The organism is Rhodococcus sp. BP-241 (assembly GCF_019836145.1).
Lineage (GTDB): Bacteria > Actinomycetota > Actinomycetes > Mycobacteriales > Mycobacteriaceae > Rhodococcoides.
On record NZ_JABUEI010000001.1, the window covers coordinates 573,791 to 631,461 of the forward strand.

Here is a 57,671-nt window from a genome sequence, read left to right on the forward strand (position 1 = left end):
GGCCTTGCCGCGGACCGAGTCGGCGCGCTCCTCGGCGGTGCGTAGGGACAATCTGGCCTCGACCTCCACGGAGCGCACCTCGGTGACCGCTGCGGCAGCGTCCTCGCGGGCCCGCGCCCACTCCTCCGCCTCACCGTCCCCGTCGGCGTCGCCGCCCTGGTCGTCCTCGGCCCGGCGCACGCGCTCCTCCAGTTCGGCGAGCGCGGTCACCGCCTCGTCCCGCTGATGCTCGGCCCGTTCGCGCTGGGACTGCAGCCGGGTCGACTCGGCATGCGCGACACGGGCGACCTGGCCCAGTCGGCCGAGTTGCTCGTACACCGCGGACATCGCGGCGTCGGACTCCGTGAGCGCGGCCAACGCCTGATCGGCGGCCTCCCGGCGGTCCGCCTGTTCGGCGAGCGCCCCGGACAGCGCCGCGGCGAGTTCCTCGGTCCGACGCTCCATCGTCGCCAGTTCGGTCACCGACTCGTCGATGGCCGCCTGCACCTCGAGCGTGCTGGGTCGGCGGTCCGACCCACCGGTGATCCACCCGCGCCCCACCAGGTCGCCGCCGCGTGTCACGACGCGCACGTCGGCGCTGTCCTCGACCAGGGCGGTGGCCTCCTCCAGCGTGTCGACGACGCTGGTGCCCGCCAACAACGAGGCGAGCGCGCCGCGCGCCGACTCGGACGCCTCGATCACCGACAGGATCGAGGTGCCGGAGCCGATCGTCCGCTCCTCGGACGCCGCGCCCGTGGGGTAGACGATCGCCGCGCGGCCGGCGTCCTCGCTCTTGAGCGCCGACACCGCCTCGCGGGCGTTCTCGACCGACGAGACCACCACGGCGTCGGCCGCGGCTCCCAGCGCCACGGCCACAGCCACCTCGTACCCCGGCCGCACGGTGAGGTGATCGCCCAACCTGCCGACGACGCCGTGCTGTTGCTTCTCCCCCAGCCACGCACCGCCGTCGCCGCGTTCCAGGTTCATCGTGAGAGCGTCGATCCGGGCGCGCAGCGATGCCACTCGCTGGCTCGACTCCCGTTCTCCCGTCTGCAGTTCCGCGACGCGGGCGTCGGCGATGGCCAGTGCCTCGACAGCATTCTCGTGCTGCGAGTCCAGTCCCGCCTCACCGGCGTCGAGTTCGCCGACCTTCTCCTGGACGATGTCGAACTCGGCCTGTGCGGCGTCGCCGCGGTGCCTCGCGTCCTCGATCGCGGTCGCGAGACGGGCCACCTCCGTGTCGTACGACTCGGCCCGAGCGCGCAGCCCGTCCACCTGACCGGAGAGTCGCGCGAGGCCCTCCCTGCGGTCGGCGACGGCGCGCACGGCAGCGGCGTGGGCGCGCTCCGCGTCCGCCGCGGCCGCTTCCCGTTCCGCGAGCTGCTCCCTCGCGGCATCGAGGGTGGCGCGCGCGAACTCCACCGCCTCGGTCAGCTGCAGCTCCTCCTCGGCGACCCGGTCCGCACGCTGCTCGAGCTCGTCCGGGTCGGGACCGCGGCGGTCCTCCGGCTCGTCACCGAGGTGACGTGCCCGCTCGGTCGCGATGCGCACGGTGGCGCCGACACGCTCGGCGAGAGCGGACAGCTGGAACCACGTCTGCGCCGCCGCCTCCGCGCTCGGGGTGAGTCGCGCGAGGTCCTGCTCGCCCTCGGCCAGCACCGCCTCGCCCTCGGCCAACGCGTCCTGGACAGCGGCGTACTCCTCGCGAGCCTTCGTCTCGTCGTGCGACTGTTCCGCCAGTTCGGTCCGGCGTGTCATCAGATCGTCGGCGGCGATGCGCAGGCGCGCGTCGCGGAGGTCCGCCTGCACGGTCTGCGCGCGCCGGGCCACCTCGGCCTGTCGGCCCAGGGGCTTGAGCTGCCGACGCAGTTCGGTGGTGAGGTCCGTCAGACGCGCGAGGTTGGCCTGCATGGAGTCGAGCTTGCGGACGGCCTTCTCTTTGCGCTTGCGGTGCTTGAGGACGCCGGCGGCCTCCTCGATGAAGGCGCGACGGTCCTCCGGCCGCGACTCGAGAATGGCGGCGAGTCGACCCTGACCGACGATGACGTGCATCTCACGGCCGATACCCGAGTCGCTGAGCAGTTCCTGGACGTCCATCAGTCGGCACGAGCTGCCGTTGATCTCGTACTCGCCGGCACCGTCGCGGAACATGCGGCGGGTGATCGAGACCTCGGAATAGTCGATCGGCAGCGCGCCGTCGCTGTTGTCGATGGTCAGCGTCACCTCGGCCCGGCCCAGCGGGGCGCGGCCGGACGTGCCGGCGAAGATGACGTCCTCCATCTTGCCGCCGCGCAGCGCCTTCGCGCCCTGCTCCCCCATGACCCAGGTCAGAGCGTCGACGACATTCGACTTGCCCGATCCGTTGGGCCCCACCACGCAGGTGATGCCGGGCTCGAAACGCAGAGTCGTCGCCGAGGCGAAGGACTTGAAGCCCTTCAGCGTCAGACTCTTGAGGTGCATGGCGGTTCAGACTACCCAGCCCTGCTCTCTCAGCGTTCGACGAACCCGTCGAGTCCGCCGCGCGCGGATTCCCAGTTGTCCACCACGGTGGTCACCGAGCCCGGGGTGTCACCCGATCGCAGTGCGGCGAGCAGCGCCTCGAGATCCGCTCGATCTCCCTCGGCGACCACGTGCACCCGGCCGTCGGACGTGTTGGTCGCTGATCCGACGAGCCCGAGTTCCAACGCGCGCGACCGCGTCCACCAGCGGAAACCGACGCCCTGGACACTGCCGTGGACCCACGCGCTCAGCCGTTCGAGGTCGACTGCCGTCACTCCTCGACCTCGATACGGAGGTCCACCTCGGTGCCCGCCTTCAACGTGCGCCCCACCGTGCACACCTTGTCGACGGCCTTGGTGACGACGGTGAGCAACCGTTCCCTGGCCTCCGGATCGAGGGCGCTGAGGTCGACCGTCAGCACCTCCTCGAGCCGCGGGTAGCGCTCCTCGTCACGATCGGCGACGCCCGACACCCGGACGGTCGCGTCGTAGTCGTCACCGAGCCGGCGGGCGAGGGGACGGTCGGAGCTCATGCCCGTGCACGCCGCGAGAGCGATCTTGAGCAGCTCACCGGGAGTGAAGACACCCTCGACGTCCTCGGACCCGATGAGCACTTCGGCACCGCGCGAACTCTTGCCGGTGTAACGACGTGTCCCGGTGCGATCGACCCACAGTTCAGCCATGGATCGAGTCTAGTCAGCGGCGACCGAGACCGTCCGCGGCCAGGTCCTTCGCCAGTCGCTCGGCGGCCGAGACGAGCAGTGGCACATAGTCGTTCGCGGTGTCGGGGGTGACGCGGGCGGACGGGCCCGCGATCGAGATCGCGGTGAGTGTCGGGGCGCCGATCACCGGAACCGCGAAGCACCGCACCCCCACCTCCTGCTCCCCCTCGTCCACGGAGTAGCCGCGCTCGCGGATCACGGCGAGATCTGCGAGGAGCGCCGCGGGTGTGGTGTGGGTGTTCACCGTCTTCGGCGCCATCCCCGTCCGGGCGAGCAGTGCGAGCACCTCCTCGTCGGGCAGCTGCGCGAGCAACGCCTTTCCCACCCCGGTGCTGTGCGGGAACACGCGCTGACCCACCTCGTTGAACATGCGCATCGCATGCTCGGACGGCACCTGCGCGACGTACACGGCCATGTCGTCCTCGAGGAACGCCATGTTAGACGTCTCGTGCGTGATCGACACGAGCTCCGCCAGATAGGGACGAGCCCACGAGCCGATGAGCTTGGCGGATCGCTCACCGAGGGCGATGAGCCGTGTCCCCAGGGCGTACCGGCGCGACGGGAGTCGGCGTGCGTATCCCAGCGCCACCAGGGTCTTGAGCAGACGATGGATGGTCGGCATCGGCAGCTCGGCCGCCTCGGCCAGCTCGCTGACACCGACCGACCCGCCCGCACCGGCCATGATCTCGAGAAGGTCGAACGCGCGCTCGACCGACTGCACGCCGCCACTGGACTCCATGCCGCCGAGCCTATTCCACCAGGCGGAAGAAACGGCTCATTCCCTTCGCTCGACCACGATGGGTGGTGCCGCTGCGACCACCGACGGCGACGACCGTCGACCGGCAGTGATCTCGTTGAAGAAGATGTTGAGGATCACCGCGACGATGCTCGCCGCGCTGATTCCCGAGTCGAACACCACGTGCACCCACTCCGGGAACGCCGACCAGAATCCGGGCACGGCGATGGGAAGCACGCCGAATCCGATGGCCACGGCCACGATCACGAGATTCAGGTTGCCGTCGAAGTCGACCTTCGACAGGGTGCGAATGCCGCTCGCCGCCACCGAACCGAACAACACGATGCCGGCGCCGCCCAGCACGGGCAGTGGTACCGCGGCGACGAGACGTCCGAGGACGGGAAACAACCCCAGCACCAGCAGGACCGATCCACCGGCGGCGACCACGAACCTGCTCTTGATGCCAGTCACCGCCACGAGGCCGACGTTCTGTGCGAAGGCACTCGCGGGGAACGTTCCGAAGATCGGGGCAACGGTGGTGGCGAGCATGTCGGCCCGGAGACCGTCCCCGACGCGGCGGGAATCGACGTCGGTGCCGACGATCTCGCCCACCGCGAGGATGTCGGCCGTCGTCTCGGTCATGATCACCAGGATGACCACGACCATCGAGATGATCGCCCCGATCTGGAAGACGGGCGTCCCGAAGGCGAACGGCTCCGGGAGACTGAAGATCGCGCCCGTGCCCACGTCACCGAAGTCGGCCTCGCCGACGAGCGACGCGACAATTGTGCCGACGACGATGCCGATCAGGATGGACAGGCGCGACACTGTGCCCTGCGCGAACCGGCTGACGACGAGGACGACGAGGAGACTGACACCGGCCAACCCGATGTTCGAGGTCGACCCCCAGTCCGGCGCGGACTCCGTCCCACCCATGGCCCACCGACAGGCCACGGGCAGCAACGAGATTCCGATGACCGTGATGATGGTGCCGGTGACCACCGGTGGGAAGAAGCGGACGATCCTGCTGAAGAACGGTGTGACGAGGATGCCGATGGCACCGGCGGCGATGATGGCGCCGAACACCGCGTTCAGCCCACCGGGCCCACTCGCGACGGCCACCATCGTGGACACGGAGGCGAACGAGATGCCCTGCACCAGAGGTAGCTTGGCGCCCACGAACGGCAACCCGAGTGTCTGGAGCAGAGTCGCCGCGCCGCTGACGAACAGGGCCGCCGACACCAGGATCGCGATGTCGGTACCGGACAGACCGGCGGCGCCGCCGACGATGAGCGGAGGCGCGATGACCCCGCCGTACATCGTCAGGATGTGTTGCAGGCCGTAGACGTAGGTCTTGCCGAGACTCAGCCGCTCGTCCTCCGGGCGGGCGGGATCGTGCGCTGCGCGTGTCATCGCCGTCTCCTAGCAGAATCCGGGAACGGTGTCCCACGCCCGGCCGGCGTCGGGGGCGTCGTCACGTTCGACGGTGGCCTCGATGAGCCCGTAGGGCCGGTCCGCGGCGTAGAACACCTCGCCGGGGTTGTCGAGCCCGAACGGTTCCAGGTCGACGAGGAAGTGGTGTTTGTTGGGCATCGAGAACCTGATCTCGCCGATCTCGGGATGCGCCTCCAGAACTTTCGTCCCCATCTGGAACAGGCTCTGCTGCAACCCCAGTGAATGCACCGTCGCGAAGGTCTCGAGCATGATGGACCGGACGTCGGTGAACGTGTTGTCGAAATCGAGCTCGGTGGTGAGGTACCGCCACCGTGCACTCACCGAGGTGGCGAGGATGCGATCCGTCGTCTCCTGCAGAGTGGTGTATCTGTCGGTGGGGAAGCCCCAGAACTCCGAGCCCGTCGACTTGAGCACCACGAGATCGCTGAGGCCCGAGACGATCCAGGTGTCGTCGCCGTCCACGGTCACGATGGTGGTGCGCTTCTCGTCGCCGGCACGGACGAAGGAGTGATCGTGCCCTTCCGGTCCCGTCGGGATGCGGTCCCACGAGTACTGCTCTATCTCCCAGCGGCCGCCGGTGATCCAGTCGAAATCGGTGGTGAAGTGCCGCCCGAGACGCAGCGCGAACTCCTCGATGGCACCGATCCCGTGGCGTGCGAACGCGTACACGGTGTTCTTCTGTGTGTCGGTCGCGACGACATGACCGTTGTCGCCGTCGGTGTGCGCCGCGGACAGACCTCCTCGCAACTGCGACGTGACCGAGATGTCGGTGATGCGGTGGCGCGGGGTCTCCCTGTCGATGCGCACGAGGCGGCATTCGGCCTTGCCGTACTGGTTGGCTCCGAGAACGATCGTGCTCATGTCTAGCTCCCTCGATAGGTCGTGTACGCGAACGGGCTGAGAAGGATCGGTACGTGGTAGTGCTCGTCAGCGGAACGGATGTCGACGGCGATGTCGATCCGTGGATAGAAGGTCGGACGGCCCCCGCGCGCGAAGTAGGACGCGGTGTCGAAGGTCAGCCGGTAGACGCCCGGTTCGAGGCGGGCGGGACCGAGATCGGTGATGCGGCCCTGCGCGTCCGTCACGCGCGAGGCCAGGGTCACGCCGTCGCGTTCACGCACCAGTGCGACCGACATGCCCTGTGCGGGAACACCATCGGCTGCATCGAGTACGTGCGTCGTGACGTGAGCGGGCTCGGTCACAGGACACCCGGTCCCAGGAGCCGCACAGCGGCGATCTGACGCAGAGCGTCCTCGATCTCGCGGAGTTCGGTCGACTCGTCGTGACCCAGCCGCCGATCGAGCTCGGCGATCACGTCGGCGGCACTCCGGCCGGCCGCTCTGACGAGGAACACCCGACCGAATCGCGATTCGTACTCCTCGTTGCCGGCGGCGAGCCGAGCGACGACCCGCGCATCGGAGCTGTCCACGCCGGACTGCTCCGAGCGTGCGAACGCGGCGCCGGCGTCGTCACCGACGGGCCGGTCCCCGATGCGCGGATGGTGCCGGAGCGCACCGTCGATCTCGGCGGGCGTGAACGGGGCGGCCACCGACATCACCGCGCTGTGCAGCGATCTCTCGTCCGCGAAGGGCGTCAGCGCGAGCAGCGCCCGGCCCCACCGGGGGATGTCGAGGCAGTGACGGAGGTGCTCTTCTCCGCCGTCATTCGCGGGGGTCTTGGATTCCGTATCGCGAAACAGCAATTCCATAGAACGAAGAGTGACAGCGGTCACACGCGCTGTCAACCCTCGATCCGCAGCGCCTCGCACGGCGCGGTCCAGGGGTTGACATCCCCACTGTGACCCGTGACACTCGACGCATCCGCGGAATATTTATTCCACAATACGGATTCTGGAGGTCCATTCGATGGCTCGACTCTTCTGCAACGGCGACGCTATGCGTGGTGGCGTTCTGCACCACAACGTCGCCGCCCACACCTTCCTCGGCACCGTGCGCACCACACCCGACTACCGCTTCTACTCGGTACGGGACGAGTTCCCGGCCCTGGTGCTCGCCCCGGACGGCGGCGCCGCCATCGAGGGTGAGCTGTACGACGTCCCGATGAACGACATCCGCGCTCGGTTCCTGCCCGACGAGCCACCCGAGCTCGAACTGACGGTCGTGCAGCTCGAGAACGGTGATTCCGTTCTCGCCGTGGGTCTTCGGCCCGGCATACTGCTCGACGACCACACGGGCCTGACGGACATCACCGCCGCCGGCAGCTGGCGGCGGTACCGCGGGCTCACCGCCCCGTCGTCCGGCGACGTCTCGTGAGCGGCGGCGAGACGTGGACGTACGCGGTCAACTGCTCGATCCTGTTGACCGAGGTGCCCCTCCTCGAGCGCCCTCGGCTCGCTCGGGATCTCGGATTCGACGCCGTCGAGTTCTGGTGGCCCTTCGCCTCTCCCGTGCCCGCCGACCGCGAGGTGGACGCCTTCGTCACCGCGGTCGAGGATGCCGGGGTCCGACTGACCGGGCTGAACTTCGCCGCGGGCGACATGCCGGCCGGTGATCGGGGAATCCTGTCAGACCCGGCACAGATCGCGGCGTTCCGCGACAACATCGACGTCACGGTCGGAATCGGTGAGCGACTCGGTACCCGAGCGTTCAACGCGCTCTACGGCAATCGGCTCGAGGGGGTCGATCCCGTCGAACAGGACCGCGTCGCCACCGACAACCTGGTGGCCGCCGGCACCGCCGTCGCCCGACTCGGTGGAGTCGTCCTGATCGAGCCGGTGAGCGGAGCTCCCGCCTACCCGCTGACGACGGCCGCGGACGCGGTCGCCGTGATCGACCGGGTCGCCGCCCGCGGCGTCGACTCGCTCCGACTGCTCGCCGACCTGTACCACCTCGACGTCAACGGTGACGACGTCGCCGCGGTCATCGACACCCGGGCCGCCCTGATCGGACACGTCCAAATTGCTGACTCGCCCGGTCGCGGTGCACCCGGCAGCGGCGCCCTCGATCTGGACGCGCACCTCGCGCGCCTCGCCGAGAACGGCTACCGCGGTGTCATCGGACTCGAATACAAGGCCGCTCGGGACACCGCCTTCGACTGGCTCACCCACTCGCACTCCACGTAAGGATCCGCCATGAGCACCATCGCATTCATCGGACTCGGCATCATGGGCAGCCCCATGGCCGTCCACCTCGCACATGCCGGCCATCAGGTGGTCGGGTACAACCTCACACCCGACCGCACCGCACCACTGGTCGAGGCCGGCGGCACCGCGGCCGAGTCGATCGCCAAGGCGGTGACCGGCGCGGACGTCATCGCGGTCATGGTGCCCGACTCCCCCGACGTCCAGGACGTCCTCACCGGCGAGGGCGGGGTGTTCGACAACGCACCTGCAGACGCCCTGATCATCGACTTCTCCAGCATCCGACCGGACGTCACCAGCGCGCTGGCGCAGGAGGCCCGGTCACGAGGGTTCCGCATCATCGACGCGCCGGTGTCGGGCGGTCAGGCCGGCGCCGAGAACCGGGCCCTGTCGATCATGGTGGGCGGCAGCGCCGAGGACGTCGAGTCGGCCAGGCCCATTCTCGACGTGGTGGGCTCGACCGTCGTCCACGTCGGACCCAACGGCTCCGGGCAGACCGTCAAGGCCGCCAACCAATTGATCGTGGCCGGCAACATCCAGGTGCTCGCGGAGGCGATCGTCTTCCTCGAGGCCTACGGCGTCGACATGCGCGCCGCCGTCGAGGTTCTGGGGGGCGGCCTCGCCGGATCGGCAGTCCTGAAGCAGAAGGCACAGAAGATGCTCGACCGATCGTTCGAGCCCGGGTTCCGGATCGACCTGCACCACAAGGACCTCGGCATCGTCGGCTCCGCGGCACGCGAGGCGGGTGTCGTCACGCCGATGGGCGCCCTGCTCGCTCAAATGATGGCGTCGGCACGCGCCAACGGCGATGGCGGACTCGACCACTCGGCCCTGTTCCGCGGCGTCGAGCAGCTGTCCGGGAAGGCGAGCCGATGACCCGCATGCGCGCGGCCGACGCCGCGGTCAAGATTCTCGAACTCGAAGGCGCCACCACGGCGTTCGGTCTGCCCGGCGCCGCGATCAACCCCTTCTACTCGGCCATGCGGGCGCACGGCGGCATCCGGCACGTCCTGGCCCGCCACGTCGAGGGCGCGTCCCACATGGCGGAGGGATTCACCCGAGCGAAGGCCGGCAACATCGGCATCTGTATCGGCACCTCCGGGCCCGCCGGCACCGACATGATCACCGGTCTCTACTCCGCGATGGCGGATTCCGTTCCCGTACTGGCCATCACGGGCCAGGCACCGGTGGCCCGACTGCACAAGGAAGACTTTCAGGCCGTCGACATCGCGTCGATCGCCGCACCGGTGACGAAGATGGCCATGACGGTCCTCGAGCCCGCGCAGGTGCCCGGCGCTTTCGCGCAGGCGTTCCACCTGATGCGGTCCGGGCGCCCCGGTCCCGTCCTGATCGACCTGCCCATCGACGTGCAGATGGCCGAGATCGAGTTCGACCCCGACACGTATCAGTCACTGCCGGTGCACAAGCCGCATGCCTCGCGGGCGCAGGCCGAGAGGGCGATCGACATGCTGCTCGCCGCCGATCGACCGTTGATCGTCGCCGGCGGCGGCATAGTCAATGCCGACGCGTCGGACCTGCTGGTCGAGTTGGCCGAGATCCTGAACGTCCCCGTGATCCCCACGCTGATGGGCTGGGGCACCATTCCCGACGATCACCGGCTCGCCGCGGGGATGGTCGGGCTGCAGACCTCGCACCGTTACGGCAACGCGACGCTGCTCGCCTCGGACTTCGTCATCGGCATCGGGAACCGGTGGGCCAACCGACACACCGGTGGCCTGGACACCTACCGCGGGACGCGGACGTTCGTCCACGTCGACATCGAGCCGACTCAGATCGGACGGGTGTTCGCCCCCGACTACGGCATCATCTCGGACGCTGCGGCAGCACTGGAACAGTTCGTCGCCGTCGCACGGGACCGCCGCGCGGCCGGTGCGCTCCGCGACCTCACGGGCTGGGTGGAGGAGTGCGCGACGCGGAAGCGGACCATGCAGCGTCGCACGCACTTCGACGACGTCCCGATCAAGCCGCAGCGCGTGTACGAGGAGATGAACCGTGTCTTCGGCCGGGACACCCGCTACGTCACGACGATCGGGCTGTCGCAGATCGCGGGCGGACAGTTCCTGCACGTCTATGAGCCGCGCAACTGGATCAACTGTGGCCAGGCCGGTCCACTGGGGTGGACGATCCCCGCCGCGCTCGGTGTGGTCGCGGCGGACCCGAGCACACCGGTCGTGGGTCTCTCCGGCGACTACGACTTCCAGTTCATGATCGAGGAGTTGGCCGTCGGCGCACAGTTCAACCTCCCCTACGTGCATGTGCTGGTGAACAATTCGTACCTCGGTCTGATCCGGCAGGCCCAGCGCGCCTTCGACATGGACTTCTGTGTGCAGCTCGGGTTCGACAACATCAACCACCGAGATCCTGTCGACGGTGAACCGGGCATCCCCAAGGGCTACGGCGTCGATCACGTTGCCGTCGCGGAGGGGCTGGGCTGTAAGGCGTTGCGCGTCACCGAGCCGGATGCGATCGCGGACGCACTCGCCTCGGCCCGCACCCTGGCGGCCGAGCACAAGGTTCCCGTCGTCGTCGAGATCGTGCTGGAGCGCGTCACGAACATCGCGATGGGCACCGAGCTGGACAATGTCGGCGAGTTCGAGGATCTTGCGCGATCGTCCGCCGATGCACCCACGGCACTGCTGATGTTGGACTGAGGATGCCGCGCGTTCTCCTCTCGCCCGACAAATTCAAGGGGTCGGCGACGGCGATCGAGGTCGCCGATGCCCTGGCCCAGGGCATCGCGACCGTCGCACCGTCGTGGGACGTCGTGCGGCTGCCGGTGGCGGACGGCGGCGACGGCACGGTCGACGCCGCCGTCGCCGCCGGGTGGGACCGCGTGCCCGTGTCCACGACCGGTCCGACGGGCATGCCTGTCGACTCCTCGTACGCGCGGCGGGGAGCCACCGCGGTCGTCGAACTCGCCTCCACGGTGGGATTGTCCCTACTACCGGGCGGAACCCCGAATGCTCTGGCGGCGAGCACGTTCGGACTCGGAACCGTCATCTCCCACGCGCTTGCCGCCGGAGTGCGGACCGTGATCATCGGGCTGGGCGGCAGCGCCTCCACCGACGGCGGCGCCGGCATGCTCCGCGGACTGGGTGTGCGTATCCTCGACGCCCGTGGCCGTGAGATCACCGGCGGCGGTGCGGCGTTGCGCGAGGCGGCGACGTTGGATCTCGACGCGATGACGTCCGCGGTGGCCGGTGTCTCCTTCCAACTCGCGTGCGACGTCGACAATCCACTGCTCGGCCCTGCGGGCGCCACCGCCGTGTACGCACCACAGAAGGGCGCCGGCCCGGACGCAGTGCGTGTCCTCGAGCAGGCGATGACGCGATGGGCGGAGGTCGCGGGCGCTGCCCACGCCGATCGGCCCGGTGCGGGCGCAGCCGGCGGAACTGCCTTCGGCGCGATGGCAGTGCTGGGGGCGACGGTGCGGTCCGGGATCGATACCGTGCTCGACCTGGTCGACTTCCGTCGCCGGCTGGCGTCGGCAGACCTCGTGGTCACCGGTGAGGGATCGCTGGACGAGCAGAGCCTGCACGGCAAAGTCCCGGTCGGCGTCGCCCACGTCGCCCGCGACGAGGGCATCCCGGTGATCGCCGTCGCCGGCCGAATCACGCTCGCACCCGATCGCCTACTCGACCACGGCATCGTTCGCTCCTACTCGCTCGCCGATCTCGAACCCGATCTCGCCGCGTCGATGCGCCACGCTCCGACGCTGCTCCGGCGGATCGGCGCGACCATCGCCACCTCGTACCTCACTGAAGGAGTTTCATGACCACCGCTGCGTTCACCGCCCACGTCGACCTCGCCTCCCGAGCCTTGGGAGGAAGCGTCAGCGCGGCGAACGACGAACTGTTCGCCCAGCGGGAGAACCTGATCCGGCCGGAACCCCCATTCTTCGACCCCCACGACTTCGGGCACAAGGGCAAGGTCTACGACGGGTGGGAGACACGCCGCCGCCGCGACGACGGACACGACTGGGCGATCGTCCGACTCGGTGCCGCCGGCATCGTGCACGGCGTCATCGTCGACACGGCACACTTCCTCGGCAACTACCCGCCGTTCGTGTCCGTCGACGGGGCCTGCGTCGAGGGCCACCCGTCGAGCGAGGAGCTGGAGAAGGCCGACTGGCACACCCTCGTCGAGAGATCGCCGGCACTCGGCGGCACCGCGAACGCCTACGTCGTCGACGATAGCCACCGGTGGACACATGTGCGCCTCAACATCTTTCCCGACGGGGGCGTGGCCCGACTCCGGGTGCACGGCGAGGTGGTCCCGGACCCGAGGTTCCTGACGGGGACGGTCGACCTGCTCGCCGCGGAGAACGGCGCCGTCCTGACGGAGTGCTCCGACGCGTTCTACTCTTCGCCGGCCAACATCATCATGCCGGGCCGCGCGCGCAACATGGGTGAGGGCTGGGAGAACGCGCGACGACGACACGGAGGCAACGACTTCGCGGTGTTCGCACTGGCGGCCGCGGGTGTTCCCCGCCACCTCGAAGTGGACACGAGCTACTACGTCGGCAACGCCCCCGGGTGGGTCCGTGTCACCACCGTGGATGCGCGCACCGCCGACGTCCGCGGCGAGGGCGCGTGGCACGAACTCCTGCCGCGAACGGCCGTCGCCCCGGACACACGGCACCGGTTCGCCCTGGATGCCTCGCCTGCCGCGACGCACCTGCGTCTGGACGTCTACCCGGACGGCGGACTGTCGCGGCTGCGGCTGTTCGGTGAGCTCGACGACGCCTCGGCCACCGCGGCCCGGAAACGCTGGTCGTCCTCACGTCCCACCGAGTAGCGCTGGCTTGTGTGCAGTGATCCGCGGATACCGCGGATCACTGCACACGATCGACGAGCGCGCGGATCTCCGCGATCACGTCGCCGGGACGCTCGGTCAGGTCGCGCCAGGTGTAGCGCAGCACCGTCCACGACGCGCTCAGCACGTTCTGCCGGATACGGTCACGCTGGAAGGCCGCGCTGTCGGAGTGGAATGCCCACCCGTCGATCTCGATCGCCAAGCGCTGCAACGGGAACGCGATGTCGAGCACGTACCCGCCGAACGGATGGTTCACCACCCACCCGCGGAGCCCGGATACGGTGAGCAGGCGAACAACGAGTCGCTCCGCCTCCGATCGAGCGCCGGACTCGGCCGCCCGCAACAACCGCTCTGCTTCCGTGCTGCCGTGTCGTCCGCGATTGCGGTCCTGCGCCCGCCGTAGGCCCAGAAGAGTCGCGTGCCGCTGCAGCTGCCGGTCCATGACCTCCTGGCCGAGAACGACGGATGCCTCGAGCACCGTCAGCGCCAGACCGGAGACGCGGACACGGCGGACCTCGACGATGTCTGCCGCATCGAGAGTGCGGCGGCGCAACCGAACCCCCGGCGCGGGGCGTCCCGACGCGGTGAGCGGAACGGTGACCTCGACCAGCGGCGGGAGATGCGTCGTCAGGCCCAACCAGAACGCGGCGCTCGTCCCGGTGAGCACTCCGCTGGTGGTCGACCACACTGCGCACCGCACCCGCGCTGTGTCGGTGAACGGTCGGTCGAGGGCGACGTACACGCCGGGACTCACCCGTCGCCACCGTCCCGAGCGGACTCGTCGTTCGAGAGCGTCCGAGCTCAGGCCGGCAGCTCGAGCGTGTGCGGACGTGACCACGCCGTCCTGAGCCGCGAGCAGTCTGTCGATCACGAGTGGTTCGACGCGCAGGGCGGCACGGTCGTTCCCGGTCCGCCTGTGTGCAGTGATCCGCGCCCACCGCGGATCACTGCACACAACTCGGCTACGCCTGACGACGGTCGGGCACGGTCGCGTGGTGGATCGGGCCGTCCCCGAGTGTCAGGGACATGCCGCTGCCGCCGCGCCGCGCTGCCACGAACTCCGCCGCGATGGCCACCGCGGTCTCCTCGGGTGTACTCGCACCCAGGTCGAGGCCGACGGGTGACCGCAGTCGAGACAGCTCGGTCTCGGTCATCCCCACCTCGCGCAGCCGTGCCAGCCGGTCCCGATGGGTTCGTCTGGACCCCATCGCCCCGACGAACGCCACCGGCAACCTGAGCGCGACCTCGAGCAGCGGCACGTCGAACTTCGCGTCGTGGGTCAGGACGCACACCACCGTGCGCGCGTCGACGTCCGTTCGCGCGAGATAGGAGTGCGGCCATTCGGCGATCACCTCGTCGGCGTCCGGGAACCGCGCCCGTGTGGCGAACACCGGGCGCGCGTCGCACACCGTCACGCGGTAGCCGAGGAAGGTACCGAGCCGGGCCAGAGCGCCGGCATGATCGATGGCACCGAAGACGAGCAGTCGCGGCGGCTCGGCATACGACGCGACGAACATCTCCACACCGGGCCGGCAACGAACGGAACGGATTCCGGTGGACCCGGTGTCCAGCATGGCGCGGGCCTCGTCGATCGCGATGCGGTCGATGTCGGCGAAGCCGGTCGATCCGAGGTGCCTGTCCGGCCGCACGGCCAGGACCGTGCCGACGGAGTCGAGGAGCTGAACGGTGGCGACGGCGCCGTCGAACGACCGCAGGACCGCGGGGTCGGGCGCCGGCGAGACGAACACCTCGATCTCGCCCCCGCAGGTGAGCCCCACGGCGAACGCGTCGTCGTCGCTGTAGCCGAAACTCTGCCGGACCGCGACGCCGGTGTCCAGGACCTCCTGGCAGAGCGCGTAGACGGCACCCTCGACGCAGCCGCCCGACACGCTCCCCACCACCCGCCCGTCGGAGGCGACGGCCATCGCGGCACCGGGTGACCGGGGCGCGCTGCCCGAGACGGCGACGACGGTCGCGACGGCGTACGCCAGTCCGACGTCGTGCCAGGCGATCAGCCGGTCCGCGATGTCCTTCATCAGGAGATGCCCAGCGCTTCCTCGATGGGGTGCAGTGCGAAGTACACGACGAACACCGCGCTCATGACGTACAGCAGCCAATGGGTCTGCCGCAGCTTGCCCTTGGCGAGGCGGATGATCGTGTAGGACAGGACACCTGCCGCGACACCGACGGTGATCGAGTACGTGAAGGGCATGAGCACGATGGTCAGGAAGGCAGGGATCGCGATCTCGGTGTCCTCCCAGTCGATCTTGCGGACGTGAGTCATCATCAACGCGCCGACGAGGACCAGGGCAGGTGCTGCCGCGCCGACCGGGACGACGCCGGCGAGTGGTGTGAAGAAGATGAGGCTGGTGAGCAGTCCACCGGTGACCACGCTGGCCAGTCCCGTGCGAGCACCCTCCGCGACTCCGGCGGCCGATTCGACCACCGCGGTGTTCGCGGATCCGTTGATCGCACCGCCGAGGATGGCACCGATACCGTCGACGGTGAGGATGCGGCTCAGTCCGGGCAGCCGGCCCTGCTTGTCGACGAGCCCGGCCTCCTCCCCCACTCCGAGGATGGTTCCCATGGCGTCGAAGAAGCCCGAGAGCACCAGCGTGAACAGCACGACCGAGGCGGTGACGACGCCGGCGCGGGCGAAGCCGCCGAACACGTCCACCTCGAACAGCAGGTCGAATCGCGGTGTGGCGACGATGGAATCGGGTACCGAGGGCACCACGGGACCCCATGCGCGTGGGTCGATGTCGACCACGGAGTTCAGCACGATGGCGAGGTTGGTGGCGACGAAGATGCCGATGAGCATCGCACCGGGGACGCGCCGGACGAACAGCACCATCATGACTACGAGGCCGACGCAGAACACGAGGACCGGCCAGCCTGCGAGCTTGCCAAAGATTCCGAGTGTGACTGCGGTGGAGGCGTTGTCGCCGTAGCCGACGAACCCGGCGTCGACGAGACCGATGAGAGCGATGAACGCTCCGATGCCCACTCCGATGGCCTGCTTCAGCACGCGCGGGATCGCGTCCATGATGAGTTGGCGGACACCGGTCAGCGCGAGGACGACGATGATGACACCTTCGAGGACGACGAGACCCATCGCCTGGGGCCAGGTCATGAACGGCGCGGCCTGGAACACCACGATCGGCGTCACTCCCAGCCCTGCCGCCATGGCGAGCGGCGCATTGCCCACCACGCCCATCAGCACGGTCGTCAGCCCCGCCGACAGCGCGACCATGGTGCTCAACTGTGCCGGGTCGAGGGTCGCACCGGTGACGTCCTGCGCGTCGCCGATGATGAGCGGGATCAGCACGATCAGGTAGGCCATCGCGACGAACGTCGTGATGCCACCGCGGATCTCACGGGTGATCGTGGAGCCGCGCATCGTGATGGAGAAGAAGGTGTCGAGTCGGGAGCGGCGTCCGCCGCTGCCCACCGTCGTCGCGGGATCGAGTTTCGTCATGAGATCAGGGCCTTCCCGGGTCCGTGATGTGTTCGGGTCGTATCGGTACTCGTGTGAGGGCGAGACCGGTGGCGTCGCGAACGGCAGCGACGACTGCGGGGGTGGAGGACAGGGTCGGAGGCTCGCCGGCGCCGCGAAGGCCGTACGGCGCCAGCGGGTCCGGGTTCTCCAGGATGTCAAGCTTCATCGGCGGCATGTCGAGGATGGTGGGGATGAGGTAGTCGGTGAACGACGGGTTCTTCACCAGCCCGTCCACGACGACGATCTCCTCCATCAGGGCCAGGCCCAGTCCCTGAGCCGATCCGCCGTGGATCTGCCCCTCGAGGGAGAGCCGGTTGAGGATCTTGCCGACGTCCTGGACGGCGGCCATCTCGACGACCTTCACCAGACCGAGCTCGACGTCGACGTCGACCACCGCGCGGTGCACGCACAGCGCGAGCTGGGTGTGGCTCGCGCCCTGCCCGGTCACGGGATCCATGCCGGTGGTGGGACGGTGGTGGAACTCGCGGGTCTGCTCGACCACTCGGTCGCCGAGAACGTCCTCGATCGTGGCCAGGACGCCGTCGGTGCGGGAGACGACCTTGCCGCCGTCGAGAGTCAGGTCCGTCGCGGCGCGACCGAGATGCAGTCCGGCGAGGACGAACACGGCCTCCCGGACCGCCTCGCACGCGGCCTTCACCGCACCGCCGGTCATGTAGGACTGGCGGGACGCGGACGACGACCCGGAGTTCCCGACGGTGGTGTCGGCAGGATGGATCGTCACGCGCGACACCCCCAGCTCGGTGCGGGCGATCTGCGCCTCGAGTGTCACCAGGCCCTGTCCCACCTCGGCGGCGGCCGTGTGCACCAGAGCGGTGACCTCGCCGCCGATGACCTCGAGTCGGACCCGCGCCGTCGAGTAGTCGTCGTAGTTCTCCGAGAAGCAGATGTTCTTGAGTCCCACGCCGTAGCCGACTCCCCGCACGACGCCCTCACCGTGCGTGGTCTGCGACGCGCCTCCGGGAAGGTTGCGGATGTCGGAGGTGTCCAGTGGCGCGGGCATGGGCATCGCCTCGGCCCGGAGGAGCATCTCGGCGAGGGGCGCGGGAGCCTCGATCACCTGACCGGTGGCGAGGAGCGAACCCTGAGCGACGGCGTTGACGCGGCGGACCTCGACCGGGCTCAGACCGCACGCCTCGGCGAGCTGGTCCATCATCGACTCGTACGCGAAACATGCCTGTACGGCGCCGAATCCGCGCATCGCGCCGCACGGCGGGTTGTTCGTGTAGACGCCGTACGCGTCGATCTCGATGTTTGGGATGACATACGGTCCCACGCCCAGCGACGCAGCGTTGCCGACGACGTTCAGCGTGGCCGACGTGTAGGCGCCGCCGTCGAGGATGATCTCGACGTCCGCGAACAACAGCCGGCCGTCGCTCGTGGCGCCGTACTCGTAGTGCATCTGCGCCGGGTGCCGGTGCACATGCCCGAAGAACGACTCGTAGCGGTTGTAGACCATCCGGACCGGCTTGCCCGTGTACATCGCGAGCATGGCCGCGTGGATCTGCATGGACAGGTCCTCGCGCCCGCCGAACGCTCCCCCGACTCCGGAGAGCGTCATCCTGATCTTCTCCTTCGGCAGTCCGAGGCACGGCCCGATCTGTTCGAGGTCGTTGTGCATCCACTGCGTCGCGACGTACAGGTCGACGCCGCCGTCGTCACCGGGAACGGCGAGACCCGATTCGGGTCCGAGGAATGCCTGGTCCTGGATGCCGACCGAGAAGTCGCTGCTGACGATCACGTCGGCCCGCGCACGCGCAGCGGCCACGTCGCCGACGCGCACCGGTTGGTGTCGTGCGATTCCGCCGCGGTCCTGCACCTTCGGGTAGGTCGGGTCCAGTGCGGCACGGCGGGCGTCGCACAGTGGCTCGAGCACCTCGTAGACCACCTCGATCCGTTCCATCGCCCGGCGCGCGGTCTCGGGGTGATCCGCCGCGACGAGCACGATCGGCTCGCCTTCGTGACGCACCTCGCCGAAGGCGAGGACAGGCTGGTCCCAGGTGCCGTCGAGGCCGAAACACGGGCGTCCCGGCACGTCCTCGTGGGTGAGCACGGCCTCCACGCCGGGGAGGGCGAGCGCCGCCGAGATGTCCACGGACACGATGCGCGCGCGGGGATGCGGACTCCGCAGGGTGGCGCCGTGCAGCATGCCGTCGATGAACAGATCGGACGAGTACGCGAACTCTCCCTTGACCTTCAGGGTCCCGTCGGGGCGGAGCGGACTGTCTCCCACGCGTCCGAGGCCCGGTGCGTCCACGGGTGCGGGGAAGGCGCCGGGGCGCGTCCGTCCGGGGGCGCTCACAGGACGTCCTTCGCGAGAGCCATGAGACGACGGTGTGCGTTCGCTCCGGCCGCCGCCGCCTCGTCCTGCGACACGCTGATCAGCGAGTCGTCCTCCACGATCGTCCGACCGCCGACCATCAGGTGGCCCAGGGGCGGCGTCTGCCCGTACGCGAGCGCGACGACGGGATCGTCTATCGCGGCGAAGAAGCCGTCGGTACGCCAGATCGCGAGGTCGGCGAGCTTGCCCACCTCGAGTGACCCGATCTCGTCCTGCCGGCCGAGGACCGTGGCGCCACCGAGTGTCGCTGCTTCGAGAGCCTGGCGGGCACTCAGCGCGGTCGGTCCGTAGCGTGCCCGCTGCATGTACACGGCCTGACGGATCTCGCCGGCGAGCGAGACCATCTCGGCGGACGCCGATCCGTCCACGCCGAGACCGACCGGCGCGCCGGCGTCCAGCAGATCGGCGACACGGGCGATTCCCGCGCCGAGTCGCGCGTTCGAACTGGGGCAGTGCGCGACGCCGGTACCCGTTGCCGCGAGTGAGGTGATGTCGGAGTCGTGCAGGTGGACGGCGTGGGCGAACCACACATCGTCGCCCAGCCACCCCACCTGTTCCATGTACTGCACGGGCGTGCAGCCCATCTGGGCGAGGCAGTGCTCCTCCTCGTCCACCGTCTCCGACAGATGTGTGTGCAGCCGAACACTTTTCGATCGGGCGAGGCTCGCCGATTCCACGAGCAGGTCCTTGCTGATCGAGAACGGGGAGCACGGCGCGACGGCGATCCGCAGCATCGACCCGAACGACGCGTCGTGGTACGTGTCGATCGCGTCCGCGGTGGCGGTCAGGATGTCGTCGAGCTTCTCCACCACCTCGTCGGGAGGGAGCCCGCCGTCCGACACGCCCCGGTCCATCGACCCGCGGCAGGGGTGGAATCGCAGTCCGATCCGCGCCGCCGCGTCGATCTCGGCGGCGAACAGATCGCCCCGTCCCTTCGGGAAGATGTAGTGGTGATCGGTGCTGGTGGTGCACCCGGACTTCGCGAGCCAGCCGAGCCCCGCCAGCGCGGCCCCGCCGACCACCTCGGCGTCCATCTTCGCCCAGGGCCGGTAGAGGGTCACGAGCCACTCGAAGAGGGTGCTGTCCTTCGCCAGTCCCTGCGACGCCCACTGGTACAGGTGGTGATGGGCATTGACCAGACCGGGCGTGACCAGTCCGCCACGCGCGTCGATGATCTCGGCGCCGGGAACGATCGGCGCGGGACCCGCGCCGATCGCGGTCACGAGCGGCCCGTCGACGACGATGTACCCGTGCGGGATCTCGGCACCGACCACGGGTGCGATGTAGGCGTTGGTGACGATGCGAACACTCATCGGGAATCGGCCCTTCGTGAGGCGGCGAGTCGGACGGCGTCGAGAATCTTCTCGTAACCGGTGCAGCGGCAGAGGTTTCCGGCGAGGGCTTCGCGGATCTCCGCATCGGACGGATCGGGCACCCGCTCGACGAGGTCGTGCGCCTGGACCACCAGCCCGGGTGTGCAGAAGCCGCACTGGACGGCGCCGCACTCCACGAAGGCCTTCTGGATCGGGCCCAGCGCCTCCCCGTCGGAGAGTCCCTCCACGGTGCGCACGCGTCGACCTTCGACCTGGCCGGCCGCCACCAGGCACGAGCACACCGGCACGTCGTCGAGATAGACGGTGCAGGAACCGCACTCCCCCTGCTCGCACGCGTTCTTCGATCCGGGCAGGCCCATGCGCTCGCGCAACACGTAGAGAAGACTCTCGCCCTCCCACACGTCGTCCGCGCTCTGGTCGGTGCCGTTCACCGTGCAGTTCACTCTCATGCTCACGCCGCCTCTCCGTTGTTCCTGTGGTCGCGCCACGACCAGGCGAGAGTGCGTCTCGCCATGACCGCCAGCGCATGTCGCCGATAGTCGGCGGTACCGCGTACGTCGTCGATCGGGCTCGCCGCCTCACGGACCAGGTCGCCGAACCGGCGGGCGACTGCGTCGTCGAGCGGGCCGTCCCAGTCGAGTTCGGCAGCGAGGAACTCCTCGGCGGCGGTGGCGCGGCGCGGCGTCGGGGCGGCCGAACCGATACCCGTCCCGACACGTCGCTCGGCCGGGAACAGCGCGAGCGAGAACGAACACACCGCGATGACCATGGCGTTGCGCGTGCCGACCTTCGAGAAGTACTGCGGCCCGGTGGCCGGCGGCACGTGGAACGCGCGGATCAACTCGTCCGGTTCCAGGCAATGACGCTTGACACCGACGTAGAACTGATCGGCCGGAATCATGCGTGTGCCCCGAGCGGCCGACTCGGCCTCGACGATCGCGCCGCAGGCGAGCAGCGGCGCGTGCAGATCGCCGGCGGGCGATGCGCCCCCGAGATTGCCGCCGACCGTCCCCCTGTTGCGGATCTGGGCCGAACCGACCGTGCGCGCAGCTTGCGCGATTCCCGGCAGCCGATCGCCCAGTTCGGCGATGATCCGCACGTACGGCATGCCGGCACCGACGCGGAGCGACCCGTCTGGATTTTCCTCCCAGGTGGTGAGCTCCGTGATCGGGTTCAGGTCGAGCAGCGCCGTCGGTCTGTGCAGATCGAAGTTCATCTCGACCATGACGTCGGTACCCCCCTGCACGGGGACGACATCGGGTCGATCGGCTGCGGCAGCGAGTGCGTCCGCCCAGGTCTGTGGCCGAAGAAAGTCCATGGGAGAAGTACACCCGCCCGCCGTCCGGCGGACGAGACGCAGGAACGACAGACTATGACCCGCATCACACGCGAATCACTGTAGGTTCCTCCGAATGAAGGTGCACGACCTACTCGACATGCCCCATCTCGGACTCGACCCCCTCGTGTCCGACGACGGACGAGACACGGTCATCCGATGGGTCGTGACGACCGACATGCTCGATCCCGGTCGCTATCTCGAGGGCGGAGAACTGGTCCTCACCGGACTGATGTGGCACACGAGACCCGAGGATTCGGACGTCTTCGTCCGTGCGATCACCGGTGCCGGCGTCGCCGCACTGGCGGCCTCGTACGACGGCGTGGTGCCCGCCGATCTCGTCGAGTCGTGCCGCCGACACGGGCTGCCCCTGTTCCGGGTGTCCGCCGCCGTGGCCTTCGCGACGATCACGGAGAGCGTGGTGCGCTCGCTCTCGCGCGAGCGCGCGACCGATCTCCGGTCGGTCCTCGACCGGCACCGCCGCCTGGTGTCGGGCGCCGGCGCCGGGGACGGCATCGGGCCACTTCTCGACCTGGTGTCCGAGGATCTCGGACTGGAGTGCTGGGTGCTCACCCCCGGCGGGCGCGTCGTGGCCTCGTCCCATCCGCTTCCCGACGACATCCGTCCCGACGATCTGGCGCACGACTTCCTCACGGCGCGAGCACTTCCCGTGGTGTCCCACGGCCTGTCCCTCCTCGCCGTCGACGGTGACCGGACGTCGCGCGTCGCCGACGCGATGGTGGCCTTCCGCAGCGACTGGCGCAGTTGGACTCCCGAGCGGCTCGCACTCGCCGAGGACGTGGCGTCGATCGTCGCGCTCGAACGTGAGCGCACCGACGACCGCCTCGGGTCGTCCGGACGCTCGGCGCACCAGCTGATCCGCGTGATCACCGCGGGCGGATCGGTCGCGGACACCCTCGCCCAGATGACGGTGGTCGGCCTCGACACCGACGCTCGGTACGCGGTGGTCGCCGCGGCCGTCGCGAGTGGCCCCCTCCGCCCCGGCGAACTCCGGGTGGTCCTGCGCGAGTTGCTCCCGAGCGGCGGCGCGATCGGTGTGACAGACGGTGAGGTGGTCGCGATCGTTCCCACCGACGGCGACCTGACGCCGCGAGTGCGGTCGGGGATGGATCGCCTCGGTCCCGGACTTGCCGGCAGCGACGTCTCGCTCGGCGTCAGCGGCGCGGTGACGGCGGGCGAACTCCGCGGCGCCGTCGACGAAGCCAGGTACGCCCGGAGGCTCGCGGCCGGCCGCAGCGACGGGGTCCGCATCGTGGGGCACGACGAACTGGCGGACCTGGTGCTGCTCCTGGCGAGCGTGCCGGACGAGATGAGACGGCTGTTCCGCTCGCGTCTGCTGGATCAGGTCGTGGAGTACGACGACCGCCATCAGAGCGATCTCGTCCCGACTCTGCGAGCCTTCCTCGACTGCAACGGATCGTGGACGGCGTGCTCGACCCGGCTGCACCTGCACGTCAACTCGGTGCGCTACCGCATCCAGCGTATCGAGGAACTCACCGGTCGGGATCTCTCCGGACTCGAGGACCGCGTGAACTTCTATCTGGCACTGCGGATGTCGTGACGGCCGGGATCAGATCATGTCCTTGCGCGCCAACCACCGCATGATCGGCCAGCCGAGGAACACCGGGATCCAGCACGTGAGCACGCGATAGAGCAGAACGGACGGCACCGCGATGGTGGCGGGCAACCCGAATGCCGCCAGACCGCCGATGAGAGCGGCTTCCACGGCGCCGATGCCACCCGGCGTCGGGGCTGCGGAGGCGAGCGTCCCACCGATCATCGTGACGATGGTGACCGTGATGAAGGTGGTGCCCCCGCCGAACGCCTCGATGCTCACCCACAGCGCGAAGGCAGCACCGAGAGTGGTTGCAGCGCAGCCCAGCACGATGACGGTGAAGCGTGCCGGATGCCGCACGAGCTCCGAGAGGTCCGAGTAGACCTCCGCGAGCTGAGGCCGCACCGCGGTGCGCAGGAAGCGCCGCAGGGTGGGCACGAACAGGAAGGCGCCGAGGGCGCCGAACGCGACACCGGCGATGAGGTACAGGATCGTGGCGCTCGGGACGAAGCGGGACAGGTCGGCGGACTGGCCCGCCGCGACGCTGAACACCACGAGCAGCGTCACGTGCGAGATCACCTGCACCAGTTGCTGCAGGGCCACCGCGGCGGTCGAGCGCGTGAGCGTCAACCCGCCCTTCTGCAGGAAGCGGACGCTCAGCGCCAGTCCGCCGACACCCGCCGGAGTCGTCGTCGCCGCGAACGTGTTGGCCACCTGCATGATCGTCGTGTTCAGGAAACCCACGGCGCCCGAGGCGCACGCCCACAGCGCCGCGGCCGCTCCGAAATAGGTCGCGGCGGAGATCGCGAGACCGAGCAGTGCCCACCACCAGTCGATCGAGGCCAGCTCGGAGGCGAAGGTCGGGACCTGACTGATGAACGGATACGCGACGTAGACCAGCGCGATGAGCAGGACCAACTGCACGACCTGGTTGCGCGAGAACCGCGTCACCTGCTCGGTGGCGATCGCCGAGGTCCCGGTCCGGGCCAGCACCGTGTCGCGCGTCGCCGTGAGCACCCCCTTGGCGTCGTGCACCGCCCGGCGCACGCGGGTCGGGATGGCGGACGGCGTGAGCCGGCGTGAGGCGGTGAGAACGTCCGCCGGGCCGAGCCTGTCGATCGCGGCGTCGACGGCGACGTCGGGCCCGTACAGCGATGCGGTGGTCAGCATCAGCTGCGCGGCGTCCGAGTGCAACTGGGCCTGCGACGCGCCGAGTTCCGCGGTGTCGAAGCCACCGAGCAATGCGGTGCCGTCCTCGTCGATCCGGATGTCGTCGACCCGGAGGTCTCCGTGCGAGATCTGCCGGGAGCGCAGCACTCCCAGAGTCCGCCACAGTGCGTGCGCATCCTCCGGACGCTCGGGGTCCACGCGCCGACCGCGGGGAACGCTGTGGGCGTACAGGACCCAGCCACGCTCGAGGGCCGACACCGCCGTCGGGACACAGGCCGCCACGCCCAGGTCGTTCAGCGCGATGCCCATCAACGCGCGATGCTCCACCGCGCGGCGCTGTGAGGCGTGCAGGGGCGGGCTCTCCGACGACCGCAGAGTCACCAGTCGGCGCAGCAGACGCAGGGCGCCGCGGCTGCGCTGATTGGGACCGAACAGCTCGACGACGACGTCGTGGCCCACCGGCCCGATCCGTCCCGAGAGCACCAGGGGACCCGAACCCGCCGGGCGCAGAACGACGAACCCGGCGATGTCGACTCCCCGGCGCTTCAGGGCACGGACGGCCTCGGCGAGCGGCACCTCGAGTGCCGGGGTGCCCACCACCCAGATCACGAGCGATCCGGCGAGCCACCCCACGGCGAGACCGAGCAGCGAGCGCGCGGGGACGACGGTGCTGATGAGCAGATGGATCGGGACGAAAGCCAGCAGCAGCACCCACCACGTCCGCTTCCAGCGGATCGGCAGCCCCGGGCCGGAGACGGTGAGCACGGCCGCGACGATGGCGATCCAGCGCGGATCGTCGAGGATCTGCGAGAGCAGGGTGTCCAGGCGCGTCGATTCGTCGATGTGCCACTTCGGCGCGGAGATCCCGCTGCCACTGACCGACAACGCCAGTGCGGCCACCACGGCCGCAGCGACGTAACCCGCGAGCAGCCGCCAGCGGCGTGCCGCCACCAGTCCGGCGAGCACGGTGAACGGAAGAGCCAGAATGGCGACGCCGTACACGAGATAGACGGCATTGGACTGGCTCGGGGTGAGCACGCCGACGATGTCGGAGATCGAGCGCTCCAGCGCTGTCCACTCGTTGCGGGTCACCAACGAACCGACGACGATCGCCCCCAGGACGATCGCCGCGGTCACCACCCGCAGGATGTCGCTCGTTCGCCGGGTCAACGGTTGCAGGACGCTCCCGGTGACCGGGATGTCTCTTCCGTCGACCAGCACACCGGCCAACCTATCGGAGCGGTGGGCCGCCGGCGGTGAGGCGCATCAGGTTCGGAAGCGATACCCCATGCCGGCCTCGGTCAGCAGGTGGCGTGGATGCGCCGGATCGGGCTCGAGTTTGCGCCGCAGCTGACCGAGATACACCCGGAGATAGTGGGTCTCGGTCTCGTACGCCGGACCCCACACCTCGCGCAGCAGTTCTCGCTGTCCGACCAGCTTGCCGCGGTGCCGCACCAGCATCTCGAGCATGCCCCACTCGGTGGGGGTGAGGTGGACCGGCTGCCCGTCGCGCGTCACCGATCTCGCGGCCAGATCCACGGTGAACGAGTCGGTCACGACGACCGCCTCGCCGTCGCCGTCCGCCGTGCGTGCGGCGCGCCGAACCGCGACGCGCAGCCGGGCGAGGAACTCGTCCATGCCGAACGGCTTGGTCACGTAGTCGTCCGCACCCGCGTCCAGCGCGTCGACCTTGTCGCCGGAGTCCGAACGGGCGGACAGCACGATCACGGGCACGGTGGTCCACCCGCGAAGTCCGGCGAGCACCTCCAGGCCGTCGAGATCCGGCAGACCCAGGTCGAGGACGATCACGTCCGGATGCCTCTCGGCGGCGGCGCGCAGAGCTCCCGCTCCGGTCGACGCCGTCGACACGTCGTAGCCCCGCACCCCGAGATTGATGCGCAGCGCCCGCAGCAACTGCGGCTCGTCGTCGACGACGAGGACACGGGTGGGCGGCGGTCCCGGCCGCGGCGTCTCGGTCGTTCCCCCGTCCTCGGTCACGACGCCGCCGGCAGGTCGACGGTGACGGTCAGCCCGCCGCCGACGGTGCGCTGCGTCGACACCGTGCCGTGCATGGCCTCGACGAAGCCGCGCACCACGGACAGTCCGAGGCCGACGCCGGTGGTGTTGTCGCGATCCCCGAGCCGCTGGAACGCGTCGAAGACCGTCTCCTCCGAGCCGTCCGCGATACCGGGCCCGTGGTCGGCCACGGCAAGCCGGACGCGGTCGTCGTCCACACGAGCGGACACGCGGATCTCGCCGTGGGGTGCGTACCGCACCGCGTTGTCGATCAGATTCGCCACCACCCGCTCCAGCAGACCCTCGTCCGCCAGCACCGACAGATCTCCCACCTCCACCTGCAGGCGGGACCGCGCCGGACCGACGGAGGCCGAGGCGCGGTGCACGACCTCGTCGAGGAACACACGCGCCGACACCGGCCGCACCACGCCGGCGGCCAGGCGCGAGGAGTCGAGCAGGTTCTCCACCAGCGCGGTGAGCTGATCCGCCGACTCCTCGACCGTCGCCAGCAACTCCGCGGTGTCCTCGGGCGAGAAGGTGACGTCCTCGCTGCGCAGACTCGAGGCGGCGGCCTTGACCGCGGCCAGCGGCGTCCTCAGGTCGTGTCCCACGGCGGACAGCAGTGCCCGCCGCAGTGTGTCCGACTCGACGGCGGCCGCGGCGGTGCTCGCCTCCGCGGCCAGTTCGCTCTGGCGGATCAAGCCGACCGCCTGATTGGCGACCGCCGTGAGGACACGCCGGTCGGTCGCTCGGGTGCGGTGCCCCGCGAGGACGAGGGCGTACTCCTCGTCGCCCACCTCCACCGCGGTGTCGGCGGCGTCCACGCTCGTGGGCGGGTTCTCCCCCACTGCACTGACGACGCCGTGCCCCGAGCGCAGCACCGCCACGGCGCGCTGCCCGTACGTCTCGCGCACCCGCTCGAGCAGAGCGGGCAGGTCGGCTCCACGCAGCACCGATCCGGCGAACAGCGCCAGCAGTTCCGCCTGTTGCGACGCGCTGCGGGCGTCCCGTGCCCGCCGGGCGGCCGCGTCGACGAGCACGGCCACCGCCACGGCGACGACGAGCAGCACCACCGTGGTCACGAAGTTGTCCGGCTCGGCGATGGTGAAGCTGTAGCGCGGTTCGGTGAAGAGGAAGTTCAGCAGCAGGGCGGAGAACAGCGCCGACAGGATCGCGGGGGCCACACCGCCGAGCAGGGACACCGCCAGCACGACGATGAAGAACAGCGCGCTCTCGCCGCCGAGATCGAGAAGGTCGTCCACGAGCGAGATCAATCCCGCCGCCACCGCCGGTACGGCGAGCGCGGCGATCCAGGCGACCGGGCGCCGGACGGTCGGCGACGACAGTCGCCGGACTCCGGTGGAGGCGTGGTCGTGCGTGACCATGTGGACGTCGATCGCGCCGGAGTTCTGCACCACGGTCGATCCGATGCCCTCGTCGACGGCCCGTGCCCACCGTGACCGGCGCGACGTTCCGAGCACGAGTTGCGTCGCGTTCACCCCGCGGGCGAACTCGAGCAACGTCACGGGCACGTCGTCGCCGACGACACTGTGCATCGAGGCGCCCAGACCGCCGGCCAGGGTCCGCACCGCACCCATGTGCGCGGCGGACACCCCCGCCAACCCGTCACCTCGCACCACGTGCAGCACCATGAGTTCGGCGCTGGACTTCGCGGCGATCCGGCTGGCGCGGCGTACGAGAGTGTCGGACTCGGGTCCGCCTGTCACCGCGACGACGACACGCTCTCGCGCTTCCCAGGTGTCCCTGATGGCGTTGTCGGCGCGGTAGCGGGCCAGCGCCGCATCGACCTGGTCCGCCAACCACAGCAGCGCCAACTCCCGCAGAGCGGTGAGGTTTCCACGGCGGAAGAAGTTGCTCAGTGCCGCGTCGATCTTCTCGGGTGCGTAGACGTTCCCGTGTGACAGTCTGCGTCGCAACGCTTCCGGTGTGATGTCGACCAGCTCTACCTGGGCCGCGGCTCGCACGACAGCGTCGGGAACCGTCTCCCGCTGCACCACACCGGTGATGCGCTGGACCACGTCGTTGAGACTCTCGAGGTGCTGCACGTTCAGAGTCGACACCACGTCGATCCCGGCGGCCAGAAACTCCTCGACGTCCTGCCAGCGCTTGGCGTTGCGACTACCCGGAGTGTTCGAGTGGGCCAGTTCGTCGACGAGGACCACTTCCGGCATTCTGGCCACGACGCCGTCGACGTCGAGTTCGGGGACCGAGGCTCCGCGATACTCGACCATGGTCGGCGCCAGTACCGCGATGCCTTCCAGCATCTCTGCCGTTCGAGTGCGTCCGTGAGTCTCGACGACGCCGGCGACGACGTCACACCCACGGGACTGGCGACGGTGCGCCTCGCCGAGCATCGCGAACGTCTTTCCCACGCCCGGCGCCGCGCCGAGATAGATGCGCAGTTCTCCCCTGCCCCCCGGTGTCGTGCGTTCGTCCGCGGCGTCGGCGTGCATGCTCACGTGCTCATCATCCACCCGTGGTCGAGCAGTCGGGTGCAGTCAGTCCCAGGTCGACGTTCAGCGTGGCGACGTTCACCGTCGCCTGTCCCAGGAATCCGAACTGACGACCGTCGGTGTTCGCGGCCACCAGCGCGCGGACCTCGTCCCGGGAGTTGCCGGTTGCTGCGGCCACACGGGGCACCTGAAGCTCCGCGTACGCCGGGCTGATGTCCGGGTCGACACCCGAACCGGAACCGGTGACCGCGTCGACGGGCACCGCCACCGGATCGACGTTCTCACGCTCGGCGATCGCAGCACGACGTTGCTCGATGAACGACGCGAGAATGTCACTGCTCGGACCCTGGTTCAGAGGGAGAGCGGCGGAGGGGTCGCCCGCGGCGAAGGCGTCGTCGTCGGCGACCGAGCCTGTGACGCGCGTGTGGAAATACGGATCGGGTCGTCCGTCTGCGACCACGGTGTCGACGCCGATGAGCGAGCTGCCGACAACACATCCCGAGGCATCGCGGATGGGTGAGCCTTCCGCCGAGTCGGACCCGATCCGGCTGACCGCCCACACCGCCGCTGGGTACCCGATGCCGAGAAGCACCGTCAACGCCGACAGGACCGTGAACCCGGCGACGACCTGTTTGAAGAACACCGAAAATGTACGCATTGCTAGCCCATTCCAGGAACGAGTCGGACCACGAGGTCGATCAGCCAGATACCGATGAAGGGCGAGATCACGCCGCCGACGCCGTAGACGGCGAGGTTGCGGCCGAGCAGTGTCGACGCGGTGGACGGCGTGTACCGAACACCCTTCAGCGCAAGAGGGATCAGCGCCACGATGACCAAGGCGTTGAACACCACGGCCGAGACGATCGCTGATTGCGGAGTTGCCAGCCGCATGATGTTGAGCGTGTCGAGTTGGGGATACACCGTGGAGAACAGTGCCGGCAGGATCGCGAAGTACTTGGCGAGGTCGTTCGCCAACGAGAACGTGGTGAGCGCTCCGCGGGTGATGAGGAGTTGCTTTCCGACCTCGACCACTTCTATCAACTTCGTGGGATCGGAATCGAGATCCACCATGTTGCCCGCCTCTTTCGCTGCGGACGTGCCGGTGTTCATCGCCACGCCGACGTCGGCCTGAGCCAGCGCGGGAGCGTCGTTGGTGCCGTCCCCCGTCATCGCGACCAGCCGACCACCGTTCTGTTCACGGCGGATCAAGGCCAGTTTGTCTTCCGGTGTCGCTTCGGCGAGGAAGTCGTCCACCCCGGCTTCCGCAGCGATGGCCCGAGCGGTGAGGGGGTTGTCGCCGGTCACCATCACGGTCCGAATGCCCATGGCGCGCAACCGTTCGAATCGTTCGGCGATGTGAGGCTTGACCACATCCGACAATTCGACGACTCCGAGAACTCGGGCGCTCGATCCGGATTCGGCGACCGCGACGACGAGCGGTGTACCGCCCGCTTCGGACACCGATTCGACCGAATCACGTACCGCAGTGTCGGCGGCGTGGCCACTCTGCTCGCGAACCCAGGCGAACACGCTGTCGGAGGCGCCCTTTCGGATCTGCCGACCGTCGACGTCCAGCCCACTCATGCGGGTCTGAGCGGTGAAGGGAACGAACTCACCCCCAGCTGTGGGATCCACATCCCCGCCGAAGTCGCGTGCGACGAGTTCGACGATGCTGCGTCCCTCGGGAGTTCCGTCAGCGAGCGACGACAGGCGAGCCGCGTCGGCGAGTTCCCGAACATCGACCCCGGGTGCCGGATGCAGTGCCGTGGCTCTGCGATTTCCGAAGGTGATCGTGCCGGTCTTGTCCATGAGCAGGGTGTCGATGTCGCCGGCGGCCTCGACCGCGCGGCCCGACATGGCCAGAACGTTGCGCTGCACCAGTCGGTCCATACCGGCGATGCCGATGGCGGACAGGAGTGCGCCGATGGTCGTCGGAATCAGGCAGACGAGAAGTGCGATGAGCTTGACCGGATCCTGCGCCGACCCCGCGTAGATGCTCATGGGACCGATGGCCACGACGGCAAGCAGGAACACGATGGTCAGAGACGCGAGCAGGATGTTGAGAGCGATCTCGTTCGGAGTCTTCTGTCGCGACGCACCCTCGACGAGCGCGATCATCCGGTCGACGAACGTCTCACCCTGTGCGGCGGTGATCTTCACGACGATCCGGTCCGACAGCACGGTCGTGCCGCCGGTGACGGCGCTTCGGTCACCGCCCGATTCACGCACCACCGGTGCGGATTCACCCGTGATGGCGGATTCGTCCACCGATGCGATGCCGTCGACCACATCACCGTCACCGGGAATGACCTCCCCTGCGGTGACGACCACCTCGTCACCGACCTTAAGTTCGGTGCCGGGCACGCTCTCGACGGACCCGTCGGGCAGCCGACGATTCGCGAGCGTGTCCCGTTTGACGTTGCGCAGACTGGCCGCCTGGGCCTTGCCGCGACCCTCGGCAACGGACTCGGCGAGGTTCGCGAACACCACGGTGAACCAGAGCCACCCGGTGACGAGCCAGGAGAACACCGACGGGTCGGCGATCGCCATGACAGTGGTGATGACCGAACCGACCAGAACGACGAACATGACCGGGTTGCGGGCCTGGTGACGCGGATCGAGCTTGCGGAATGCGGTGGGCAACGAGGTCCACAGCTGTGTGGGGCTGAAGTAGCCGGATGTGACGGGAGCAGGCGCGCCGGCGTCGGGTGTCGCCTCCGACTGAGTGGGATGGTCGTTGACGAGGGTCATTGCAAAGCCTCCGCGAAGGGGCCCAGCGCGAGCGCCGGGAAGAATGTGAGCGCAGCGACGAGGACGATCGTGCCGGTGAGAAGACCGGCGAACAGCAGTCCCGTGGTGGGGAGTGTGCCGGGTCCGGCCGGACTTCGACGCTTGGTCACGAGTGAGCCGGCGAGAGCCAGAACGAACACGATCGGAAGGAATCGGCCGAGCAACATCGCGATGCCGAGGGAGGTCTGGAACCAGTCGTCGGTCACGGTCAGTCCGCCGAACGCACTTCCGTTGTTGTTCGACGCGGAGGCGTAGGCATAGAGCACCTCGCTGAACCCGTGGATCGAACCTGGAGTTCCAGGGTTGCCGCTGTTGCCGAGCGCTCCGCTGGTGGAACCGAGGATCACCGTGACACCGGTCCCGATCAGAACGAGCGCCGGCATGACCAGTACCGACAGCGCTGCCATCGTGATCTCGCGTTTGCCGAGCTTCTTCCCGAGGTATTCGGGCGTGCGTCCGACCAGAAGCCCACCCACGAACACGGCGATGACGGCCAGGACCAGCATTCCGTAGAGGCCGGTCCCGACTCCGCCGGGTGCGACCTCGCCGAAGAGCATGTTCAGGATGACGACTCCACCGCCGAGCGGGGACATGGCGTCGTGCGCGGAGTTGACTGCACCGGTCGATGTTCCGGTGGTGCTGACTGCGAACAGGGCCGAGCCGGGAATGCCGAATCGTTGTTCCTTGCCCTCCATCATGGCGCCGGCGGCCTGCGCAGCGACGCCACGAGTACCGGATTCCGCAGCGAGCGTCACGGCGAGAATGCCGGCCCACAGCAACGCCATGACGGCGAGGATCGACAGACCCTGCTTGCGTTCTCCGACGAGGGTTCCGAAGGTGCGCGTCAATGCGACCGGGATCAACAGCAGGGCGATGATCTCGACGATGTTGGACAGCGGCGTCGGATTCTCGAACGGGTGCGCCGAGTTGGCCCCCAGGATTCCGCCACCGTTGGTACCGAGCTCTTTGATCGCTTCCTGAGAGGCGACAGGAGCGAGTGCGTTCGTGATCGAGCTGCCGTCCAGACCCGTCGAGGCGAAACCGCTGTGGAACGACATGACGACGCCCTGCGTCAGCAGGATCAGCGCCACGACGAACGACAACGGCAGCAGGATCCGCAGTACGCCGCGCGTGAGATCGACCCAGAAGTTTCCGAGTTCACCTCCGCTGCGCACACGGACGAACCCGCGGATCACCGCGACGGCCACAGCCAGTCCGACTGCGGCAGAGACGAAGTTCTGTACTGCGAGGCCGAGAGGTTGAGTCAGATTGCTCATCGTCGTCTCGGGTGAGTACGACTGCCAGTTGGTGTTGGTGACGAAGGAGATTGCCGTGTTGAACGCGACCGACGGGCTGACGCCCGGCAGCGAGTTGTTCAGCGGCAGAACACCTTGAACACGTTGGAGGGCATAGAGGAAGACGACGCCGGCAGCAGAGAAGCCCAGCAGCGACAAGGCGTAGCCGACCCACGTCTGTTCCGAGCGGGGGTCGATCCGGCACACGCGATACAGCAGAGATTCCACCCGCCAGTCCGCCGTTGCCGATACCGACCTGCTCGTCGGCTTCGGCGGGTCGAGCGTGGTGGTCGTGGTGATCGTCGATCCCGCAGCCTGTCGTGCGGCAGAGCGGACCACTTCGTCACGAGCACGTTCATCTCGCGGAGTGGTGAAGACGCGCGCCATGTGGTCGCCGAGGGGAACGTAGGCGGCAGCGAGCACGATCACGACGGCCGCGATCTGAAGCCCGGCCGCAAGTGCGGGAGTCACGGCTCAGAACCTCTCGGGGTCGAGCAACGCGATCAGCAGGTACACCGCAAGTGCCGCGGAGACCACGATCAACATCACGCTCTCGATTCCGGCGGCGGTCATGCGGACCGCCCGAGTCGAAGAACGGTGAACACCAGCGCAGCGAAACCTGCTGCCGCGGTGAGTAGGTAGGCCAGGTCAGCCATGGATGCAATCCTCGTGAAACGGCGACGACCTGCCGGCGGATGCTCGGCAGCTACGCCAGCGTCCACCCCCTACGCGCCCATCTCGGCCTTACTGACGCTCTGTTGACGCTGCGAGCAGGCGCTTTGATGCGATCTTTACGTCACGCACCGGAATCATCCCCGCCGAACCCTCGGCGCCGGCTGACACTTCGGACAGCTGAAGGACGACCGATTCATGAACTTCTCGCGGCGGATGGGAGCGCCGCAGCGAGGGCACGGGAGACCCTCCTGGCCGTATGCGGCCAGTGACCGGTCGAAGTACCCCGACTGACCGTTCACGTTGACGTACAGCGCGTCGAAGGAGGTGCCGCCCTGCGCCAGTGCCTCCCCCATGACAGCGTGCGCGTTGTTCAGCAACCTGCGCAGCGCCGGGCGAGTCAGTGAATCGGTGAGTCGATTGCCGTGGATCTTGCTGCGCCACAACGACTCGTCGGCGTAGATGTTGCCCACGCCCGACACGACGGTCTGATCGAGGAGCGCGCGCTTGATCTCGGTGTGCTTGCCCCGCATCGCCGTCACCACGGACTCCGCGTCGAACTGGGGGTCGAGTGGGTCGCGGGCGATGTGCGCCACGGGAACCGGGACCCGGGAGCCGTCGACCTCCACGAGGTCGGCGACCGCCCACCCGCCGAACGTCCGCTGATCGACGAATCGCAGATCCGTGCCGCTGCCCAGTCGGGCGCGGATGCGGAGATGCTTCTCGTCGGGTGCGTCCGCGGGCTGGACGAGCATCTGCCCGCTCATGCCCAGGTGCACCACGATCGACTCGAGCGGGCCGGTCGCGTCGTCGTTCGCGGCGACCACGAGCCAGAGGTACTTGCCACGGCGCTCGGCGGACACGACGGTGGTGCCGGCCAGTCGCGACTGGAGATCGAGACTTCCCTCGAGATGCCGTCGAGCGGCACGCGGATGCAGGACCTCGATGTCGACGAGGGTCTCCCCCACGACGTGCGACGCGAGTCCGCGTCGCACCACCTCGACCTCGGGAAGTTCAGGCATTCCGGTCGGACGACATCTCCGGGGTCGGGCCGGCGATCAGCGCTGCGGAGGCCGATTCACTGAGAGCGTTCCAGGCCGCGCTGGCGGCGCGCTGCTCGGCTTCCTTCTTCGAGCGACCCACGCCCTGCCCGTGCGGCGATCCGCCGACGAGCACGGTGGCCGTGAACTCCTTGTCGTGGTCCGGTCCCGTCGCGGTGATCTCGTACGCGGGAACACCGAGACCCTTCTCGGCCGTGAGCTCCTGCAGGCTGGTCTTCCAGTCGAGGCCGGCACCGAGACGCGGTCCACGCTCGAGCAACGCGTCGAACAGACGCAGCACCACCTCGCGTGCGACGTCGATGCCGTGCTCGACGTGGATGGCGCCGAGAAGCGATTCCATGCCGTCCGCGAGGATCGACGGCTTGTCGCGCCCACCGGTCATCTCCTCGCCCTTGCCCAGAAGCAGGTGCGCACCGAGTCCGCCGTCACCCAGTTGGCGAGCCACCTCGGCGAGCGCGTGCATGTTGACCACGCTCGCGCGGATCTTGGCCAGCTCGCCCTCCGACTTGTCGGGGTGGGCGCTGTACAGCTGCTCGGTGATGCTCAGACCCAGAACGGAGTCTCCGAGGAACTCGAGGCGTTCGTTCGTGGGCAGCCCACCGTTCTCGTACGCGTACGAGCGGTGGGTGAGAGCGTGGACGAGCAGGTCGTGGTCCAAAGACACGCCAAGAGCGGCGAGAAGCGATGCATGATCGTCCTCGCCGCTCCGGTCTGTCGCTGGCGACTGTGAGGTCACCGTCAGACTGCCGCGGTGACCTGGCGACCCTTGTAGGTGCCGCAGTTCGGGCACACCGTGTGGGGCAGGGTCTTCTCGCCGCACCCGCGGTTGGGGCAGGTGATGAGGGTGGGTGCAGTGGTCTTCCACTGGCTGCGTCGCGATCGGGTGTTGGACCGCGACATCTTGCGCTTCGGAACAGCCACTTCTACTTCTCCTCGTACTCGTTCGGTGCAATGTCGTGCTGGTGAAGCACGGGTCGTGCAGGCGCAGGGTGCGCCGGCCGACTAGGTCTGGTCGGTGTCGGTCTGCAGCTTCGCCGCGAGACCGGCCCAGCGAGGATCAATTGTCTCATGCGCATGACCCGGTTCCGCAATCGACAGGCGGATGCCGCACTCCGGGCACAGTCCCTGGCAGTCCTCGGTGCACAGGGGCCGCAGCGGCAGGGTGAGCCCCGCCACGTCCACGATCAGTGGTTCGAGATCGATCGCGTCGTCCTCGACCCGGTAGAGATCGTCCTCGTCCGTGGTGGCCTCGGTGACGCTGTTCGGGTATGCGTACAGCTCCGTGAGGTGGAGCTGCACGTGTGACGTGAACGGCTCGAGGCACCGCGAGCACTCACCGACGGTGTCGGCGTCGACCGTGCCGCTGACGAGCACACCCTCGGACACGGACTCGAACCGGAGATCGAGATCGATGTCGGCCCCCTCCTGGATCGCGATCAGGTCCAGACCGATGCGCGACGGGGAGGGAACGGTGCGAGCGACCGGCATCATCGACCCTGCGCGGCGACCCAGACGACGGGTGTCCACCACCAGCCCCGAGACGGGTTCGGCGGAGTGGCGACGAGCAGCGGGAGACAACGAACGATCCTTTCACGGGCGGTGCGGGCAACCACTCCACGATACGGGAGCGTCAGGTCAGCGCCAAATCACACCAGCCCACCCTGCGAGGAGGGATCTGCGTGGCGGTCAGTAGCGCGAGCGGCCCTCACCACGCGAGTCGGCGAAATCGGTGTCGTAACTCGGAACGCCACTGCCGGTGCGGAGCTGCTGCCGTCCCCGACCGACGGACCGCAACGTGCCGGAGAGAATCTCCTCGAACTCCGCGAACTTCGTGTCGACGTACAGGTCGCACTCGGTACGCAGACGATCCGACTCGGCGTGCGCCGCATCGATGACTCGAGCGGACTCCGCGTGCGCGGACTGCACCACCTCGGTCTGCGAGACCAGGCGCTCCTGCTCGGCGAGGCCCTCGGCGACGGAACGCTCGTAGGCCGCCTTGCCGGCGTCGATCGAGCGAGCGGACTCGACGCGGCCGCGCTCGGTCAGCGTCTCGTACTCGTGCTCGGCGTCCGCGATGGTGGCGTCGGCGCGCGCGGTGGCGTCGGCGACGAGGCTCTCGGCGTGCGCGGTGGCCTCGGCGACCATCCGGTCGGCGTGGGCCTTCGCGTCGGCCAGGAGTCGATCGGCCTCGTCCCGCGCGTTCTCCACCGTGCTGGTGGCTTCCGCGTCGGCCGACGAGATCGTCTTCTCGGCACCGGTCCGTGCGTCCGACACCAGCTTGTCGCGGTGGTCCAGCACGTCCTGCGCGTCGTCGAGCTCACCCGGAATGGCGTCTCGGACGTCGTCCAGCAGCTCCAGCACATCACCACGCGGGACGACGCATCCCGCGGTCATCGGGACGCCGCGCGCCTCCTCGACGATCGCGACGAGCTCGTCGAGCGCCTCGAATACCCGGTACACCGTGCTCGGCCCTCACTTCGATCGACAGTCTCTGAGTTCGGCGACCACACCCGTCGGGCGCGATCTCCGGTGTCAGTGTGCCCGGTACGCGCACCGGTCCGCACGATTGTCCCCCGGTGTGTCGCCGTCCGGCCCGGTCAGGAGCGCTCGGCGAGCCGGGCCAGCAGACGGTCGTGCACGGCGGCCGGAACCATCGTCGTGACGTCTCCGCCCAGTCGCGCGATCTCCTTGATGAGCGAGCTCGACAGGCTGCTGTGCACCGGGTCGGTTCCGAGGAACACCGTGTCCACGCCGGTGAGGCGCCGGTTCATCTGCGCCATCTGCACCTCGTAGTCGAAATCGGCGGCGTTGCGCAGACCCTTGACGATGGCGGTGGCCCCGGACTCCGACGCGAAGTCGACGAGCAACCCCTGCCACGTCGCGACGCGCACACCCTGCAGATGAGTGGTGGCCTGCGCCAGCATCTCGACCCGTTCGTCGACGGTGAAGAGTCCACTCTTGTTGGGGTTCACCACCACCGTGACGATGACCTCGTCGAATTGCGTTGCGACGCGCGAGATCACGTCGAGATGACCGTTGTGGATCGGATCGAAGGATCCCGGGACCAGGGCGCGGCTCATGGTGGGTGAACGTATCAGCTTCCCTGTGCGGGGTGCTCGATCTGCGCGACCTCGAACCGGGCCATGTCGATGCGAGCCTCGCCGTAGCGCTTGGCCTTCAATTCGACGAGCCCAGCGGGCCACAGCGTCGCGGGCGAGCGCGAGGACCGCTCGACGACCACGAGGGCGTCCTCGGCGAGCCACTCGCCCTCGACGAGTCGGTCCAACACCGAGGACACGGCGTCGTCCGACACGGAGTACGGAGGATCGGCGAGCACGAGGTCGTAGCGGCGCTCCGGTGTCCCACCGACGACAGCCGCGACGGGCGCGGTCCGCACCTGCGCTCCCGGCAGTCCCACGGACTCGATGTTCCGGGCGACCACGGCCGCCGCGCGCGCGTCGTTCTCGACGAGGAGGACGTGCTCGGCTCCGCGCGAGAGCGCTTCGAGGCCGAGAGCGCCCGACCCCGCGTACAGGTCCAGCACCGACGCACCGTCGAGGTACATCCGGCTCTCGAGCGCACTGAAGAGCGCCTCTCGGACCCGGTCGGCGGTGGGTCTGGTGCCGCGGGACGGCACGACGAGCGAACGCCCGCCGGCCGTCCCGGCCACGATCCTGGTCACTGCGAGAACCCTGTCAGGAGCGGTCGGTGGTGTCGCCGACGGCGATGACGCAGATCAGGTCCCCGCCCTCGACCTGCGCGACACCGGACAGTGCCAGACGGGTGACGGTGCCCGCCCGCGGCGCGGTGACGGCTGCTTCCATCTTCATCGCCTCGATCGTCGCGACGGTCTCTCCCGCCGACACCGACTGCCCCACCTCCGCGGTCAACGTCACCACACCCGCGAACGGCGCCGCCAGATGCGACGGATCGTCCCGATCCGCCTTCTCCGTCGTCGGCGCATCCGCCGAGATCGACCTGTCCCGCACCGACACCGGCCGCAACTGACCGTTGAGGATGCACATCACCGTCCGCATCCCCGCCTCGTCCGGCTCCGAGATCGCCTCCAACCCGATCAGCAGATCCACACCCTTCTCCAGGCGCACCCGATGCTCGTCGCCCTGACGCAATCCGTAGAAGAACTGATTCGCCGACAACCCCGAGGTGTCCCCGTACTTCTCCCGGTGCTCCGCCAACTCCTTCGCCGGCCCCGGGAACAACAGATGATTGAGACGATCACGCCGCTCGGCACTGGTGCCGGAGAGCAGCACCTCGTCCTGCGTCGTCAACGTCGCCTCCCCACGCCCGGCGCCGCGCCCCGCCAACGCGGTGGTGCGGAACGGCTCCGGCCACCCACCGGACGGGGTGCCCAGATCGCCGCGCAGGAACCCGATCACCGAATCGGGAATGTCGAACTTCCCCGGATCCGCCGCGAAGTCCTCCATCGACACCCCCGCACCGACCAGGTGCAACGCCAGATCGCCCACCACCTTCGACGACGGCGTCACCTTGATCAGCCGGCCCAGCAACCGGTCCGCATCCGCGTACGCCTTCTCCACGTCCTCGAACCGGTCCCCCAGGCCCAACGCGATGGCCTGCTGACGCAGATTGGACAGCTGCCCACCCGGAATCTCGTGCGTGTAGACCCGCCCGGTCGGAGCGGGGAGCCCGGACTCGAACGGGGCGTACACCTTTCGGATCGCCTCCCAGTACGGCTCCAGATCGCACACCGCCGCCAGATCCAACCCGGTGTCCCGCTCGGTGTGCGCCGCCGCCGCCACGATCGCCGACAACGCCGGCTGACTGGTCGTGCCCGCCATCGACGCCGACGCCCCGTCCACAGCATCCGCGCCGGCCTGCCACGCCGCCAGGTACGTCGCCAACTGACCACCCGGGGTGTCGTGGGTGTGCACGTGCACCGGCAGGTCGAAATTCTTGCGCAGCGCCGTCACCAACGTCGTCGCCGCCGGCGCCCGCAGAAGCCCCGCCATGTCCTTGATCGCCAACACGTGCGCGCCGGCGTCGACGATCTGCTCCGCCAACCGCAGGTAATAGTCCAGGGTGTAGAGCTTCTCGTCCGGATTCGACAGATCACCGGTGTACGACATCGCCACCTCGGCGATCGTCGTGCCGGTCTCGCGGACGGCGTCGATCGCCGGGCGCATCTGATCGACGTTGTTCAGCGCGTCGAAGATGCGGAAGATGTCCACACCCGTCGCCGCCGCTTCCTCGACGAACGCTGTCGTCACCCGCTCCGGGTAGGGGGTGTAGCCGACGGTGTTACGCCCGCGCAGCAACATCTGCAGGGCGATGTTCGGCACCGCCTCCCGCAGCGCCGCCAACCGCTCCCACGGATCCTCGTGCAGGAACCGCAGCGCCACGTCGTACGTCGCACCGCCCCAACACTCGATCGACAACAGTTCGGGTGTGGTCCGCGCGACGTAGGGGGCGACCATCAGCAGTCCCGAGGTCCGCACGCGCGTGGCCAACAACGACTGGTGGGCGTCGCGGAACGTGGTGTCGGTGACGCCCAACGCCTTTCGCTGACGCAGGTCGCGGGCGAAGCCTTCGGGACCGAGCTCGAGCAGCCGCTGCCGAGACCCGTCGCGCGGCGCGACGGACAGATCGATGTCCGGCAGCTTGTCCTGTGGGTAGACCGTGCTCGGACGCTCGCCGTGCGGCTTGTTCACCGTCACGTCCGCGAGGTAGGTCAGGATCTTGGTACCGCGATCGCCGGACGACCGCGCTGTCAACAGTTCGGGTCGCTCCTCGATGAACGACGTCGTGACGTTGCCCGCACGGAAGTCCTCGTCCTGCAGAAGTCCCTGCAGGAAGCCGATGTTCGTCGAGACACCGCGGATACGGAACTCCGCCAACGCCCGCCGCGACCGCGCCACCGCGTCCTCGAACGTGCGACCACGGCAGGTGAGCTTCACCAGCATCGAGTCGAAGTACGCCGACACCTCCGCACCCAACGTCGTCCCGCCGTCGAGACGGATACCCGCACCGCCCGGGGTGCGGTACGCGGTGATGCGGCCGGTGTCCGGGCGGAACCCGTTCGCCGGGTCCTCCGTCGTGATGCGGCACTGCATCGCCGCACCCCGGATCCGGATGTCCTCCTGCCGCAACCCCAGATCCTCGAGTGACTCCCCCGAGGCGATCCGCAACTGCGACTGCACCAGGTCGACATCGGTGATCTCCTCGGTCACCGTGTGCTCGACCTGGATCCGCGGATTCATCTCGATGAACACATGGTTACCGTCCCGGTCCACCAGGAACTCCACCGTGCCCGCACACGAGTACCCGATCTTCCGCGCGAACGCCACAGCGTCACTGCACAACCGGGCCCGCAGCTCGTCCGAGATGTTCGGCGCCGGCGCCAGCTCCACCACCTTCTGGTGACGGCGCTGCACCGAGCAGTCACGCTCGAAGAGATGGATCACATCGCCGTGGGTGTCCGCGAGAATCTGCACCTCGATGTGCCGCGGCTCGACCACCGCCTGCTCCAGGAACACCGTCGCGTCACCGAACGCCGACTCCGCCTCCCGCGCCGCCGCCTCGATCGCCGCACGCAACCCCGACGGCTCCGCCACCCGCCGCATACCGCGGCCACCACCGCCCGCGACCGCTTTGACGAACACCGGGAACGTCATCGACTCCGATGCCGCCACCAACGCATCGACGTCCGTCGACGGCTCCGACGACGCCAACACCGGCAACCCGGCATCCTTCGCCGCCGCGATCGCCCGCGCCTTGTTACCCGTCAGCTCCAACACCTCCGCCGACGGACCCACGAATGTGATCCCCGCCGCCGCACACGCCGCCGCCAACTCCGGATTCTCCGACAGGAACCCGTACCCCGGATAGATCGCGTCCGCACCCGCACGCACCGCCGCGTCGACGATCAGATCCACCGACAGGTAGTTGCGCACCGGATGCCCCGGCTCACCGATCTCGTACGCCTCGTCGGCCTTCGTCCGATGCACCGAATTCCGGTCCTCGAACGGGAACACCGCCACCGTCTGCGCCTCGAGTTCGTACGCCGCACGGAACGCACGGATCGCGATCTCGCCGCGATTTGCCACCAGCACCTTGGAGAACATTCCGGTCAACCTACCTTCAGTACGGGCGAGACGGAGCTATGACTTGTCCAGATATGAGATACGTGCGGAGCGCAGCGAGCAGCCGTCGTGGTGCCGGGACAGTAGCGCCGATCACGTCCACGCCGCTCGCATCTCCTATGCAGAAATGTCGGCGGAGAGATTCGCGGCGGCCCACGTCATGTGTTCCGCCACCGAGGCGCTGGCAGCCGCGCCGTCGCCCGATCCGATCGCCTCGACGATGCGGCGGTGTCGGTCGGTGTCCATGTTCCCGACCGCGCGAGACTTGCCGGCCCACATGATGGACATGCGGATCGAACCCTCGAGGGACGTCCACGAGTGCACCAGGGTCTCGTTGCCGGTGAGCCGGCAGAGCAGTCGGTGGAAACTGAGATCGGACTCGATCCGGGCCTCGAGATCACCGTCACCGGCGGCGTCCATCAGGTCGAGCGCGCTCGACAGGCCGGCGACCGACTCCTGCCGATCGTCTCGCTCCGCGAGCAGTGCGGCAGCGGTGGACTCGAGCGCGGCGCGCACGACGAAGATGTCCCTGATCTCCTTGTCGTCCAGATGCCGCACGTACAGCCGACCCCGAGCGCCGATGACGGCGAGCCCCTCCTGCTGAAGCTGCCGCAGTGCCTCGCGCAACGTGCCTCGGCTGATCTGCAGGCGCTCCGACAACTCCGTCTCCACCAGCGCGGAACTCGGACGCAGCTCGCCACTGGTGATGGCCCGACGCAGCGCGTCGAGAGCCTGATCGCGCAGATTCGTCTTCTGCAACCCCAGGAGCGTGGCGGGCTGTGCGGCCATGGAGACCTCCTCGAAACGGTGATGTCGACAGCTGCCGGTCGACAGTGATCTCAGGGTAACGGCCGCCCGTGTCGATCCGGCACTGCTCACCGCAACGCCGCGAGAACACGCTCCTCGATGCGGTCGGTGGACAACCCGTAACGATCGTGGAGCGTGGGGAGTGCGCCGGCGGCCAGGAACTCGTCGGGCAGCGCGATGGGAGTCACCTGACGCACCGTGCCGGACTCGACGCACGCCGAGGCGACCGTCTCGAAGAGCCCACCGATGCGGGTGTGGTTCTCGAGGGTGAATGCGGCCCGGTCGGTCGAGAGTTCGCGCAGGACGGTCTCCGCGTCGAACGGTTTGATCGTCGCCACGTGCACCACCGACACGTCCACCCTGTGCTTCGCGAGTCGCTCGGCGGCCTGGAGCGCACGCATGGTCATCAGACCGGACGACACCAGCACGACGTCGTTGCCCGGTCGAATGACCTTGGCCTTGCCCAGTTCGAAGGTGTAGTCGTACTCGTCGAGTACCGACGCGACCTTCCCGCGGAGCAACCGGAGGTAGGTCGGGCCCGGAGTCGCGGCGAGTTGGGGAACGGCCTGCTCGATGTCCACGGCATCGCACGGGTCGACGATGGTGAGGTTCGGCATTCCGCGGAAGATCGCCATGTCCTCGGTCGCCTGGTGACTCGGCCCGTAGCCGGTGGTGAGGCCCGGGAGTCCCCCGACGATGTTGACGTTCAGATTCGGCTCGGCCGCGTCGAGGCACAGGAAGTCGTACGCGCGGCGCGCCGCGAAGACCGAGTAGGTGGACGCGAAAGGAACCAGGCCGGTCTCCGCCATGCCCGCCGCGGCGCCGAACAGCAATTGCTCCGCCATCCCCATCTGGAAGAAACGGTCGGGGAAGGCCTGCGCGAAGATGTGCATGTCGGTGTACTTCGCCAGGTCGGCACTGAGGCCGACGATGCGCGAATCCTGTTCCGCTGCACGGACCAGCGCGTGTCCGAACGGGGCCGCCGTGGTGCGCTGACCCTCGTCGACGAACGAGGCGATCATCGCCGACGTCTTGAGCTTGGGGGCGGATGCGGTGGTCATGAGTGGTCTCCCTCGTGAAATTCTGCGTCGTGGAAGCGAGCGGTGAGCTGATCCCGGCACACGCTCCACTCGTCCTCGTCGATACGCATGAAGTGCGCCTTCTCGCGGGTCTCGAGCATGGGTACGCCGAACCCGATCCGCGTGTCGCACACGACGACCGACGGGGTGCCGGTCGGCGACGTCCGCGTCGCGATGTCGTCCAGGGCGTCCAGCAACGCGCCCGCATCGTTGCCGTCGACACGGTGGACGGACCATCCCGCGGCCGCCCACTTGTCCTGCACCGGTTCGATGCCCAGGACTCCCGCGGTGGGCCCGTCGGCCTGCAGTGCGTTCATGTCGACGAGTGCGACGAGGTTGCCCAGTCGGTGATGAGCGGCTCCCATCGCGGCCTCCCACGTGGAGCCCTCGTCCAGTTCCCCGTCCGACAGGAAGTTGAACACGAGTGACGGCGACCCCTGGTGACGCAGTCCCAGAGCCATTCCCACCGCCACCGGCAGTCCGTGTCCCAGCGAGCCCCCGCTGATCTCCATCCCGGGCGTGTAGGACGCCATTCCGGACATGGGGAGCCGCGAATCGTCGGAGCCGTAGGTCTCGAGTTCGGAGACGCTCACCGTGCCCGCTTCCGCGAGCGCCGCGTAGAGCCCGATGGCGTAGTGACCGGTCGAGAGCAGGAAGCGGTCCCGCTCCGCCCAGTGCGGATCCGCCGGGCGGTAGCGCAGCCGTCCGCTGTAGACGGCGGCGAACATGTCCGCCGCTCCCAGTGCCTGACCCACGTATCCCTGACCCTGCGCTTCGCCCATGTCGAGGACGTGATGGCGCATGGCGTAGGCGAATCGCTCCGCGGCGCGGATCCGTGTCGTGCGGTCGGTGGTGATGCTGTCGGTGACGGTCACAGCGATTCCTTTCGAGAGGTGGCGGTCGCGACGAGGTTCTCGTCGAGCTCGGCCTGCAGTGCGAGTCGTCGTTCGGTGGGGCCCCACGTCTCACGGGTGGACAGGGCGGCGAGGAGACCGATCAGCGCGTAGACGCTGAAGAGGACTGCCGGCCCCATCCAGCCGTAGGAGACGAAGAGCAGCGTGGTGATGAACGGTGTGAAGCCGGAGACCATGGCCGAGATCTGGTAGGCCAGTGAGGCTCCGGACGCTCGGCGACTCGCCGTGAAGAGTTCGGGGAACCACGCGCCCTGCGCACCGGCGAGCGCGTTCTGGCACACGGTGTAGGCCAGGACGAAGGTGACGGCGACGAGGATGAAGGTGCCCGTGTTGACGAGGAGGAACATCGGGATTCCGAACAACACCCCGAACGCACACACTCCGATGTAGACGGGTCGGCGGCCCATCCTGTCCGTCAGAGTCGCCCAACCGACGGTCGCGACGATGCCCAGCGCCGACGCGATGCAGAGAGCGGTCAGGGTCTCGGACTTCGTCGCCAGTTCCTCGTTGTGCAGGTACGAGATCATGTAGGTGATGGACACGGCGTAGCCGGCGGTCTCGGCGATGCGCAGTCCGATACCCCGCAGGATGTTGCGCCAGTCCTGCTTCACGGACTCGACGATCGGCGCACGCTGGACCTGGCCGGACTCCTTGACCTCGTCGAACACCGGGGACTCCGGGACCTTGGATCGAATGATCAGCCCGACGACGACGAGGACGATGCTGGCGAGGAACGGAACGCGCCAGGCCCAGTCGCCGCCGAGGTGCACGCTGAACAGGAACACCAGGTTCGCGAGCAGGAGACCCACCGGGAATCCCGCCTGCACGATGCCGGTGAACGCGCCCTTGCGCCGCCACGGGGCGTGTTCGTAGCTCATCAGAATCGCTCCGCCCCACTCGGCACCGAACGCCAGTCCCTGGACGATGCGGACGATGACCAGCAGCACGGGCGCGACGACGCCGACCTGGGCGTAGGTGGGCAACAGACCGATGACGAACGTCGCGAGTCCCATCACGATGAGCGACGCCACCAGAACGGGCTTGCGCCCGACACGATCACCGAGGTGGCCGCCGATGATGCCTCCGATCGGGCGTGCCGCGAAGCCGACGCCGAGCGTGGCGAAGGCGGCCAGGGTGCCGGCCACCGAACTCTGGCCCGGGAAGAACGCCGTTCCGAAGTAGAGCGCCGCGGCGGTGCCGAAACCGATGAAGTCGTACGTCTCGATCACCGCGCCGACGGACGACCCCACGGCGACGCGCTTGGCGTCGGGTGTGCCGTGGACCTGCCCGCGCATGGCCAGAGTCTCGCTGCTCATGACTACCCCTTTTCGAGGTGTTGGAGGTGTGAGGAAAGGGTGACGGATGCCGTCATCGATTACGAGTGTGACCCACCGCACGTTCACTGTCAACAGTCAACTGTTGGTGTCCAACAGTTGACTGGACCGCAGTTCGGGTCTTACTGTGTGCTGCATCACGACGAGCCTTCGCAGGCGGCCGACACCGGCCGTCGCCCCTCTCGAACCGTGACACCAGCCTCGACAGCCGTTCCCCCACACCCGTATCGGAGATCACCATGTTCGACACTCTGGCCCGACCGGCCACCGTCAGCCGTACCGCCGTCGTCACGGGAGCTGCCTCGGAACGGGGCCTCGGCCGCGCGACCGCGGCGTTGTACGCCGAGCAGGGCTGGGCAGTCGTCGTCCTCGATCTCGACGGGGAGGCCTCGGCCAAGGTCGCCGCGGACATCGCGAATGCGTACGGCGTCCGGGCCTTCGGCCACGAGGTCGACGTGGCGGACGAGTCGTCCGTGGAGCGAGCTCGTGCGGCCGTGGCCGCCGAGGTCGAGTCGGGATCGCTCCCCACCGTGGGCGCCCTGGCGAACATCGCCGGCATCACGTCACCGGTGCCGTTTCTCGAGACCACGCTGGACCTGTGGAACAAGGTGATGGCGGTCAACGCGACCGGCACCTACCTCGTCACGAAGGCCTTCCTCCCCGCGATGATCGATGCCGGGTGGGGACGCGTGGTCAACATGTCGTCGGTGTCGGCTCAACGCGGCGGCGGCGTGTTCGGCAAGGTGCCCTACTCCTCGGCGAAAGCGGCGGTTCTCGGTTTCACCAAGGCGCTGGCCCGCGAGATCGGACACACCGGTGTCACGGTGAATGCTGTCACGCCGGGCGCCGCGGACACCGCCATCCGGGTGGGGAGCACGCCCGAGCAGGAGCAGGCGATCGCCGACGGCATCCCGGTGGGACGCGTCGCCACTGCTCGTGAGGTCGCCGCGATCATCACGTTCCTGTCGTCGGAGGACGCGTCCTACCTGACGGGCACCACATTGGACATCAACGGGGGAAGCCACATGCACTGACCGGGTCGGGCGTTCACGCCTTGTCGAGGAAGTCCACCCTGGTCGCGTCCACGGCGGATCGCATCATCGCCGCGAGACCGGGGTGCTCCACGAGCCCCGGGTCCCGATCGACGACGTCGCGGGCGAAGGTCTGGGCCGCGGTGATGATGTCGAGGTGATCGAGGAGTGACAACAGTCGCAGGGTCGTCGTGGTGCCCGACTGCGCTGCGCCCAGCACGTCACCCTCCCGGCGTTGCCGTAGATCGAGAACGGCGAGCTCGAACCCGTCGGTCGTCGCCGCGACGGCCTCGAGCCTCGCGTAGGTGGGGGTGCCCGGTGCGAGCTCGGTGAGCAGGATGCACAGACCCTGGTGGCCGCCACGACCGATGCGGCCACGCAACTGATGCAGCTGACTCACGCCGAACCGGTCGGCGTCCACGATGACCATGACCGTGGCGTTGGGGACGTCGACACCGACCTCCACCACGGTGGTGCAGACGAGGACGTCGATGTCGCCGTCGTTGAACGCGGACATCACCTCGTCCTTCTCCTCCGTGGGCAGCCGCCCGTGCAGCAACCCGACGCGCAGGTTCGCCAGAGCGCCGGCGCGGAGCGACTCGTACACGTCGACCGCCGACGCGGTGTCCGGAGTGTCCTTGCCGAGATCCTCGGGCTTCTCGTCGCCGATCCGCGAACACACCACGTAGGCCTGGCGGCCGGCGGCCACCTCCTCGGAGATCCGGCTCCACGCTCGCTCGACCCAGGCAGGTCTGTGCTGGGCGGGAACGACCGAGGTGCGGATGGGCGCGCGTCCGCGGGGAAGCTCACGCAGGGTGGACGTCTCGAGATCGCCCAGCGTGGTCATGGCGATCGTCCGCGGAATGGGCGTGGCCGTCATGACCAGCAGGTGCGGGCTGACGCCCTCTCTCGCCTTCGCGCGCAACGCGTCCCGCTGCTCGACTCCGAAGCGGTGCTGCTCGTCGACCACCACCATCCCGAGGTCGAAGAACGACACCGTGCTCTGGATGAGTGCGTGAGTGCCGATGACGATGCCTGCGTCTCCGGTCACGATCGACAACAGCGCGGCACGTTTCGCGGCCGTCGACATCGATCCGGTCAGCAGCACCACTCGGGTGGCGCGGTCGGGCGCACCCAGTTCCCCGGCCGTCGCGAGCGCCCCGAGTTGCCGCGTGCTCGACCGGTGGTGCTGTGTGGCGAGCACCTCGGTGGGTGCCAACAACGCGCACTGCAGTCCCGCGTCCACCACCTGCAGCATGGCGCGCAGAGCGACGATCGTCTTGCCCGATCCCACCTCACCCTGCAGGAGCCGGCTCATCGGCCGAGTGCGGGACAGGTCGCTCTCGATCTCCTCGGCGACCTCCTTCTGCCCGTCGGTCAGCTCGAACGGCAGCACCTCGTCGAAGGCGGCGGCGACACCGTCTGCCACGCGCGGGCAGGCCGGCGCCGTGCGCACCGCCACCGAGTGGCGCCGTTCGGCGAGCACCAACTGCAACGCCGTCGCCTCGTCGAAGCGCAGACGGTAGCGCGCGTTCTCGATGTCGTCCTCGGACTCCGGAAAGTGCACGACCCGCAGTGCGTCGTCGAGGCTCATCAGCGCGTGCTCGGCGCGCACCGTCTCGGGCAGCGGATCCTCGACGCGATCGAGCTGGTCCAGGACCTGACGCACGCAGCGCAGGAAGGTCCAGCTCTCGACCTCCCGCGTCGCCGCGTACATGGGAAGGAACGGAAGCGACAGCATGGACATGTTCACCGCACCGGAACTGTCCGTGGCGCCGCGAGCCATGCCGGCGAGCTCGCCACCGCCGTGCGGGCGCCCCACCAGGTCGTCCTCGTCGCCCTCGAGCATCAGGTAACCGGGGTGGTTCAGCGACCAGGACGTCCGGAACCACTTGACCGTGCCCGAGAACATCGCGCGCGATCCCACCGTGATGTTGTGACGCACCTTGTGACCGTTGAAGAAGGTGGCGGAGACGTTCTGACCGTCGCACGTGAGCACGACCTTGAGCATGTGGCCCTTGCGCGCCTTCATGGGCACGAGGTCCGCCTTGGACACCGTCCCCACGACGGTGATGCGTTCACCGTCGTCCGGGTCCTTGCGGGCCAGCTCCTGACCCTGTGTCACGTAGCGGAAGGGGTAGTGACGCAGCAGGTCCTCGACCGTGACGAGACCGAACGCCGTCTCGAGCGGATCGGCGGCCCTGCGACCCAGTGCGTGGTCGAGCCGGTCACCGAGCTGAACCACCGCGCTGCTCCCGTCCTGATGCTGCCGCCATCTGTGCGACCATTCCACCAGGCACCTGCGGCATCGGCGCGTGCGGGCCGGTTTGGACTCGGGGCACCCGAGCGGCTAGTCTTGCAGGGTTGCGTCTGACGCGTCCGGCATGCCCGGAGGTATCGGGCGCAGTTGTACGAAGATCTTGCCCCACACCGGCCACGGTTCGAATCGTGTCCCGGTCTCACCTCGAATACCAAGGAGTTCGCGACTATGGCTGCCGTCTGCGACGTATGCGCCAAGGGACCCGGCTTCGGTAAGTCGGTTTCGCACTCGCACCGCCGTACCAACCGTCGCTGGAACCCCAACATCCAGACCGTCCGCGCGCAGGTCGCGCCGGGTAACTCTCGTCGGCTCAATGTGTGCACCTCGTGCCTCAAGGCCGGCAAGGTGGTCCGGGGCTGACGTTCCCGCACGACATTTTCACGGCAAGGCCCCGATACCTCGGTATCGGGGCCTCTGTCATCTCCGGCGACTCTGTCGTTTCCGGAGCCGAGCGGTCCTGGTCTAAGTTCGAACGATGACCGAATCAGTCGACCCCCCGGCCACGTCCCCCGTCACCGTCGAGGACGGTGTCCTGTACGTACGGGTGGCGACGCCCCGCGGCGGCAACGTGCTGAACGGCGAGGCGATGGCCGCAGGCGCTGCGTCGCTGTCCGATCTCGACGAGTCCGTGGGCGCCGTGCTGCTCGTCGGCGCCGAATCCAACTTCTGCGCCGGTGGCGACGTGCGCGCCTTCCACGGGGCGCCCGACAGAAGCGCGTTCGTCCGGCAGCTCGCCGACACGTTCCACGATTTCGTCCGCGCGCTCACCTCGGTGTCGGTCCCCGTCGTGGCGGGAGTACCGGGCTGGGCAGCGGGCGCGGGCATGTCGCTCGTGTGTCACGCCGACATCGCGATCGGCGGTCGATCCACCCGGCTCCGTCCCGCGTATCCGGCGCTCGGCTTCACTCCGGACGGCGGTCTGACGTGGGCTCTCCCCCGCATCATCGGCACCCGCCGCGCGCGCGACATCCTGCTCACGGACGGCGTTCTCGGCTCGGACGAGGCCTACCGCCTGGGTCTGCTGACACGGTTGGTCGGTGACGACGTCATCGCATCGGAGGCCGAGCGGGTGGCGCGCTCTCTCGCGGCCGGGCCCACCGAGGTGTCCCGTGCGACCAAGCGGTTACTGCTCGCCTCGGACTCCGCGTCGCTGTCCGATCAGCTCGACGCCGAGACCGACTCGATCTCTCACCAGGCGTCCACCGCGGACGGCATCGAGGGTGTCGACGCCTTCGTGGAGAAGCGCCGGCCGTCCTTCGGCCACTGACGGCCGCCTCAGTCCAGACGCCAGTCGACGGGTTCCTCGCCCAGCGTCGCGAGATGGTCGTTCACGGTGCTGAACGGCCGTGAACCGAAGAACCCTCGCGACGCGGACAGCGGTGAGGGATGGACGGACTCGACCGTGGGCGTGGACCCGAGCAGCGGCTTGGCCGTCGCGGCGTCGCGTCCCCAGAGGACCGCGACCAGGGGGCGGCCGGGTCGGTTCACCAGAGCGGTGATCGCCTGCGCCGTCACCGCTTCCCAGCCCTTGCGCCGGTGCGACGCCGCCTTGCCCGGTTCCACGGTCAGAACACGGTTCAGCAGGAGCACACCACGATCGGCCCACGGAGACAGATCACCGGTGGTGGGTGTCGGCAGGCCGAGATCGGCGCTGTACTCGGTGAAGATGTTCGCGAGACTGCGCGGGACCGGCCGCACGTCGGGCGCGACCGAGAAGCTGAGTCCCACAGCATGTCCCGGCGTCGGGTAGGGATCCTGTCCCAGCACCAGCACACGCACCTCCTCGAACGGGCGGCTGAAGGCGCGCAGCACGTCCTCCCCGGCGGGCAGGTAGCCTCGCCCGGCGGCGTTCTCGGCGCGCAGGAAGTCGCCCATCCGGGCGATGTCGTCGGCCACCGGACCGAGCGCGGACGCCCACCCCGGATCCGCGACGGGCGCCGTCACGACAGCACGCGCAGCGCGCCCCGGTAGTACTCCGCATTGGCCTTGTACATCGCGACGTTGACGTCCACGTGCCCCTCCGCCACCTCGTGGCTCTCGCGGACCTTGGCCGGAACCCCCAGTGCCATCCGGCGTTCGGGCACGACGGCGTCGAAGGGGACCACGGCGCCGGCGCCGACGATCGCGCCGGATCCGATGGACGCGCCGTTGAGGACGACACTGCCCGACGCGATGAGGCACGCGTCTCCGATGGTCGCCCCCTCGACGTGCGCGTTGTGCCCGACGACGCACCCGGCGCCGATCACGGTCGGGTGGATCGGCGTGCAGTGCACGACGGTGCCGTCCTGAATGTTCGTGTCCTGCCCCACGGTGATGGTCCCGTAGTCGCCGCGCAGCACCGCCCCGGGCCACACCGACACTCCCGCAGCGAGTGTCACCGCACCGATGACGACGGCATCGGGATGCACATAGGCGGTGGGGTGGATGTCGGGTTCACGGTCACCGAGTGCGTAGACGGTCATGGCTCCAGCATGTCATCCGGTCAGATCCTTCACCATGCACACCGACTGCTCCTCGTGCCGGTAGAGGCCGAACTTCGGTACGAGCGGTCGATACCCACTCGAGGTGTAGAGGCCGATGGCCTCGGGTTGACGCAGTCCGGTCTCGAGGACCAGTCGTAGCCGGCCAGCGTCGCGGGCGGTGTCCTCGATCGTCCGCAGCAGGGCACGCGCGACGCCCGCGCCGCGCGCCTCGGTGCGGACGTACATGCGCTTGATCTCCGCGTCGCCGGTGCGCAGGCCCTCCGCCTCGGGTCCTCCGTGCTCGTGGGTCCGCCAGCCGCCCATACCGACGACGGCGCCGTCCAGGACGGCCTGCAGCATCACGCCGTGCGGCGGCAGGAACTCCCGGACGTCGAGCGGCGTCTCGTCGGGGCCGCCGTAGCGGCGCACGTACTCCTGCTGGACCTCGTCGATCATCGCGACCACGTCCGGGTCGTCGAGCCGAGTGGTCGTGACCGTCAGAAGCTCGTCCATGCCGCAGGTCCTTCCCATCGCACACCGTCCACCGTGACTCCTGTTCCCGCACTCACGGATCCGATCCGGCGCCAGCCGGTCGGCACGTCGTCGGAGGCGAAGGTCGCGAGCAGCACGTGGTCCTCCCCGCCGCCGAGAGCCCAGTGCAGCGGGTCGACGCCGAGTTCGGTGCCGGCGTGCACCACGTCCTCGGGGATCTCCATGTCGGCCGACGAGATGTCGAGCCGCACAGCGGACATCGCCGCCAGATGTCCCGCGTCGCCGATCACGCCGTCGGACACGTCGCACATCGACGACGCTCCCGCGCGCGCCGCGGCCGGACCGTCGGCGGGATCGGGCGTCGGGACGCGATGTGCTGCCAGCAGATCCGGGTGGGTGGTCGAGCCCGCCTCGTGCAGTGCCCACCCGGCAGCGGACCGGCCGGTGGGTCCGGACAGTGCGAGCACGTCCCCCGGCCGGGCACCGGACCGCAGCACCGGGGGTCGACCCTCGAGATCACCCAGCGCGGTGATCGACAACACCAGCCGGTCCCCTCCCGTGACGTCCCCGCCGACGATCGACGCGCCGACTCGCGTCGCCTCCGCCCACAGACCCGCGGTGAGCGCGTCCACGTCCGACACCGCGGTGGTCGACGGGCACGACATCGAGACGAGGAATCCCGTGCACCGCGCGCCCATCGCGGCGATGTCCGCGGCGTTCTGCGCGATGGCCTTTCGGCCGACGTCGTGATGACTCGACCAGTCGAGGCGGAAGTGTCGACCCTCCACCAGCATGTCGGTCGTGACGACGACGCGGGAATCGGGGGCGGCGATCACCGCCGCGTCGTCCCCCGGCCCGATCGCGACCGATGGGGGGTGGACACGGCCGGCCGTCGCGCGGCCGATGAGTGCGAACTCACCGAGATCCCCCACCGTCCCGGTCGCGGGATCGTCCGCCTGTGACACAGAACTCCTCCATCACCGTCGTGGATCACCGTCGTGCAGCATCCCACGGGGCCTCGTCGTCGTCACGCATCCGGGCCCCCGTCAGGGCGCGGGTAACGTTTCCGCCGAGACCGTTCGACACGAGGGAGCACGATGACGCAGGACGAACCGACCGCGACGGACGAGTCGGCCACGGGTCTGCACCCCGCTCTGATCGCCACCGCGATCGCCCTGCCCGTCGCGCTCGTCGTCGGCATCATCGTCGCGGCGGTCATGGCGAACAGAACTCCCGTCCGCGAGCCCGTCGCTCTCGGCGCGGTCCCCTCGCCGCTCGCCGAGAGCACCCAGTGCGCGACGTTGCTCGGCGCACTGCCCGAGACGTTCGACTCGTTCACTCGCGCCGAGCTGGCCGACCCCGCGCCCGTGGGTGCGGCCGCCTGGCAGTCCGAGGACGTCACCGACCCCATCGTGCTGCGGTGTGGGCTCGAGCGTCCGGCGGAATTCGATCAGGCCGCCGCTCTCGACGTCGTCGACGGCGTGCAGTGGTTCCGGGTGTCGGGCGCGGATCAGGGCCTCGCCGCGAGCACCTGGTTCGTCGTCGACCGGGGCGTGTACGCCGCGGCCACCATCCCCGACGGCACGGGCCCCACACCGATCCAGGCCCTGTCTGCCGCGGTGTCGGGAGCCCTTCCGCAGACGCCGCTGGACCCCGCTCCGATCAACTGATCCGGCAGGGCCGACCTCTCACCGCAGTCCGGTCCCCCGTGCGAGCGCGGTGTCGACGAGAGTGCCGACGAGCTCCGAGTAGCCGACGCCCGTCGCCTCCCACATCCGCGGGTACATCGAGATGGCCGTGAAGCCGGGCATCGTGTTGATCTCGTTGATCACCGGACCGTCGTCGGTCACGAAGAAGTCGACGCGCGCGAGACCTTGCAGATCCAGCGCAGCGAAGGCACGGACCGCGATCTCCCGCAGCACCGTCGAGACGTCGTCGTCCAGCAGGGCCGGGATGTCGAACTCGACCACGTCGTCGAGGTACTTGCTGTCGAAGTCGTAGAACGTCGCACCACCGGCCGACGCCGAGGCCTCGTCCATGCGGATCTCGGCGACGACGCTGGCGCGGACGGAGCCGTCCGGCATCTCCAGGACACCGCACTCCACCTCGCGGCCGACGATGGCGGCCTCGATCACGACCTTCGGATCATGTTCTCGCGCAACGGCCACCGCGTCGTCCAACTCGGCCCAGTCGACGATGCGCGTGATCCCGATCGACGATCCGCCGCGGGCCGGCTTCACGAACGCGGGGAGACCGATGACGTCGCGCTCGTCGGAGGTCAGGGTCTCGCGATCGCGGCGCAGGACGACCTGGCGCCCGACGGGAAGGCCCTCGGCCGCGAGCAGCTTCTTGGTGAACTCCTTGTCCATCGCCGCGGCGCTCGCGAGGACTCCCGGTCCCACGTAGGGGACGCCGGCGACCTCGAACAGCCCCTGGACCGTGCCGTCCTCGCCGTAGGCACCGTGCAGCACCGGGAAGACGACGTCGACCGCACCGATGTCCTCGGCCGTCCCGTCGACGGAGCGCGTGATGCGACCGGGGTTCTCGGGATCGACTCCGAGAGCGAGCGGGACGCCCGCACCGGCGACCGACGGGAGAACCCGATCCCGGATCTGCAACTCCGTCGGGTCGGCGGTGCCCTCGACCCACGTTCCGGCGCGCGTGATACCGATGGGGATCACGTCGAAGCGGTCGGAGTCGAGGTGACGCATGACGCTTCCTGCCGAGACGCAGGAGACGGAGTGTTCGTTGCTTCGACCGCCGTAGATCACGGCGACCTTGATGGGATCGGTCACGTGAGCACCGTACCGGCGAACCCCGGACGAGGCGTGACGCGCACCGCCGCGGTTCACTCCGGCTTGTGACGACGCCCCAGGAGGCTGTGGACGGCGTCCGGAACGGAGAGGCCCTCGTGGCAGACCCGGTGGACCGCATCGGTGAGCGGCATCTCCACGTCGTAGGCCTCCGCGAGAGCTCGAATGGATGTGCACGACTTCACACCCTCGGCCACCTGACCGTGCGCCGCTTCCTGCGCACTCTCCAGCGAGCCACCCGACCCCAGCCGCTCGCCGAACGTGCGATTACGCGAGAGCGGGGACGAGCACGTGGCGACGAGGTCACCCACCCCGGCGAGACCGGCGAGCGTCGACGGGTTGGCGCCGAGCGCGACACCGAGACGGGTCACCTCGGCGAGACCGCGGGTGATGATGCTGGCGACCGAGTTCTCCCCGAAACCGATACCCGCCGCCATGCCGCACGCGAGGGCGATGACGTTCTTGCACGCACCGCCGATCTCGCACCCGATGACGTCGGAGTTCGTGTACGGGCGGAAGTAGCTGGTGGCACACGCCGACTGGAGCGCGATCGCGCGATTGGAGTCCGGGCACGCGATGACCGTCGCGGTGGGTTGCTCGGCGGCGATCTCCTTGGCGAGGTTCGGTCCCGACAACGTGCCGACGCGACTCGGGTCCGCACCGGTGACCTGACAGATCACCTGCGACATGCGCATGAGGGTCCCCGTCTCGATGCCCTTGGCGAGCGAGAGCAGGGTGACGTCCGACCCCATCAGCGGTGCCCATTCCGCCAGGTTGGCGCGCAAGGCCTGCGAGGGCACCGCGAGGACGACCGTGCAGGCCCCGTCCAACGCCTTCGCGGCGTCGTGAGTCGCTCGAATGGCCGACGGCAGTGCGACTCCCGGAAGGTAGTCGTCGTTCCGGTGGTTCTCCTGGATGGACGTCGCGAGTTCCTCTCGACGCGCCCACATGGTCACGTCGGTGCCCGCGTCGGCGAGCACCTTCGCGAACGCGGTTCCCCACGAACCGGAACCGAGCACCGCTGCCTTGACCATGACCCAGCCTTTCCTCGATCGACACGAGGCCGTCGCCCGCTCGGCAGCCCTGGCGGCTCACAGTAGCGATGTCGGAGGCCTGCCGAACGAAGTCGGCGGTAATGACTGCTGGCAGGATCGACAGTCATGAGCACGCCCAGTCGACCTCCGACCGACACCGCCCCACGGCGCGGTGTCCATCTCGTGCTCGCGGTGAAGAACCTCGTCGACGCGAAGAGCCGACTGTCCACGACCTTCCCCGGCGACGAACGCGCCGAACTCGTGCTGGCGATGTTGCGCGACACCGCGTCGGCCGCCGCAGCGGCGGACGTCGTCACCGGATGGTCGGTCGTCACGCCGGACTCTCGCGTCGCGAGCGTCGCCGTCGCCCTCGGCGGACACACGGTGTCCGAACCCGAGTCGGGTGCCGCCACCACCGTGGAGCGACTCAACCGCGCCCTGTCCGCAGCGGACGACGCGATCAGTGACGCCCACGGCGGCGACGTGATCGCCCTGCAGGCCGACCTCCCCGCCCTGCGCACCGCGGAACTGGTCGCGGCCTACGCCGCCGCTCCCCCGGACACCCGCTCGGTGGTGATCGATCACACCGGAACCGGAACGTCGGCCCTGATCGTGCGGGGTCGCCCCCGGCGCCTCGAACCACGGTTCGGTCCGGACTCGGCCTCGCGCCACGTCGATTCCGGGGCGTTCCCTCTCCGCGGCACCTGGCCGGGTCTGCGTCTGGACGTGGACACGGCGGACGACGTCCGCGCCGCCCTCGACCTGGGGGTGGGGCCGCACACCGCCGCGCTGCTCGCCGAGCTCGGCTGGACCGCCGCGCGCTGACACGGCCGGGCGATGCCCGTCGCGAATTCGCACGCGGTCGACTACTCGCGCACGGCCCGCGTGAGGGATGATCGACGCGTGACCAACGAGGCGACCGAAAGCACGACCGACGCCCCTTCCCGTTCCGGGGCCCCCACGAGTTCCGCAGCACCCGGTGACGCCGTCGACGGTGAGTGGAGCGCGCCGCTGGCCAGCCGCGCACCCTCCGCACCCACGGCACCGCCGGCCGCGACATCGGACACCGCGGTGCCGGTGGACCTGCTCCCGGAGGACCGCTATCTCAACCGCGAGTTGAGCTGGCTCGACTTCAACTCACGGGTGCTGGCACTCGCGGAGGACTCGTCGCTTCCGCTGCTCGAGCGGGCGAAGTTCCTCGCCATCTTCGCCAGCAACCTCGACGAGTTCTACATGGTGCGGGTGGCCGGCCTCAAGCGCCGCGACGAGACCGGCCTGTCCGTCCGCTCCGCCGACGGACTCTCCCCCCGCGAGCAGCTGGCATTGATCGCCCGGCGCACCCAGGAGATCGCCGAC

Annotated in this window: 54 protein-coding genes (2 of these 54 running past the window's edge); 13 read left to right on the forward strand and 41 right to left on the reverse strand. The window is 68.9% G+C overall.

Annotated features, from left to right (window positions below):
- The 8 genes in view from smc to uraD are tightly spaced (at most 36 nt apart) and all read right to left on the reverse strand, a layout consistent with a single transcriptional unit that may run on beyond the window.
- Positions 1-2,439 carry the 5' portion of a chromosome segregation protein SMC gene (gene smc / locus HQ308_RS02650; protein WP_222645349.1) on the reverse strand. It extends 1,185 nt beyond the left edge of the window, so only the first 2,439 of its 3,624 coding nucleotides appear in the window; it begins with the start codon at positions 2,437-2,439; the stop codon falls past the left edge of the window.
- 29 nt (positions 2,440-2,468) lie between these two features.
- Positions 2,469-2,753, reverse strand: a complete 285-nt coding sequence (locus HQ308_RS02655) for an acylphosphatase (protein ID WP_027505005.1) — start codon at positions 2,751-2,753, stop codon at positions 2,469-2,471.
- Positions 2,750-3,160 (reverse strand): OsmC family protein, encoded by a 411-nt coding sequence (locus tag HQ308_RS02660; RefSeq protein ID WP_027505004.1) that lies wholly within the window; start codon positions 3,158-3,160, stop codon positions 2,750-2,752. Before HQ308_RS02660 ends, HQ308_RS02655 begins: the two co-directional genes overlap by 4 nt.
- A gap of 13 nt (positions 3,161-3,173) precedes the next feature.
- Positions 3,174-3,938, reverse strand: coding sequence for an IclR family transcriptional regulator (locus HQ308_RS02665; RefSeq protein WP_027505003.1), 765 nt, complete (start codon positions 3,936-3,938; stop codon positions 3,174-3,176).
- 36 nt (positions 3,939-3,974) lie between these two features.
- Positions 3,975-5,348: a nucleobase:cation symporter-2 family protein gene (locus HQ308_RS02670; RefSeq protein WP_222645350.1), complete on the reverse strand. Its 1,374-nt coding sequence runs from the start codon at positions 5,346-5,348 to the stop codon at positions 3,975-3,977.
- Positions 5,349-5,357: 9 nt separating this feature from the next.
- The gene (gene pucL / locus HQ308_RS02675) at positions 5,358-6,251 is read right to left on the reverse strand and encodes a factor-independent urate hydroxylase (RefSeq protein ID WP_222645351.1); all 894 of its coding nucleotides are present in this window, start codon (positions 6,249-6,251) and stop codon (positions 5,358-5,360) included.
- 2 nt (positions 6,252-6,253) lie between these two features.
- A complete protein-coding gene (gene uraH / locus HQ308_RS02680) occupies positions 6,254-6,592 on the reverse strand; it encodes a hydroxyisourate hydrolase (RefSeq protein ID WP_222645352.1) in 339 nt (112 codons plus the stop codon).
- Positions 6,589-7,098: a 2-oxo-4-hydroxy-4-carboxy-5-ureidoimidazoline decarboxylase gene (gene uraD, locus HQ308_RS02685; protein ID WP_222645353.1), complete on the reverse strand. Its 510-nt coding sequence runs from the start codon at positions 7,096-7,098 to the stop codon at positions 6,589-6,591. Before uraD ends, uraH begins: the two co-directional genes overlap by 4 nt.
- A 157-nt stretch (positions 7,099-7,255) precedes the next feature.
- Here uraD and HQ308_RS02690 point away from each other — a divergent pair, with 157 nt between their 5' ends.
- The 6 genes from HQ308_RS02690 to alc are packed head-to-tail and all read left to right on the forward strand — an operon-like array spanning position 7,256 to position 13,308.
- Positions 7,256-7,663, forward strand: coding sequence for a gamma-glutamylcyclotransferase (locus HQ308_RS02690; protein WP_222637729.1), 408 nt, complete (start codon positions 7,256-7,258; stop codon positions 7,661-7,663).
- Positions 7,660-8,472, forward strand: coding sequence for a hydroxypyruvate isomerase family protein (locus tag HQ308_RS02695; protein ID WP_222645354.1), 813 nt, complete (start codon positions 7,660-7,662; stop codon positions 8,470-8,472). The genes HQ308_RS02690 and HQ308_RS02695 overlap by 4 nt, the downstream gene beginning before the upstream one ends.
- A gap of 9 nt (positions 8,473-8,481) precedes the next feature.
- Positions 8,482-9,366: a 2-hydroxy-3-oxopropionate reductase gene (locus tag HQ308_RS02700; RefSeq protein WP_222645355.1), complete on the forward strand. Its 885-nt coding sequence runs from the start codon at positions 8,482-8,484 to the stop codon at positions 9,364-9,366.
- Positions 9,363-11,162 carry a glyoxylate carboligase gene (gene gcl / locus HQ308_RS02705; protein ID WP_222645356.1) on the forward strand — a complete coding sequence of 600 codons (1,800 nt, stop codon included), beginning with the start codon at positions 9,363-9,365 and terminating at the stop codon, positions 11,160-11,162. The genes HQ308_RS02700 and gcl overlap by 4 nt, the downstream gene beginning before the upstream one ends.
- Before the next feature lie 2 nt (positions 11,163-11,164).
- A complete protein-coding gene (locus tag HQ308_RS02710) occupies positions 11,165-12,286 on the forward strand; it encodes a glycerate kinase (protein ID WP_222645357.1) in 1,122 nt (373 codons plus the stop codon).
- Entirely contained in the window at positions 12,283-13,308 is a 1,026-nt protein-coding gene (alc, locus tag HQ308_RS02715; protein ID WP_222645358.1) for an allantoicase, read from the forward strand. The genes HQ308_RS02710 and alc overlap by 4 nt, the downstream gene beginning before the upstream one ends.
- Positions 13,309-13,345: 37 nt before the next feature.
- On the opposite strand, the gene HQ308_RS02720 is transcribed toward alc, so the two are convergent.
- The 7 genes from HQ308_RS02720 to HQ308_RS02750 form a co-directional block, all read right to left on the reverse strand.
- Entirely contained in the window at positions 13,346-14,197 is an 852-nt protein-coding gene (locus tag HQ308_RS02720) for a type IV toxin-antitoxin system AbiEi family antitoxin domain-containing protein (RefSeq protein WP_222645359.1), read from the reverse strand.
- 91 nt (positions 14,198-14,288) lie between these two features.
- Complete coding sequence (locus HQ308_RS02725) at positions 14,289-15,362, reverse strand: XdhC family protein (protein WP_222645360.1); 1,074 nt, start codon at positions 15,360-15,362, stop codon at positions 14,289-14,291.
- Positions 15,362-16,804, reverse strand: a complete 1,443-nt coding sequence (locus HQ308_RS02730) for an NCS2 family permease (protein WP_222645361.1) — start codon at positions 16,802-16,804, stop codon at positions 15,362-15,364. The genes HQ308_RS02725 and HQ308_RS02730 overlap by 1 nt, the downstream gene beginning before the upstream one ends.
- A 4-nt stretch (positions 16,805-16,808) precedes the next feature.
- Positions 16,809-19,145: a molybdopterin cofactor-binding domain-containing protein gene (locus tag HQ308_RS02735; RefSeq protein ID WP_308115646.1), complete on the reverse strand. Its 2,337-nt coding sequence runs from the start codon at positions 19,143-19,145 to the stop codon at positions 16,809-16,811.
- Positions 19,142-20,497 (reverse strand): 8-oxoguanine deaminase, encoded by a 1,356-nt coding sequence (locus HQ308_RS02740; protein WP_222645362.1) that lies wholly within the window; start codon positions 20,495-20,497, stop codon positions 19,142-19,144. The genes HQ308_RS02735 and HQ308_RS02740 overlap by 4 nt, the downstream gene beginning before the upstream one ends.
- Complete coding sequence (locus HQ308_RS02745) at positions 20,494-20,967, reverse strand: (2Fe-2S)-binding protein (protein WP_027504988.1); 474 nt, start codon at positions 20,965-20,967, stop codon at positions 20,494-20,496. Before HQ308_RS02745 ends, HQ308_RS02740 begins: the two co-directional genes overlap by 4 nt.
- A gap of 2 nt (positions 20,968-20,969) precedes the next feature.
- Complete coding sequence (locus HQ308_RS02750; RefSeq protein WP_222645363.1) at positions 20,970-21,836, reverse strand: xanthine dehydrogenase family protein subunit M; 867 nt, start codon at positions 21,834-21,836, stop codon at positions 20,970-20,972.
- Positions 21,837-21,930: 94 nt separating this feature from the next.
- On the opposite strand from HQ308_RS02750, the gene HQ308_RS02755 reads away from it, so the two are divergent.
- A complete protein-coding gene (locus HQ308_RS02755; protein WP_261775631.1) occupies positions 21,931-23,436 on the forward strand; it encodes a PucR family transcriptional regulator in 1,506 nt (501 codons plus the stop codon).
- A gap of 9 nt (positions 23,437-23,445) precedes the next feature.
- On the opposite strand, the gene HQ308_RS02760 is transcribed toward HQ308_RS02755, so the two are convergent.
- The 19 genes from HQ308_RS02760 to HQ308_RS02850 form a co-directional block, all read right to left on the reverse strand.
- Entirely contained in the window at positions 23,446-25,821 is a 2,376-nt protein-coding gene (locus HQ308_RS02760) for a lysylphosphatidylglycerol synthase transmembrane domain-containing protein (protein ID WP_222645364.1), read from the reverse strand.
- A 45-nt stretch (positions 25,822-25,866) separates the two neighbouring features.
- Positions 25,867-26,598, reverse strand: a complete 732-nt coding sequence (locus tag HQ308_RS02765; RefSeq protein ID WP_027504984.1) for a response regulator — start codon at positions 26,596-26,598, stop codon at positions 25,867-25,869.
- On the reverse strand, positions 26,595-29,090 hold the full coding sequence (locus tag HQ308_RS02770) for a sensor histidine kinase KdpD (protein ID WP_222645451.1): 2,496 nt from the start codon (positions 29,088-29,090) through the stop codon (positions 26,595-26,597). The genes HQ308_RS02765 and HQ308_RS02770 overlap by 4 nt, the downstream gene beginning before the upstream one ends.
- A gap of 13 nt (positions 29,091-29,103) precedes the next feature.
- Positions 29,104-29,748, reverse strand: a complete 645-nt coding sequence (locus HQ308_RS02775; protein ID WP_222645365.1) for a potassium-transporting ATPase subunit C — start codon at positions 29,746-29,748, stop codon at positions 29,104-29,106.
- 2 nt (positions 29,749-29,750) lie between these two features.
- The gene (kdpB, locus tag HQ308_RS02780; protein WP_222645366.1) at positions 29,751-31,841 is read right to left on the reverse strand and encodes a potassium-transporting ATPase subunit KdpB; all 2,091 of its coding nucleotides are present in this window, start codon (positions 31,839-31,841) and stop codon (positions 29,751-29,753) included.
- Positions 31,838-33,646 carry a potassium-transporting ATPase subunit KdpA gene (gene kdpA / locus HQ308_RS02785; RefSeq protein WP_222645367.1) on the reverse strand — a complete coding sequence of 603 codons (1,809 nt, stop codon included), beginning with the start codon at positions 33,644-33,646 and terminating at the stop codon, positions 31,838-31,840. Before kdpA ends, kdpB begins: the two co-directional genes overlap by 4 nt.
- 3 nt (positions 33,647-33,649) lie before the next feature.
- Positions 33,650-33,748 (reverse strand): K(+)-transporting ATPase subunit F, encoded by a 99-nt coding sequence (gene kdpF / locus HQ308_RS02790; protein WP_222630725.1) that lies wholly within the window; start codon positions 33,746-33,748, stop codon positions 33,650-33,652.
- A gap of 236 nt (positions 33,749-33,984) precedes the next feature.
- The gene (gene mutM / locus HQ308_RS02795; protein ID WP_056445093.1) at positions 33,985-34,869 is read right to left on the reverse strand and encodes a bifunctional DNA-formamidopyrimidine glycosylase/DNA-(apurinic or apyrimidinic site) lyase; all 885 of its coding nucleotides are present in this window, start codon (positions 34,867-34,869) and stop codon (positions 33,985-33,987) included.
- A complete protein-coding gene (gene rnc / locus HQ308_RS02800) occupies positions 34,862-35,644 on the reverse strand; it encodes a ribonuclease III (RefSeq protein ID WP_027504977.1) in 783 nt (260 codons plus the stop codon). Before rnc ends, mutM begins: the two co-directional genes overlap by 8 nt.
- Positions 35,645-35,646: 2 nt before the next feature.
- Entirely contained in the window at positions 35,647-35,829 is a 183-nt protein-coding gene (gene rpmF, locus HQ308_RS02805) for a 50S ribosomal protein L32 (RefSeq protein ID WP_027504976.1), read from the reverse strand.
- Between the two features lie 81 nt (positions 35,830-35,910).
- The gene (locus HQ308_RS02810) at positions 35,911-36,399 is read right to left on the reverse strand and encodes a DUF177 domain-containing protein (RefSeq protein ID WP_081821208.1); all 489 of its coding nucleotides are present in this window, start codon (positions 36,397-36,399) and stop codon (positions 35,911-35,913) included.
- Positions 36,400-36,594: 195 nt separating this feature from the next.
- A complete protein-coding gene (locus HQ308_RS02815) occupies positions 36,595-37,368 on the reverse strand; it encodes a DivIVA domain-containing protein (RefSeq protein WP_027504974.1) in 774 nt (257 codons plus the stop codon).
- A gap of 137 nt (positions 37,369-37,505) precedes the next feature.
- Complete coding sequence (gene coaD, locus HQ308_RS02820; RefSeq protein ID WP_027504973.1) at positions 37,506-37,988, reverse strand: pantetheine-phosphate adenylyltransferase; 483 nt, start codon at positions 37,986-37,988, stop codon at positions 37,506-37,508.
- A gap of 14 nt (positions 37,989-38,002) precedes the next feature.
- Positions 38,003-38,590, reverse strand: coding sequence for a 16S rRNA (guanine(966)-N(2))-methyltransferase RsmD (gene rsmD / locus HQ308_RS02825; protein ID WP_222645368.1), 588 nt, complete (start codon positions 38,588-38,590; stop codon positions 38,003-38,005).
- Between the two features lie 13 nt (positions 38,591-38,603).
- Positions 38,604-42,011, reverse strand: coding sequence for a pyruvate carboxylase (locus HQ308_RS02830; RefSeq protein ID WP_222645369.1), 3,408 nt, complete (start codon positions 42,009-42,011; stop codon positions 38,604-38,606).
- Between the two features lie 135 nt (positions 42,012-42,146).
- On the reverse strand, positions 42,147-42,818 hold the full coding sequence (locus tag HQ308_RS02835; protein ID WP_027506987.1) for a GntR family transcriptional regulator: 672 nt from the start codon (positions 42,816-42,818) through the stop codon (positions 42,147-42,149).
- A gap of 86 nt (positions 42,819-42,904) precedes the next feature.
- The gene (locus HQ308_RS02840; protein ID WP_027506988.1) at positions 42,905-43,897 is read right to left on the reverse strand and encodes a transketolase family protein; all 993 of its coding nucleotides are present in this window, start codon (positions 43,895-43,897) and stop codon (positions 42,905-42,907) included.
- Complete coding sequence (locus HQ308_RS02845) at positions 43,894-44,796, reverse strand: transketolase (RefSeq protein WP_374197725.1); 903 nt, start codon at positions 44,794-44,796, stop codon at positions 43,894-43,896. Before HQ308_RS02845 ends, HQ308_RS02840 begins: the two co-directional genes overlap by 4 nt.
- Positions 44,787-46,145 carry an MFS transporter gene (locus HQ308_RS02850; protein WP_056445436.1) on the reverse strand — a complete coding sequence of 453 codons (1,359 nt, stop codon included), beginning with the start codon at positions 46,143-46,145 and terminating at the stop codon, positions 44,787-44,789. Before HQ308_RS02850 ends, HQ308_RS02845 begins: the two co-directional genes overlap by 10 nt.
- A gap of 257 nt (positions 46,146-46,402) precedes the next feature.
- Here HQ308_RS02850 and HQ308_RS02855 point away from each other — a divergent pair, with 257 nt between their 5' ends.
- Positions 46,403-47,197 carry an SDR family NAD(P)-dependent oxidoreductase gene (locus tag HQ308_RS02855; protein WP_037187033.1) on the forward strand — a complete coding sequence of 265 codons (795 nt, stop codon included), beginning with the start codon at positions 46,403-46,405 and terminating at the stop codon, positions 47,195-47,197.
- A gap of 13 nt (positions 47,198-47,210) precedes the next feature.
- On the opposite strand, the gene recG is transcribed toward HQ308_RS02855, so the two are convergent.
- Complete coding sequence (gene recG, locus HQ308_RS02860) at positions 47,211-49,439, reverse strand: ATP-dependent DNA helicase RecG (RefSeq protein ID WP_222645370.1); 2,229 nt, start codon at positions 49,437-49,439, stop codon at positions 47,211-47,213.
- 243 nt (positions 49,440-49,682) lie between these two features.
- On the opposite strand from recG, the gene rpmB reads away from it, so the two are divergent.
- Positions 49,683-49,874: a 50S ribosomal protein L28 gene (rpmB, locus tag HQ308_RS02865; RefSeq protein ID WP_042576517.1), complete on the forward strand. Its 192-nt coding sequence runs from the start codon at positions 49,683-49,685 to the stop codon at positions 49,872-49,874.
- Positions 49,875-49,989: 115 nt separating this feature from the next.
- Positions 49,990-50,781 (forward strand): enoyl-CoA hydratase/isomerase family protein, encoded by a 792-nt coding sequence (locus HQ308_RS02870; RefSeq protein WP_027506992.1) that lies wholly within the window; start codon positions 49,990-49,992, stop codon positions 50,779-50,781.
- An 8-nt stretch (positions 50,782-50,789) separates the two neighbouring features.
- On the opposite strand, the gene HQ308_RS02875 is transcribed toward HQ308_RS02870, so the two are convergent.
- The 4 genes from HQ308_RS02875 to HQ308_RS02890 are packed head-to-tail and all read right to left on the reverse strand — an operon-like array spanning position 50,790 to position 53,433.
- A complete protein-coding gene (locus HQ308_RS02875; protein ID WP_027506993.1) occupies positions 50,790-51,458 on the reverse strand; it encodes a uracil-DNA glycosylase in 669 nt (222 codons plus the stop codon).
- Positions 51,455-51,976: a gamma carbonic anhydrase family protein gene (locus tag HQ308_RS02880; RefSeq protein ID WP_222637748.1), complete on the reverse strand. Its 522-nt coding sequence runs from the start codon at positions 51,974-51,976 to the stop codon at positions 51,455-51,457. Before HQ308_RS02880 ends, HQ308_RS02875 begins: the two co-directional genes overlap by 4 nt.
- A 12-nt stretch (positions 51,977-51,988) precedes the next feature.
- Positions 51,989-52,489, reverse strand: coding sequence for a GNAT family N-acetyltransferase (locus tag HQ308_RS02885; RefSeq protein WP_222645371.1), 501 nt, complete (start codon positions 52,487-52,489; stop codon positions 51,989-51,991).
- Complete coding sequence (locus HQ308_RS02890; RefSeq protein WP_308115648.1) at positions 52,474-53,433, reverse strand: thiamine-phosphate kinase; 960 nt, start codon at positions 53,431-53,433, stop codon at positions 52,474-52,476. The genes HQ308_RS02885 and HQ308_RS02890 overlap by 16 nt, the downstream gene beginning before the upstream one ends.
- Positions 53,434-53,565: 132 nt before the next feature.
- Here HQ308_RS02890 and HQ308_RS02895 point away from each other — a divergent pair, with 132 nt between their 5' ends.
- Positions 53,566-54,138: a DUF3515 domain-containing protein gene (locus HQ308_RS02895; protein WP_027506997.1), complete on the forward strand. Its 573-nt coding sequence runs from the start codon at positions 53,566-53,568 to the stop codon at positions 54,136-54,138.
- An 18-nt stretch (positions 54,139-54,156) separates the two neighbouring features.
- Here the strand turns inward: HQ308_RS02895 and HQ308_RS02900 are convergent, their stop codons facing one another.
- Both HQ308_RS02900 and HQ308_RS02905 read right to left on the reverse strand, forming a co-directional pair.
- The gene (locus HQ308_RS02900) at positions 54,157-55,263 is read right to left on the reverse strand and encodes a D-alanine--D-alanine ligase family protein (protein ID WP_222645372.1); all 1,107 of its coding nucleotides are present in this window, start codon (positions 55,261-55,263) and stop codon (positions 54,157-54,159) included.
- 53 nt (positions 55,264-55,316) lie between these two features.
- Positions 55,317-56,315 (reverse strand): NAD(P)H-dependent glycerol-3-phosphate dehydrogenase, encoded by a 999-nt coding sequence (locus HQ308_RS02905; RefSeq protein WP_222645373.1) that lies wholly within the window; start codon positions 56,313-56,315, stop codon positions 55,317-55,319.
- Between the two features lie 126 nt (positions 56,316-56,441).
- Here HQ308_RS02905 and cofC point away from each other — a divergent pair, with 126 nt between their 5' ends.
- Together cofC and HQ308_RS02915 are read left to right on the forward strand one after the other, a co-directional pair.
- Positions 56,442-57,140: a 2-phospho-L-lactate guanylyltransferase gene (gene cofC, locus HQ308_RS02910; protein ID WP_027507000.1), complete on the forward strand. Its 699-nt coding sequence runs from the start codon at positions 56,442-56,444 to the stop codon at positions 57,138-57,140.
- A 186-nt stretch (positions 57,141-57,326) separates the two neighbouring features.
- A protein-coding gene (locus HQ308_RS02915) for an RNA degradosome polyphosphate kinase (protein WP_231476464.1) crosses the window boundary here: on the forward strand, positions 57,327-57,671 show its 5' end (the start). The gene runs 1,785 nt beyond the window's last position; the window shows 345 of its 2,130 coding nt (coding positions 1-345); its start codon is at positions 57,327-57,329; its stop codon lies beyond the right edge, outside the window.

What these genes read in the sequence shown, in the direction of transcription:
- HQ308_RS02885 (WP_222645371.1), bottom strand. Translation starts at nt 52,489, where the DNA reads ATGGACGAGCTTCTGACGGTCACGACCACTCGGCTCGACGACCCGGAC.
- HQ308_RS02710 (WP_222645357.1), top strand. Translation starts at nt 11,165, where the DNA reads ATGCCGCGCGTTCTCCTCTCGCCCGACAAATTCAAGGGGTCGGCGACG.
- rpmB (WP_042576517.1), top strand. Translation starts at nt 49,683, where the DNA reads ATGGCTGCCGTCTGCGACGTATGCGCCAAGGGACCCGGCTTCGGTAAG.
- HQ308_RS02740 (WP_222645362.1), bottom strand. Translation starts at nt 20,497, where the DNA reads ATGAGTGTTCGCATCGTCACCAACGCCTACATCGCACCCGTGGTCGGT.
- HQ308_RS02775 (WP_222645365.1), bottom strand. Translation starts at nt 29,748, where the DNA reads ATGCGTACATTTTCGGTGTTCTTCAAACAGGTCGTCGCCGGGTTCACG.
- alc (WP_222645358.1), top strand. Translation starts at nt 12,283, where the DNA reads ATGACCACCGCTGCGTTCACCGCCCACGTCGACCTCGCCTCCCGAGCC.
- gcl (WP_222645356.1), top strand. Translation starts at nt 9,363, where the DNA reads ATGACCCGCATGCGCGCGGCCGACGCCGCGGTCAAGATTCTCGAACTC.
- HQ308_RS02855 (WP_037187033.1), top strand. Translation starts at nt 46,403, where the DNA reads ATGTTCGACACTCTGGCCCGACCGGCCACCGTCAGCCGTACCGCCGTC.
- HQ308_RS02770 (WP_222645451.1), bottom strand. Translation starts at nt 29,090, where the DNA reads ATGCACGCCGACGCCGCGGACGAACGCACGACACCGGGGGGCAGGGGA.
- HQ308_RS02670 (WP_222645350.1), bottom strand. Translation starts at nt 5,348, where the DNA reads ATGACACGCGCAGCGCACGATCCCGCCCGCCCGGAGGACGAGCGGCTG.
- cofC (WP_027507000.1), top strand. Translation starts at nt 56,442, where the DNA reads ATGAGCACGCCCAGTCGACCTCCGACCGACACCGCCCCACGGCGCGGT.
- uraD (WP_222645353.1), bottom strand. Translation starts at nt 7,098, where the DNA reads ATGGAATTGCTGTTTCGCGATACGGAATCCAAGACCCCCGCGAATGAC.
- HQ308_RS02725 (WP_222645360.1), bottom strand. Translation starts at nt 15,362, where the DNA reads ATGAAGGACATCGCGGACCGGCTGATCGCCTGGCACGACGTCGGACTG.
- HQ308_RS02850 (WP_056445436.1), bottom strand. Translation starts at nt 46,145, where the DNA reads ATGAGCAGCGAGACTCTGGCCATGCGCGGGCAGGTCCACGGCACACCC.
- pucL (WP_222645351.1), bottom strand. Translation starts at nt 6,251, where the DNA reads ATGAGCACGATCGTTCTCGGAGCCAACCAGTACGGCAAGGCCGAATGC.
- HQ308_RS02745 (WP_027504988.1), bottom strand. Translation starts at nt 20,967, where the DNA reads ATGAGAGTGAACTGCACGGTGAACGGCACCGACCAGAGCGCGGACGAC.
- kdpB (WP_222645366.1), bottom strand. Translation starts at nt 31,841, where the DNA reads ATGACCCTCGTCAACGACCATCCCACTCAGTCGGAGGCGACACCCGAC.
- HQ308_RS02730 (WP_222645361.1), bottom strand. Translation starts at nt 16,804, where the DNA reads ATGACGAAACTCGATCCCGCGACGACGGTGGGCAGCGGCGGACGCCGC.
- HQ308_RS02700 (WP_222645355.1), top strand. Translation starts at nt 8,482, where the DNA reads ATGAGCACCATCGCATTCATCGGACTCGGCATCATGGGCAGCCCCATG.
- kdpF (WP_222630725.1), bottom strand. Translation starts at nt 33,748, where the DNA reads ATGACCGCCGCCGGAATCGAGAGCGTGATGTTGATCGTGGTCTCCGCG.
- HQ308_RS02835 (WP_027506987.1), bottom strand. Translation starts at nt 42,818, where the DNA reads ATGGCCGCACAGCCCGCCACGCTCCTGGGGTTGCAGAAGACGAATCTG.
- HQ308_RS02880 (WP_222637748.1), bottom strand. Translation starts at nt 51,976, where the DNA reads ATGACCGTCTACGCACTCGGTGACCGTGAACCCGACATCCACCCCACC.
- HQ308_RS02870 (WP_027506992.1), top strand. Translation starts at nt 49,990, where the DNA reads ATGACCGAATCAGTCGACCCCCCGGCCACGTCCCCCGTCACCGTCGAG.
- HQ308_RS02660 (WP_027505004.1), bottom strand. Translation starts at nt 3,160, where the DNA reads ATGGCTGAACTGTGGGTCGATCGCACCGGGACACGTCGTTACACCGGC.
- HQ308_RS02755 (WP_261775631.1), top strand. Translation starts at nt 21,931, where the DNA reads ATGAAGGTGCACGACCTACTCGACATGCCCCATCTCGGACTCGACCCC.
- HQ308_RS02665 (WP_027505003.1), bottom strand. Translation starts at nt 3,938, where the DNA reads ATGGAGTCCAGTGGCGGCGTGCAGTCGGTCGAGCGCGCGTTCGACCTT.
- HQ308_RS02830 (WP_222645369.1), bottom strand. Translation starts at nt 42,011, where the DNA reads ATGTTCTCCAAGGTGCTGGTGGCAAATCGCGGCGAGATCGCGATCCGT.
- HQ308_RS02750 (WP_222645363.1), bottom strand. Translation starts at nt 21,836, where the DNA reads ATGGACTTTCTTCGGCCACAGACCTGGGCGGACGCACTCGCTGCCGCA.
- HQ308_RS02895 (WP_027506997.1), top strand. Translation starts at nt 53,566, where the DNA reads ATGACGCAGGACGAACCGACCGCGACGGACGAGTCGGCCACGGGTCTG.
- HQ308_RS02810 (WP_081821208.1), bottom strand. Translation starts at nt 36,399, where the DNA reads ATGATGCCGGTCGCTCGCACCGTTCCCTCCCCGTCGCGCATCGGTCTG.
- coaD (WP_027504973.1), bottom strand. Translation starts at nt 37,988, where the DNA reads ATGAGCCGCGCCCTGGTCCCGGGATCCTTCGATCCGATCCACAACGGT.
- HQ308_RS02690 (WP_222637729.1), top strand. Translation starts at nt 7,256, where the DNA reads ATGGCTCGACTCTTCTGCAACGGCGACGCTATGCGTGGTGGCGTTCTG.
- HQ308_RS02840 (WP_027506988.1), bottom strand. Translation starts at nt 43,897, where the DNA reads ATGACCACCGCATCCGCCCCCAAGCTCAAGACGTCGGCGATGATCGCC.
- HQ308_RS02905 (WP_222645373.1), bottom strand. Translation starts at nt 56,315, where the DNA reads ATGGTCAAGGCAGCGGTGCTCGGTTCCGGTTCGTGGGGAACCGCGTTC.
- mutM (WP_056445093.1), bottom strand. Translation starts at nt 34,869, where the DNA reads ATGCCTGAACTTCCCGAGGTCGAGGTGGTGCGACGCGGACTCGCGTCG.